Genomic DNA, 57,671 nt, shown 5'->3' with positions numbered 1-57,671 from the left:
ACAAACAGATCACCGAGGACGAGGAACGTCGTACCGAGGACGAGATCCAGAAGCTGACCGACAAGTCCATCAAGGACGTCGACGACGTGGTCAAGGCCAAGGAACAGGAACTGATGGCGGTCTGAGGACTGCCATGTCCCCTGCCGTCCCCGCGTCCGTGCCCCGCCACCTGGCCGTCATCATGGACGGCAACGGGCGCTGGGCCGAACGCCGCCGCCGCCCGCGCGTGATCGGCCACCGCGCCGGCGCGCGCGCGGTCAACACCTGCATCGATTTCTGCCTGGAACGCGGCATCGGCGCGCTGACCCTGTTCGCGTTCTCCAGCGAGAACTGGGGTCGCCCCGAGGAAGAAGTCGGCGCGCTGATGAAGCTGTTCCTCAACGCGCTGGACCGCGAAGTCGACGAACTGCACCGCCGCGAGGTACGCGTGCGCTTCATCGGCGACCGCGCTCGATTTTCCGCCGACATCCGCGCACGCATGGACGCGGCCGAGGCACTGACCCGCGGCAACACGCGCCTGCACCTGGTGATCGCGGCGAGCTATGGCGGGCGCCAGGACATCGCGCACGCGGCGCGTGCGCTGGCCACCGAAGTCGCGGCCGGACGCCTGCGGCCCGAGGACATCGACGAAGCCACGCTCGGCGCCCATGTCGCGCTGGCCGACCTGCCGCCGCCCGACCTCTTCATCCGCACCGGCGGCGACCACCGCATCAGCAATTTCCTGCTGTGGCAGCTGGCCTATACCGAACTCTGGTTCACCGACGTGCTGTGGCCCGACCTGGACGCGACGCTGCTGCAGCGCGCCCTGGACGACTTCGCGCAGCGCGAGCGCCGCTTCGGTCTGACCAGCGCGCAGATCGCCAGCGGCACCCACGAGGACACAACGGCATGAGCACGCCCAGCGCCACCCGCACCCGCGTCATCGCAGCGCTGGTGATGGCGCCCTTTGCCATCGGCGCGATCCTGCTGCTGCCCACGTCGTGGCTGGTGATGCTGGCGGCGCTGGTGTTCCTGGTCGGGCTGTGGGAGTGGTTCAAGCTCGCCGAGATAGACGACACCCTGCAGCGCACCGTGCTGCTGACCGCCAACCTGCTGCTGATGGTGCTGCTGGTGTGGGCATCGCGCGGATCGACGGATCTGGTCCCCCTGCGCCTGATGGCCCTCGTGGGCGCGATGTGGTGGCTGCTGGCCCTGCTGTGGCTGCGCTTCTTCCATTTCGCGTCCGATCACGAGACCTGGGCGCGCGTGTTCAAGCTGGCCGCCGGCACGCTGGCCGTGGTGCCCGCCTGGTGCGCGCTGGGCCTGATCCACTCCTCCGAGCCGAATGGACACATCTGGTTGTTCGTCGCGCTGGCCATCGTCTGGGCGGCCGATAGTGGCGCGTACTTCGCAGGGCGCCACTTCGGCGGCCGCTGGTTCCTCGGCAGGAAGCTCGCTCCGCGCATCAGCCCCAACAAGACGCTCGAAGGGCTGCTCGGTGGCCTGGCAGCCGGCATGCTGGTGGCGGGCGTCGGTGCACTCATCGCCGGTGTGGACCTGGCGCAGGTGCCCGGTGTGCTGCTGGTGGCGGTATTCACGGTGCTGTTCTCGGTGGTCGGCGACCTGTTTGAAAGCCTGCTCAAGCGGCATGTCGGTGCCAAGGATTCGGGCGACGTGATCCCCGGCCACGGCGGCGTGCTGGATCGCATCGATGGTGTGCTCGCGGCGCTGCCCATCTTCGTGCTGGGCAAGGAAGTCTTCGGGTTCTGAACATGGCCGCGCACGCACAACGCAACGTGGCGGTCCTCGGCGCGACCGGCTCCATCGGCGCATCGGCGCTGGATGTGGTCGCACGCCATCCCGACCGCTACCGCGCCAGCGTGCTTTCAGCCGGCTGCAATGTGGAGGCGTTGCTCGCACTGTGCACCCTGCATCGGCCCGACCATGCCGTCGTCGCCGACGAAAGCCAGTTCGCACGCTTGCGTGACGGCCTGTCCGACGCCGGGCTGGCGACCCGCGCACACGCCGGCGCCGCGGCCCTGGATGCGCTGGTGTCCGACCCCGGCTGCGACATCGTCGTAGCTGCCATCGTCGGCGCTGCGGGGCTGTCGTCGACCCTGGCGGCGGCCCGCGCCGGCAAACGCCTGCTGCTGGCCAACAAGGAGTCGCTCGTCCTCGCCGGTGAGCTGATGACCGCCGCCGCGGACGCCGCCGGTGCCGAGATCATCCCGATCGACAGCGAGCACAACGCGATCTTCCAGTGCCTGCGTTCACGACAGGCTCAGGGCGAAGTCGCCCGCATCGTACTGACGGCGTCGGGTGGCCCGTTCCGCGGATGGAGCCGTGGGGATCTGGCCCGCGTCTCGCGCGAACAGGCCGTCGCCCATCCCAAATGGTCGATGGGCCCGAAGATTTCGGTCGATTCGGCGACCCTGATGAACAAAGGCCTGGAACTGATCGAGGCCCATCACTTGTTCGGCGTGGAGCGCGAACGGCTGGACGTGCTGGTGCATCCGCAGAGTCTGGTGCACTCCCTCGTGGAATTCGTCGATGGTTCCACGCTGGCGCAGTTGGGATTGCCCGACATGCGTACGTCCCTGGCCGTGGGACTGGGCTGGCCGGAAAGGATCGCATCGGGGGTGCCGGGCCTGGACCTGTTGCGGCATCCACGACTGGACTTCGAGGCGCCCGACCTGGATGCCTTTCCCTGCCTGCGGCTGGCCTGGCACGCAATGACGGCCGGAGGCACGGCGCCAGCGGTCCTGAACGCTGCGAACGAAGTCGCAGTTTCAGCCTTTCTTCAGGGCCGGATCGGTTTCCTATCCATTCCTGCGCTGGTCGAGGATGCCCTCGCCGCGTTGCCCGCAACGCCGGCCGATTCGCTGGATGCGCTGCTGGAAGCGGACGCGCAGGCACGCCGACTGACCGAACGCAACCTCGCAGGCCACCTCTCCCCATGAGCGCCGACATCCGATGAGTGACGTGCTGGGCTCAATCTGGTGGATGATCGTGGCCCTGGGCGTGCTGGTCACGTTCCACGAATTCGGCCACTACTGGGTGGCGCGCCGCTGCGGCGTGAAGGTGCTGCGTTTTTCCGTGGGCTTCGGCAAGCCGCTGTGGTCGCGCCGCGACCGCCATGGCACCGAGTTCGCCATCGCCGCCATCCCGCTGGGCGGCTACGTCAAGATGCTGGACGAGGCCGAGGGCGATGTCCCCGCCGCGCAACAGGACCAGGCGTTCAACCGCAAGTCGGTGTGGCAGCGCATCGCCGTGGTCGCCGCCGGCCCGCTGGCGAACGTCCTGCTCTGCATCGTCCTGCTGTGGGCCATGTTCGTGCTGGGCAAACAGGACTACTCGGCCACGCTGGGCGGCGTAAGCGGCATCGCCGCCGATGCGGGCTTCATGCGCGGCGACAGGATCGTCCGGATCGGCGACCGCAAGATCGATACCTGGGCCGACGCCTCCATCGTGCTCACCAAGGCCGCCATCGATGGCGATGACGTCCCGGTCGAGGTGGAAACCGCCTCCGGCAGCCAACTGACCCGCACGCTGCCACTGTCCCGCCTGCCGGTCGGGTTCGACCAGGAGAACGCCATCGGCCTGAGCGGGCTGGTCTGGCGGCATTGGGTCGCGCCGGCGATCATCGGCAAGGTCACCCCGGGCTCGGCCGCCGACGGCGTACTGAACGTCGGCGACGTGGTGACGGCCGTGGACGGTCACCCGGTGCATGGTTTCAACGACATCGCCACCCAGGTCGACGCCTTGGGCAAACGCGGAGGCGCGGCCATGATCGAAGTCGATCGTGCCGGTGAGCGCCTGGCCTTCGAACTGGCGCCGCGCCGGACCCGGCATCCCGAGGCCGGCCAGGGCGACTACTGGGCCCTGGGACTGGCGCCCCCCGCGAAGGTGCAGATGCCCGGCTACGATGCCACGCTCCACTATGGCCCGGTCGCCGCCGTCCCGGCCGCCCTGCGCGAAACCGGCAAGCTGACCGCGGACTCGCTGGGCATGATCCGCCGGATGCTCACCGGGGATGCCTCGCTGAAGAACGTTTCGGGCCCCATCACCATCGCCCAGGTCGCCAACGTATCGGCCAAACGCGGGCCGGATTGGTTCCTCTGGTTCCTGGCGGCCATGTCCCTGAGCCTGGCCATCATCAACCTGCTGCCGATTCCTGTCTTGGACGGCGGCCACCTGCTGTATTACCTTATTGAATTGGTCAAGGGCAGCCCCTTGAGCGAACGCCACATGGTGGCTGGACAATATATGGGCCTGGCCGCGCTGGCGGGCCTGATGGGACTGGCGTTCTACAACGACATCCTGCGTCTGGTGACCTGATGCCCCTGAACTTTTCCGGGCTGGCCCGCTCCAAGTCGGCCTGTCCCTTCCTGGCGACACCCCGGACCGCGGCCCTGCGATCCACCCCTGCCCTGCAGGAACCACCCCAACCGGATGTAATGATGACGCGACTGCCTTCCCGCCGCCTGATTGCCCTCGCCCTGGCTTCGGCCATCGCCATGCCGGCACTGGCCCAGACGACGGAACCCGCCGCCGCACCTGCAATGGCCGAACCGCTGGGCAGCGCGTCCTTCACCGCCACGGACATCCGCATCGATGGCCTGCAGCGCATTTCTACCGGTACCGTCCTGACCTACCTGCCGATCGAACGGGGCGACCAGGTCACTTCGGCCGGCGTGTCCGAGTCGATCCGCGCGCTGTACAAGACCGGCTTCTTCGAGGACGTGAAGCTGGACCGCCAGGGCGACATCCTGGTGGTGACCGTCACCGAGCGCCCGGCGATCAACAAGTTGACCCTCACCGGCAACAAGGACATCAAGACCGAAGACCTGCTGACGGGCCTGAAGGACATCGGCCTGGCCGAAGGCGAGACCTTCGACCGCCTGAGCCTGGACCGCGTCACCCAGGAACTGGTGCGCCAGTACAACAACCGCGGCAAGTACAACGTCGAGATCACTCCCACGGTCAGCCCGCTCGACCGCAATCGCGTGGACGTGACCATCGCCGTCAAGGAAGGCAAGGCGGCCAAGATCAAGCACGTCAACGTGATCGGCGCCGAGAAGTTCCCCGCCGAGGACCTGCTGGAGAGCTGGGAGTCCAAGGAAAGCACCTGGCTGTCCTGGTACCGCCGCGACGACCAGTACTCGAAGGAGAAGCTGTCGGGCGACATGGAGCGCCTGAACTCCTGGTACCTGGACCGTGGCTACGTGGACTTCAGTATCGACTCCACCCAGGTGTCGATCAGCCCCGACAAGCGCGACATGTTCATCTCCGCCGGCATCACCGAAGGCGAGCAGTACAAGATCTCCGACGTGAAGGTCACCGGCGACACGGTGCTGCCGAAGGAAGAAATCGAAAAGCTGGTGATCGTGAAGCCGGAGCAGACCTTCTCGCGCATCCTGCTCGAGATGACATCCGACACCATCACCTCGACACTGGGCAACATCGGTTACGCGTTCGCCCAGGTGAATCCGATCCCCACCATCGATCGCGAGAACCGTACCGTCGCGATCAACCTGCAGGTGGTGCCCGGGCCGCGCGTCAACGTGCGCCGCATCACCTTCAAGGGCAACACGCGCACGGCGGATGAAGTGCTGCGCCGCGAAATGCGCCAGTTCGAAGGCAGCTGGTTCTCGCAGGTGGCCGTGGACCGCTCGCGCGTGCGCCTGCGCCGCCTGGGCTACTTCGAGACCGTGGAAGCGGAAACCACGCCCGTCCCGGGCACGACCGACCAGGTCGACGTGGTGTTCAACGTGAAGGAAACCACCTCGGGCAGCTTCGTGTTCGGCCTGGGCTATTCGCAGCTGTCCGGCCTGACCACGTCGATCCAGTTGTCGCAGAACAACTTCCTGGGCGGCGGCAACCGCGTGTCGGTGGAAGCGCAGCGCAGCGACTACCTGCAGCGCTATTCGTTCTCCTACACCAATCCGTTCTTCACCGACGAAGGCATGTCGCTGGGCTACAACCTGTGGTGGCGCGAGTTCGACTACTCGGACTTCAACACCGCCCAGTACTCCACCACCAGCGCTGCGGCACAGGGCATCCTGGGCCTGCCGATCTCCGAGAACGATACCGTCTCGCTGCTGTTCGGCGTCGACAGCAACGAAATCCTGACCTTCGGCGGCTCCACACCGCAGGCGATCATCGACTACATCGATGCCGTCGGCCAGCGCACCTTCCATGCCTGGCGTGCAGAGCTGGGCTGGGCCCGCGACACGCGCAACGACTACTTCATGCCCACGGGCGGTACCTACCAGCGCATTTCGGCCGAAGTCGCGCTCCCGGGCTCCACCGTCGAGTACTACAAGCTCAACTACGAGTTCTCGAAGTACTGGTCGCTCAGCCCCGCTTTCGTGCTGAACACCCGCGCCGAGATCGGCTACGGCGACAGTTACGGCTCGGACATCTACCGCTACATCTGCCGTGTCAACGGTTCCGACCCGCAGATCCCGGGCCAGGGAACCACGACCCCGCCGGCGGCGGACGGCACCTGCGCCGATGGCGGCACGCTGGACAGGATGCTGGTGGCGACCGGCCTGCCGTTCTTCGAGAATTTCTACGCGGGCGGCACGCGGTCCGTGCGCGGCTTCCGCGACAACACCCTGGGCCCGCGATCGGAGGTCATCTCCGGTTACCGCGGCCAGCCGCTGGGTGGTTCGCTGAAGACCACCGGCTCGGTCGAACTGATCTTCCCGAAACTGTTCGACTCCAATGCCGCGCGCGTTGCGGCGTTCTTCGACTTCGGCAACGTGTTCGACGGCGTGGACAACTTCGATGCCGGCGAGCTGCGCGCATCCACCGGTATCTCGCTGCTGTGGCGCGCGCCGGTGGGCCCGATCTCGATCAGCTACGCCTTCCCGATCAAGAAGGAAGACGGCGACGAGCTGGAACGCCTGCAGTTCACCTTCGGCGGCGCGTTCTGATCCCAGCGCCCATGCGGGCGATTCGACGGGGGGCGCAAGCCCCCCGTCTGCTGTCCACCATACGCCACCGTGAAAGCGGTTCGCGGGCCGCAGGGGCTAAACTACGCGCCCTATGACCTCCCCATCCTTCACCGCTGGCGAACTGGCCGAACGCTTCGCGCTCGAACTGCGCGGCGATGCGGACCTCCGCATCCACGGCGTCGCCACGCTGGCGCGGGCCGACGCCGGGCAGCTCGCCTTCCTCGCCAATACCCGCTATCGCGCCCAGTTGGCCGACAGCCGGGCCAGCCTGGTCGTCCTGCGGGCGGACGATGCCGATGCCGCCACCGGCGCCGTCCTGATCGCCAAGGACCCGTACGCCGCCTTCGCCCGGATGGCCGCACTGTTCGAGAGCAAACCGGACCGTGCGCCCGGAGTGCACTCCAGCGCCGTGATCGATCCGACCGCACGCATCGCGCCGGGCGCCCATGTGGGTCCGTTCGTCACGGTGGGTGCGCGCAGCGTCATCGGCGAGGGTGCCGTCATCGGCCCCGGTTGCGTGATCGGCGACGACTGCCTCGTGGGCGACGGCTGCGAGCTGATCGCCCGCGTCACCCTGGTCACGCGCGTGCGCCTGGGCCAGCGCGTGCTGGTCCATCCTGGCGCGGTGATCGGTGCTGATGGATTCGGACTGGCGATGGACAGCGGCCACTGGATCAAGGTGCCGCAGCTGGGCGGCGTGGTGGTCGGCGACGACTGCGAGATCGGCGCCAACACCACCATCGACCGCGGCGCACTGGATGACACGGTGCTGGAAGAGGACGTGCGCCTCGACAACCAGATCCAGATCGGCCACAACGTCCGCATCGGCGCGCATACCGCGATGGCCGGCTGCAGCGCCGCCGCCGGCAGCGCGCGCATCGGCCGCTACTGCCTGATCGGCGGCGCCGCCGGCGTGCTGGGACATCTGGAAATCTGCGACCGGGTGGTGGTCACCGCCATGTCGCTGGTGACCAGCTCCATCACCGAGCCCGGCGAATATTCCAGCGGCACGCCGCTCACCGACAACCGTACCTGGCGCAAGAACGCCGCCCGATTCAAGCAACTGGACGCCTTGGCACGACGCGTGCTGGCGGCCGACAAGGAAACCTGATGACCCTGGACCTGCAACTGCCCGTCGACTCGGCCACCATCCGCAAGCTGCTGCCGCACCGTTACCCGTTCCTGCTGGTGGACCGCGTGGTGGAGTTCGAGAAGGACAAGCGCGTGCTGGCCTACAAGAACATCACCCAGAACGAGCCCTTCTTCACCGGCCACTTCCCGGACCGTCCGATCATGCCGGGCGTGCTGATCATCGAGGCATTGGCGCAGGCCGGCGGCCTGTTGACCCAGTTGTCGCACCAGGGCGATACCGCTGGCCGCATGTTCTACATGGTGAAAGTGGAGAACGCGCGCTTCACCCGCATGGTGGTGCCGGGCGACCGGCTGGACCTGGACGTCACCCTGAAGCGACTGATCCGCAACATGGCGTTCTATACCGGCGTGGCGTCGGTCAACGGCGAACAGGTCGCCTGCGCCGACGTGCTGTGCGCCGAGGACACCCGCTGAGATGAGCGCCCCCACCGCCATCCATCCCAGCGCGGTCGTCGATCCCGGCGCGACGCTGGGCGAAGGCGTGCGCATCGGCCCGTTCGTCTATGTCGGCCCCGAGGTCGAGATCGGCGACGGCACCGTGATCGGCCCACACTGCACCGTCACTGGCCCGACGCGGATCGGTCGCGACAATATTTTCGTCGGGCACGCCGCCATCGGTGGCGATCCGCAGGACAAGAAGTTCAAGGGCGAGCGCGTCGAACTGGTCATCGGCGACCGCAACCAGGTGCGCGAGTTCGTCACGCTGAACCGCGGCACCGGCACCGGCGGCGGCATCACCCGCGTCGGCAGCGACAACATGCTGCTGGCCTATACGCACGTGGCGCACGATTGCATCGTCGGCAACCACTGCGTGTTCTCCAACAACTCCACGCTGGCGGGCCACGTGACCGTCGAGGACTGGGTGATCATGAGCGGCTTCGCCGGCGTGCACCAGTTCTGCCGCGTCGGCGCGCATGCCTTCATCGGCATGGGCGTGCTGCTGAGCGGCGATGTGCCGCCGTTCACCATGGTCGCCGGCGACGCCGCCGGCCGGCCGCGCGGCATCAACAGCGAGGGCCTCAAGCGGCGCGGCTTCGACGCCGACCGCATCGCGGCCATCAAGCGCGCCTACCGCACGCTGTACGTCGCCGGCCTGCCGCTGGCGGAGGCCAGGCAGCAATTGGCCGAACAGGCCCAGGCCAGCGACGACGTGAAGGCGCTGCTGCACTTCATCGACAGCGGCGACCGGCCGTTGCAGCGGTGATGGGAGCGACACCCGCGGCGCGGCCGCTGCGCATCGCGCTGTGCGCGGGCGAGGCGTCCGGCGACGGCCTGGGTGCGGGGCTCGTGGAGGTGCTGAAGCAACGCTTCCCGCGTGCCGAGTTCGCGGGCATCGGCGGCGACGCGATGCGTGCGGCGGGCTGCGAGACCTGGTTCGATGCGAACGAGCTCGCCGTGATGGGCCTGGCCGAAGTGCTGCGCCACCTGCCGCGCCTGTTGCGCCTGCGCAAGGCGTTCCGCCAGCGCGTGCTGGACTGGAAGCCCGATGTGTTCGTCGGCATCGACGCGCCCGACTTCAACCTCGGCGTCGAACGTTGGCTCAAGATGCGTGGCGTGCGCACCGTGCACTACGTCAGTCCCTCGGTATGGGCGTGGCGCGAGAAGCGCGCCGGGAAGATCGGCCACAGCGCGGACCGTGTGCTCTGCCTGTTCCCGATGGAGCCGCCGATCTATGCGCGTCACGCCGTCGACGCGCGCTTCGTCGGCCATCCGATGGCGGACGAGATCCCGATGGATCCCGATCGCGCGTCCGCGCGCGCCGCACTCGGCGTGTCGCCCGACGCACCCGTCCTGGCCGTGCTGCCTGGCAGCCGCCTGGGCGAGATCGGCCGGCTTGGCCCGGCCTTTTTCGACGCGGCACGCAGGGTGGCCGCGCAAGTCCCCGGTCTGCAGATCATCATCCCGGCCGCGAACGCCGCCTGCCGCCAGGCACTGGAAGCGCAGATCGCCGCGCAAGGCGTCGACCCCGCCTGGCACCTGCTCGACGGCCGTGCACGCGAGGCGATGATTGCCAGCGATGTCGTCCTGCTGGCCTCCGGCACGGCGACCCTGGAGGCCATGCTGTGCAAGCGGCCGATGGTGGTGGGCTACCGCATCGCCCCGCTGACCTACCGCATCGTCAAGGGCCTCGGGATGCTGAAGGTAGAGCGCTATGCGCTGCCCAACGTGCTGGCGGGGGAAGACATCGCGCCGGAACTGATGCAGGACGATTGCACTCCCGAACAGCTGTCCAAGGCCGTGCTGCGCTGGTTCCGCGAACCCGAAGCCGCCGCTTCGCTGCAGCCAACCTATCTGCGACTGCACGAGCAGCTGCGCCAGGATGCGTCGGCGCGCGCTGCCGATGCAGTGGTAGAGCTGATCCGCACTCCTGTAGGAGCGACGTAAGTCGCGACCGCAAACCATGGCTGCCCCCACGTCTTCATCGCTCACCGTAGAAACCCCCGCATCACTCCTGCTTGCCAGAAGAAGGGTTTGCGTGAACGTCGTTCCCGCGGTCGCGACTTACGTCGCTCCTACAGGAGGGGGCATCGCGCGATGACCGCAGCCTCGCTGTTCCCGATGCCCGACGTCCGCCTGGTCGCTGGCGTCGATGAAGCTGGCCGCGGACCGCTTGCGGGGCCGGTCGCTGTCGCCGCGGTGATCCTGGACGCGTCACGCCCCATCCCTGGCCTCAACGATTCCAAGCAACTCAGCGAAGCGAAGCGCGAAGCGCTGTTCCCGTTGATCCAGGCGCGTGCGCTCGCGTGGCAGGTGGTATTCGTCGAGCCCGACGAGATCGATCGCCTCAACATCCTGCAGGCGACACTGGAAGGCATGCGTCGCGCCATCGCCGCGCTGCAGCCGCTGCCGGAACTGGTGCGCATCGACGGCAACCGCGCCCCGAAAGGCCTCGATTGCATGGCCGAGACACTCGTCGGCGGCGACGCGATCGAACCCGCCATCATGGCGGCGTCGATCCTGGCGAAGGTGTCGCGCGACCGCCTGATGGTGCAGATGCACGCGGACTTCCCGCAGTACGGCTTCGCGGTGCACAAGGGCTATCCGACGCCCGCGCACCTGCGCGCGCTGGCGGCACATGGGCCGTGTCCCCACCACCGTCACAGCTTCGCTCCGGTGCGGGCCGTTCTCGCGCCACGATAGTCGCGGGTGCGCCGGGCGGCGCATGACCGACGACACCCTGTCCATGGTCACGATGGCTTCCTGCAGACGCGCGCGCATGTGCAGGCAGGCAGCATGGTCACGCGGTTCCGCCCCCCGCCGGAACCGGCCCTACGAGGCTTGCCATGACCCGGTCCACCCCATCCCTGTCTTCCCCTTCCCCACCCTCCACCGCACATGCCATCGACGACGAACGCATGCAGCTGCTGCGCTGCATGCTGGCCGACCGCGACTGGACGCGCGACCCCGTCCTGCGCTCCCGCCTGCAGCAGGCGATGGCCACGCTGGGCGCGCCCACCGCGATCCCGATGGATGAGGCCACCTGGACCCTGATCGCCGACGAGACCGCCGGTTACCTGGATTTCCGCCGGCTGCGCAATCTCGAAGCCCAACTGCGCGGCTGCCCGCGTGATGCGCTGCATTTCACCCGCGCCGACTGGGAAGTCCTGCGCGTAGCCGAAGCAGCGCTGGAGCACCAGCTGCGCCACGTACGCGACAGCAGCTATGCGCCGGAACCGGTGCCGCTGTTCCGCATCCACTGATCCGGTAGTCGTCCGCGCATCCGTACGCGGGCCATCCCACCCGAGCCCTCGGGTTTTCCCCTGAGCCGTCCCCGTGGGCGGCTTCTTTTTCCCTGTCGCGCACATTCCGTCGACCCGGGAAAGTCAAGCCTTGCCCCTCCCCACCGCCGCCGGTACGCTGCCCCGACAGCCTTCCGAGCCGGCATGTCCTCCCGTTTCGTCCACCTGCGCCTGCACACCGAGTTTTCGCTCGCGGATTCGATCATCCGCGTGCCCGAGAAACCGGACCACGCCGATCCGAAGAAAGCCAAGCAGCCCAACCTGCTGAGCCGTGCGGTCGAGCTGGGCATGCCCGCGCTGGCAGTCACCGACCGCAACAACCTGTTTGCTCTGGTGAAGTTCTACAAGGCTGCCGAAGGCGTGGGCATCAAGCCCATCGCCGGCGCCGACGTGATGGTGGCCGACGGCAGCGATGCGCCGTGGCCGGTGACGCTGCTGTGCCGCGACCGCGACGGCTATCTCTCGCTGTCGCGCCTGCTCTCGCGCGCATGGATGGAAGGCCACCGCACCGACGGCGTCGCCATCCATCCGGATTGGCTGCGCGCAGACCACCAGGGCCTGTTCGCCATCATGGGCCGGCAGAGCATGGCGGGGCGCCTGGCGCAAGGAGGGCGCCATGACCTGGCCGAGCAGCACCTGGCCGACTGGCAGCGCAGCTTCGGCGACGACCTGCATCTGGAACTGACCCGCACGCAGCGCGACGGCGAAGAAGCCTTCAATGCGTTCGCGCTGCATGCCGCCGGTGCGCGCGGCCTGCCCGTGATCGCGAGCAACGACGTGCGCTTCCTGTCACCGGACGGGTTCGAGGCACACGAGGCACGGGTGTGCATTTCCTCCGGCCGCGTCCTGGACGACCCCAAGCGTCCCCGCGACTACAGTGCCGAGCAATACATGAAGTCGGGCGAACAGATGGCCGCACTGTTCGCCGATGTGCCGGATGCCATCGACAACACGCTGGCGCTGGCGCAGCGCTGCAACATCGAGATGCGGCTGGGCACATACTTCCTGCCCGCCTATCCGGTGCCCGACGACGAGACCCTGGACAGCTGGATCCGCAGCCAGTCGCACGATGGGCTGAAGGCGCGCTTGGAGAAGAATCCGCTGGCGCCCGGCCACACGCGCCAGGATTACGAGCAGCGGCTGGATTTCGAGCTGGACACCATCTGCAAGATGGGGTTCCCCGGCTACTTCCTGATCGTGGCCGACTTCATCCAGTGGGGAAAGAACAACGGCATCCCGATCGGCCCGGGCCGTGGCTCCGGTGCCGGCTCGCTGGTGGCGTGGGCGCTGCAGATCACCGACCTGGACCCGTTGCCGTACGGCCTGCTGTTCGAGCGCTTCCTCAATCCGGAACGCGTGTCGATGCCCGACTTCGACATCGACTTCTGCATGGACCGGCGCGACGAAGTGATCGACTACGTCGCACGCAAGTACGGCCGCGACCGGGTCAGCCAGATCATCACCTACGGCACGATGGCGGCCAAGGCGGTGGTGCGCGACGCCGGCCGCGTGCTCGGCTTTCCGTACGGCCTAGTCGACGGCGTCGCCAAGCTGATCCCGAACATCCTGGGCGTGTCGCTGAAGGATGCGATGGGCGAAGGCAGCAGCGAGGCGGCCTCGCAGGAGCTGATCGACCGCTACCGCGACGAAGACGACGTACGCGACCTGATCGACCTCGCGCGCCAGCTGGAAGACCTTACCCGCAACGCCGGCAAGCACGCAGGCGGCGTGGTGATCGCGCCGTCGCCGCTGTCGGACTTCTGCCCACTGTTCGCCGAACACGACGAGGACGGCCGCGGCAAGAATCCGGTCACGCAGTTCGACAAGGACGACGTGGAAGCGGTCGGCCTGGTGAAGTTCGACTTCCTGGGCCTGCGCACGCTGACGATCATCGACTGGGCGGTGAAGGCGATCAACCAGCGGCACGCGCGCGCCGGCCTGCCGCCTGTCGACATCACCACGATCCCGCTGGACGACGCCAGCGTGTATCGCGACGTGTTCGCCAATGGCAACACCGGCTCGGTGTTCCAGTTCGAATCCACGGGCATGCGCCGCGCACTGAAGGAAGCCAAGCCCGATCGCTTCGAGGACCTGATCGCGCTGAACGCGCTGTACCGCCCCGGCCCGATGGACATGATCCCGTCGTTCGTCGAGCGCAAGCACGGCCGCGAGGAGTTCGAGTACCCCGACCCGCGCACGCGGACCATGCTGGAAGAGACCTACGGCATCATGGTCTACCAGGAGCAGGTCATGCAGATGGCGCAGATCGTCGGCGGCTACTCGCTGGGCGGCGCCGACCTGTTGCGCCGGGCGATGGGCAAGAAGGTGCCGGCCGAAATGGCCAAGCACCGCGAGATCTTCCGCGAGGGTGCCGCGAAGGGCGGTGTCGACGAGCGCAAGGCCGACGAAATCTTCGACCTGATGGAGAAGTTCGCCGGTTACGGCTTCAACAAGTCGCACGCCGCCGCGTACTCGCTGGTCGCCTACCAGACCGCGTGGCTGAAGAAGCACTATCCCGCCGAATTCATGGCGGCCACGCTGTCGTCCGACATGGACAAGACCGACAAGGTGGTCGGCTTCCTCGACGAAGCGCGCGGACTTGGCCTGACCGTGCTGCCGCCGGACGTCAACCATTCCGATTTCATGTTCGTCGCCACCGACGCCCGCACGGTCCGCTATGGCTTGGGCGCGGTGAAGGGCGTCGGGCAGGGCGTGTGCGAGAGCATCGTCGAGGCGCGCCGCGACGGCGGGACGTTCCGCGACCTGCTGGATTTCTGCAAACGCGTCGATTCCTCGAAGCTCAACAAGCGCGCGCTGGAAGCACTGATCAACGCCGGCGCGCTGGACGCACTGGGCCGCAACCGTGCGTCGCTGGCGCTGCAGTTGCCGGAAGTCCTGAAGGCCATCGACCAGATCAGCAAGAACCGCAGTGCCGGCATCGTCGACATGTTCGGCTCCAGCAGCGGCGGTGACGACATCCACGTCGACCTGCCCGAAACCGACGAATGGCCGCTGACCCAGTTGCTGCACGGTGAGCGCGAGACGCTGGGACATTATCTCAGCGGCCATCCGATGGATCCTTATCGCGAAGACCTGCGCTCACTGGTCGGCAACGACCTGGGCAACCTGGACGCCATCTGGGCCAACCAGTCGCCGGGCGAGAAGAAAGGCTGGCGGCCCGAAGTGTCCTGCGTGATCGCGGGCCAGGTGGTCGGAGTGCGGCGCAAGGGGGACAGCCAGGTCTTCGTGCAGGTGGAGGACGGGTGCGGGCGCATCGAATGCAGTGCGTTCTCCGATGCGCTGGCCGAGTTCGGCCCCCTGCTGACGCGTGATCGCGTCCTCGTCATCAAGGGCGGCCTGCGCGAGGACGAGTTCAGCGGCGGCTACAGCCTGCGCATCCGCCAGGTGTGGGACTACACCCAGCTCTGTCAGCAGCACGCGCAACGCCTGCAACTGCGCCTGGACCTGCGCGTGCCCGGCCTGTGGCAGCGCGTCGATGCGCTGCTTTCACGACACCGGCCCGGCGGCACGCCGTTGCGGCTGGACCTGCTGATGGCCGCGGGCACGTCCGCCATCGCCGGCATGCTGGACCTCAACGGCCAGAAGGCCGTGCGCGTGGACACGGAGCTGCTGGACGCGTTGCGCGCCCTGCCCGGCGTGCGCACGGCCAAGCCCGCATTCCATCGGCCCTGGACCCACTGATACAGCGCGTGCGCCGCATCACGGCCCTACACCCCCGTACGTGACCGTCCGGACGCTTCGGCTACACTTTCCCCCTTTCCGGCCCCTGGCCCGCAGATGAATCCGAACTACCTCGATTTCGAACAGCCCATCGCCGATCTGGAAGCCAAGATCCAGGACCTGCGTACCGCCAGCACCGGCCCGGCGGTGAATGTCGATGCCGAGGTGCACGCGCTGCAGGACAAGCTGCGCATCCGCACCGCGCAGATCTTCCGCGACCTGTCTCCGTGGCAGGTTTCGCAGCTGGCCCGCCACCCGGCGCGCCCGTACACGCTGGACTACATCAAGGTGTTCTGCGACGAGTTCCAGGAACTCGCCGGCGACCGCGCGTTCGCGGACGATTCCGCCATCGTCGGCGGGCTGGGCCGCATCGACGGCCGCAGCGTGATGATCATCGGCCACCAGAAGGGTCGCGACACCAAGAGCAAGATCGCACGCAACTTCGGCATGCCGCGCCCCGAGGGCTATCGCAAGGCGCTGCGCCTGATGAAGATGGCCGAGCGCTTCAAGCTGCCGCTGCTGACCTTCATCGACACCCCCGGCGCCTATCCCGGCGTGGGCGCGGAAGAGCGCGGCCAGTCCGAGGCCATCGCGCGCAACCTGATGGAAATGGCCGAACTGAAGATCCCGATCATCTGCACGGTGATCGGCGAAGGCGGCAGCGGCGGCGCACTGGCGATCGGCGTGGGCGACCGCACGCTGATGCTGGAATACGGCACCTATTCGGTGATCTCGCCGGAAGGCTGCGCCTCGATCCTGTGGAAGGACGCCGCCAAGGCGAAGGACGCCGCCGAACAGCTGGGCCTGACCGCCAAGCGCCTGCATGGGCTCGGCCTGGTCGACAAGGTCGTGCGCGAGCCCATCGGCGGCGCGCACCGCAACCCACGCCAGATGGCGGTGCGGTTGAAGGCCGTGCTGCTCAACGAACTGGATGCGCTGGAGCAGTTGCCGGTCGAACAACTGCTGCAGAAGCGTTACGAGCGCCTGCGCGGCTACGGCGCGTACGAAGCCGCCTGAGGCGGCACGCTTGGCCTACCAGCAAAGCGCCGGCTTGTCCGGCGCTTTTCTATGCGTGCAGCCTGGCTGGTTCACAGCGACCTGAGGAACTCCACCAGCGCGCGACGGTCCTCGGCATTCATCGCCTCGAAGCGCTGCTTCGCCGCCGCGCCCTGCCCGCCGTGCCAAAGCACGGCTTCTTCCAGCGTCGCTGCGCGGCCGTCGTGCAGGTAGCGGACATTCGGATCGATCGTGGCTGCCAGGCCGAGGCCCCATAGCGGTGCCGTGCGCCATTCGCGTGCGGTGGCGCGGCCTTCGACATAGGTGTCGGCGAGCCCGGGGCCCATGTCGTGCAACAGCAGATCGCTGTACGGGCGGATGGTCTGGTAACGCAGTTCGGCGAACCGGTGATGGCCCGTGCGCAATTCCGGCGTATGGCAAGTGCTGCAACGGGCGGCTTCGAACAGTTGTGCGCCGCGCTTGACGCGCAATTGCCGGGCGCGTGCCTGTGCATCCTGCTCCTGCGGGTTGTCGAAGTCCCGTTTCGGAGGCACGCCCAGCAGGCTCAGGTAGAGCGTGGTCTGGTGGATGTCGGCTGCGGTCAGCTTCGCACTGCCGCTGTTGACCTGTGCGCAGGCCGTGCCCTCGCTGCCACGCGCGCATTCCAGCGACGACATCAGCGGCGAAGTGACGCCCATGTCGGTGTTGAACGCCAGCGAGGTCTGCTGTTCCAGCGTGGCGGCAGCGGCCTTCCAGCCGAAGCGGCCCACGCGACTGACACCGGCGTCACGTGGATCGGCCACGATCTGCAGCCGGCCGGCCACGCCGTCGGGATCGCCCTGTTGCGCCAGCGCCAGACGTTCGAGTTGCTGTTCGGGCACTGCTTCCAGCAGGCCCAGCCCTGTCAGCGAGGGCGCCACGCGTACCGACAAGGCGCTGGGCAACGCCAGCGGCTGGCCAGCACGGTCGCGCAGGGCGTAGTTCGGCCGGCGCAGCACATAGCCGGTGCCATCGCCGTACTGGCCTGGCAGTTGCGTGTAGCCGGTGAGCACCAGTTCGGCTTCGCGCCCGTCCACGTTGGCTCCTGCCTCGCGATAGGTGCCCTGCTGCAGGCGCTGGCCGAAGCGCGTATCCGGCGCCTGCGTGCCTGCGCCGGCCACGCCGACGAACACGCCCAGCCGGTCCAAGGGCGCACCGACCACGGGCGAACTGCGTCCATTGCCCGCATGACAGTCCACGCAGCGCGTCTGCGAGAAGCGCGGGGCGGTCTTGCCGGCATGCGCGGCGAACACCGTGTTGCTTTCCTCCGAGTGGCGGCCGCTCGCGAACGAGGTATGGATCAGCCGGCGCCCTTCGGCCCATGGCTGCATGTTGTAGCCGGCGATGTTGTGCGAGGCCTGCTGCAGCATCCGGAACGGCTCGCTGGAGGTATCCTCGTGCAGCGTCATCCACGGCCCGGCGCTGAGTGCTTCCGCCGGCATGGCCAGCGAGTCCAGCGGACGTTGCACGCCGTAGCCGGGCCCACGGAACCAGGACACGATGCCGTGCGATCCCGCGCGGTAGACGAGCGCCTCGGCGTAGTAGTTGAAGCGACCGATGAGATCCGGATTGCCCGCCAGGAAGATGCCCAGCTCGAACTCCACCAGGTCGCCCTTGCGCAAGGGCCGGTGGGCGTCGTTGGCGGCCGTGCGGATCTCTTTGACCAGCACGAAGGCATTGCCCGGCGTGCCGGCCGGCGGGGTGTAGTTGGCGTTGGGATCCTGCCCGAGTTGCGCGTAGTTCGCGATCGGCGTCTGCGCCGCGATGCCGCCGGGCAACAGCTTCATGCCGCCGTTGTCGGCATAGAGCGCGACCGAAGTGGGTTCCAGCGGATCCTCGCTGCGGCGGCCGATGTAGCCGTGGCGGAAATTGGTGCCGTACCAGTAGTGCTGCGGCCTGACGACGATGGTCAGGATGCGCTGCTCACCGGACGTGCCGGGCACCGCATCGTCGTGGATCACGATCTCGTGCGTGCGCCGTTCGAAGTACTGGGGCGGGAAGACCTGGTAGCTGTCATCGACGATGGGCTCGCGCGCGTGGCGGTCGCGCACGCGTCCGCCGACGTGGGTGACCAGCGTGCCGTCGTCCTGCGTGTAGTGCACGGGCGCCACATCATCCGGCCACAGCAAGGGCTGGTAACTCGCAGAAGGCGGTACTGGCCGCGGTGGTGGGATCAGCGGCTGCGATCCGTTCTGCCGCACCGGTTGAGGCTCGCCGGCGCCGAGGTGGAATTGCTGCGCGGTCACGGCGGCGCAGGCTACCTGCTCGACAGACGCACCGGCCATCGTCGACGCACCCACGATGCCCAGGCACTTGCCGCTGTTGACGTTGACGATGCGATAGCGGTCGCTGGCGTCGACGCGCTGCAGGCGGAAGCGCTGCGCGCCGCTGCCGTTGTCGTCCCATTGCTGCACGATGACATGGTCGGCGCCCGAGCCCGCGGGAATGTCCGCTGACTTCTGCGTGTGCAGGTTGCGCAGGCGGTACTGGCCGGCCGTCGTCTCGGCGATGTCGAAGAACTGCCGGTGCAGCGTGCCCTCGCAGGCGGACTGCACCAGCGGCGCTCCGTTGGCGGTACTGCCTTCGCGGATCTCGATGCACAACCCGCTCAGCACGCTGGCGATGCGGTAGCGGCCCGGCGGCACAGGATCGACATTGATGTTCCGGGGTGGCGCGGCCTGCGCCTCGGCGGCAACGGCCGCAGCTTGCTGGTCCAGCGCCTGACCGGGCGGGGATCCCGGAGTGGGTCGTGCGGTGCTCCAGAAAGGGGCATCACGCGCTTCACCGGGCTGTGCGGAGCAAGCCGCCAGCGACATCGAGGCCAATACGACGAGTGACGCCAGCACTCGGCGATGCAGGAAGACTGCAGGACAGGGGCGATGCATCGGGATACCGATTCCTTGGGGACGCGTGGGGAACGTCGGCGGCGCCACGGCCTCTCTCCCCGAGATGCGGTGGCACGCCATCCAATGGCGGGACGCGGCATGGTCGCAGAGGCATGTCCATGCCGCTGTGACCGATGCCGCACAACCCGCGGGTCCGCACGCGGGCGGAGGCGGTCAACCTCAACCGCTCCCTGCCACCCGCTGGCGCCGGCCACGTGGATGACGGATGCTTGACGCTCCGCCGACGGCGCCGCGCTACCCGCATGAGTCCACTCCTCCTGCTCTCCTTCGCCCTCCAGATCGTCTGCTGCGTGCACGTGGTGCGCACCGGGAGACCGCTCTACTGGGTCTTCATCCTGCTCGTGTTCTCGTTCATCGCGGTGATCGTGTACTTCATCGCCGAGATCCTGCCGGACCTGCGGCACAACCCCTCGGCGCGCCGAACGGTGCGCAACGTGCGCAACCGGATCGATCCCGAGCGCGACCGCCGCGACGCAGCCAGGCTGCTGAAGGCCGCGGACACGCCGGAGAACCGTCGCCGACTGGCGGAAGAAAGCCTGCGCAGCGGCGACTACACGCACGCCGCCGAACTGTACGAGCAGGCACTCAAAGGCCTGTATGCCACCGAGCCGGACCTGATGCTGGGACTGGCGAAGGCGCAGTTCGGCATGGGCGAGGCGCAGAAGGCGCGCGATACGCTGGATGCGCTGATCGCAGCCAATCCGGGTTTCCGGTCCGCTGACGGCCACCTGCTGTATGCGCGCGCCGTGGAGGACACCGCCGATGCGGCCGCCGCCATCCACGAGTACGAAGCCGTGGTGCAGGGCTATCCCGGCGAGGAAGCCCGCGCCCGCTTCGGCCTGCTGCTGAAGCGGCACGGGGAGCAGGTGCGCGCACGCGAGGTGTTCCAGGAAATCCTCGACCGATCCGACGCGGCGCCACGCTACTACCGCCGCGAGCAACAGGACTGGATCGCCGTGGCCAAGCGCGAACTCGCGACGCTCCAGGACTAGCCCGGCCCGCATCAGGCGACGGACGGTTGATCGCGATCAATGCCAAGGGACGGTGGACACGCGATGATGCATGCAGCGATCGGCGCATCGCCGATCCACGCGCAGGAGGTGGCCATGGACCTGCTTTCGTTACCCTGGTGGCTGCTGCCCACCGTGCTTTTCGCGTTACCCGTGCTGGTGGCGCTGGCGGTGAACCGCTGGCACTTCCACCGCACCGGCGTCAGCCAGCATCTCGTGCTGGGCCTGTTCGTGGGTGCCTGCTGGATCGCCGCGCTCATCGTCATCCTGCAGCAACTCCGATGAGCATCCGGCATCCGCTCAAGCTGCGTCGCGACGATACGCAAGCGCGTCCTTCTGCAGGCTGAGGTCTTCCTCCGCGCGCAGGTAGACGTGCAACAACGCCTCGTCGGCCGAAGAAGCCGACGCCGTGCCCACCAGCAACTCCATCCCGTGTCGCTGCCGCGCGGCCTGTGCGGCCTTGCGCAGCGCTTCGATCCTCGTCTCCGTGCTGCCTCCCTTCAGCAGGACGACGAACTCGGCGCTGTCGGTCACGCGACTGACATGGTCGCCAAGGTCGTGGCGAACGCAGGCGTCGAAGAGGGATGCGAGTTCCTGCAGGGTCCTTTCCAGCGTGCGCTCACCCAGCCGGCGAGCCGCCTCGGACATGCCCTGTGCTTCCACGATCGCCACGCACCACGGCTCGCCTCGTGCGACGGACGCCTCCTCGCTGCCGTCCTGCAGCGCCACGACCGCCTGGCTTTCGTGATGCATGCGATGGGCATCCAGCAGTGCGACAGTGATCCGTGCCAGCGCCCGCAACGAAGCCTTCTGCTGGTTGCTCAGGCGGCGGGGGTGGGTGTCCACCACGCATACCGTGCCCAATGCCTCGCCCGTGCCGGCCACCAGCGGCATACCGGCGTAGAACCTGGCCTTGACATCGCCGGTGACGATGGGAAAACCGGCGAAGCGCTGGTCTTCGCTCAAGTCGGATATCTCGAGCAGTTCGTCCGGTTGCCGGATGGCGTGGTCGCACACTGCGGTGTCGCGGGTGGTTTCATGGTCATCCAGGCCGATGCGCGCCTTGAACCACTGCCGGTCGCGGTCGATCAGCGACACCACCGCGATGGGCGTGCCGCAGATCATGGCAGCCAGCCCCACCAGGTCGTCATAGGCCGTGACGGGCAAGGTGTCCACGGCGTGATAGCGATCCAGCGCATGCTGGCGTTGACGTTCGTTGTCGCGGGTGCCTGTGGAAGCAGGATTCACGGCGGCTCCTCGTGTGCATGCATGCACATGGTCGAGGTGCGCCGGTTCAGATCCCGTCAACGACAGCGAAAACCGCAACACCCATCACATTGTGCTGCAAGCTGCGCGCATCGCCGCTAGCATGCGTGCATGGATGCCGCGCCATCACCCCTGCTCCTGTTGCCCGCACGTGCCGACAACCGCGTATGGGTCGCGTTGAGTGGCGGACTGGATTCCACGGCATTGCTGCACCGGCTGGCCTACGACGCATCGCATCGTCGCAACGGGCTTGCGGCAATCCACGTTCACCATGGCCTGCAGTTGGACGCCGATGTGTGGGCGGCGCACTGTTCGGCCCTGTGCGCCGCGCTGGACGTACCGCTGCAGGTGCGGCATGTACAGGTGGATACCACGCGCGGCGAGGGAACCGAAGCCGCCGCACGACGCGCGCGTCAGCAGGTGTTCGCCTCTGTCATGGATGCCGGCGACATCCTCGCCACGGCGCATCACCGCCACGACCAGGCGGAAACCTTCCTGTTGCGCGCACTGCGTGCCTCAGGTCCCGATGGACTGGCGGCCATGCGGCCATGGCGCGCGTTTGGTCCGGGATGGCAATGGCGTCCGCTGCTGGAAACACCGCGCGAGGCGCTGCTGGAGTATGCCGGGAGATTCGCGCTGGAATGGATCGAGGATCCCAGCAACGCGCACACCGACTTCGACCGCAACTTCCTGCGCCACGAGATCCTTCCCCTGCTACGGCAGCGCTGGCCGCACGCGGACGCGGCCTTCGCACGCAGCGCGATGCTCAGCGCGGAAACCGTCGAACTGCTGGAGCCGCTGGACGGGCAGCTCCTGGCGTCCGCCGCCACGGCGGATCCCGCCGCCTTGAATGTCGCGCCGCTGCGCGCAGCCGGCCCCGCGCAGCGTGCACGCACGCTTCGACGCTGGATCGAAACGCTTTCCCTGCCGCCACTCCCGGCCGAGGGCGTGGCGCAGATCCAGGCGCACCTGCTGGCGTCACGGGCGGACGCGCAGGCCGAATTCGCCTGGCAGGGCGCGGTCGTGCGGCGCTGGCGTGGCCTGCTTCATGCCGAACGGCAGCGCCCCGCCCTGCCGGTGCACTGGCAGACCCCGTGGGACGGAATGGCGCCGATCCTGTTGCCCGATGGCGGCACGCTGTCGCTGGAGGGCCCGCACCACGGCTTCGGGCCACCGCTGCGGCTGACGGCGCGCCAGGGCGGCGAACGCATCGCGCTGCCGGGCCGTTCGCACCAGCATGCGCTGAAGGACGTGTTGCAGTCGCTCGGCATTCCTCCGTGGGAACGCCGGCATCTTCCGCTCATCTGGCAGGGCGACCGCCTGTGGGCGGCGGGCGATGTGGCGCTGTCGGCGGAATGCGATGTCTGGCTGCGCGCGCAAGGCACCCGCCTCGTCTGGCAACGCGGCTGAATCGGCGTCGCGTTGACCTGACCGCCACCGATCCCCACACTTGTGGCATGGCAAAGAAAACTTCCCCCGACGCTTCGCCCGTCGCCCACTTCGAGCAGTCGCTGGACGAACTCGAACAACTGGTCGAGAAGATGGAACACGGCGACCTGAGCCTGGAAGCATCGCTCGCGGCCTACGAGCGCGGCGTGGGCCTGTACCGGCAATGCCAGGCGGCGCTCGAACAGGCCGAACTGCGCGTGCGGTTGTTGAGTGATCCGGAACAGCCCGGGGACGGCGAAGCATTCGCCCCCGCTCCCGCCCCCGATGGCCGCTGATCCCCGCTTCGCCGCGTGGGCGGCGGGCCTGGAGACCCATCTCGACCGCGTGCTGCCAGCAGCCGATGCGGCGCCTCAGCGCCTGCACGCCGCCATGCGCCATGCCGTGCTCGGGGGCGGCAAGCGCATGCGGGCCTTGCTCGTCTACGCCAGCGGCACGCTGCTGCAGGCGGATGAAGCCACGCTGCATGCGCCCGCCGCCGCAGTCGAACTGATCCACGCCTATTCACTGGTGCATGACGACCTGCCGGCGATGGACGACGACGATCTGCGTCGTGGCAAGCCGACGGTGCACATCGCCTTCGACGAAGCCACCGCCATCCTGGCCGGCGATGCCCTGCAGACGCTGGCGTTCGAGCACCTGGCGTGCGCCGATGCACCCGCCCTGCTGCGCGTGGACTGGCTGGCCACGCTGTCGCGTGCGTCCGGTGCCGCCGGCATGTGCGGCGGGCAGGCACTGGACATCGACGCCACCGGTACGCAGCAGACGCTGGACGCGCTCCAGCGCATGCACGCACTGAAGACCGGCGCGCTGATCCGCGCCGCCGTGCGGATGGGCGCGCAGGCCGGTGGCGCCGACACGGGCACGCTCGCGCGCCTGGATGATTTCGCCACCGCGCTGGGGCTGGCGTTCCAGGTGCGCGACGACATCCTCGACATCGAAGCCAGTTCCGAGCAACTGGGCAAGACCGCCGGCAAGGATGTGGCGCAGGCCAAGTCGACCTATCCCGCACTGCTGGGCATGGACGGTGCGAAGGCCAAGCTGGAAGAACTGGCTGCCGCGATGCGCGATGCGCTGGTGGGCCATGACGCGCGTGCCGATGCGCTGCACGCACTCGGCGAAATGGCGGTCCGTCGCGTGCATTGACCCGCCGGGCCTGCCGGCGCTCAAAGAAAAAAGCCCGGCATTGCCGGGCTTTTCCATGTAACGGTACGCGCGCTTTACTTGATCAGGCGCAGCGCGAACGGGTAGCGATACGCTTCGCCGTTGTTGGCCTTCACGCCACCGATGATCGACAGCACCAGCGCGGCGATACCGATCAGCGGCATCAGCAGCAGGCCGATCAGGACGAACGCCAGGATCCACGAAATCACGAACGCGATGAACACCGTGATCTGGAAGTTCAGCGCTTCCTTGGACTGGTCGGTAACGAAGCCCTTGGAGGCGTCATCCTTGCTGATCAGCCAGATGATCAGCGCGCCGATCGGCCCGGTGACGATGCCCAGCAGGTGGGACAGCAGCGCCATGGTGCGCTGGTCCTGCGGTGCGTCGCCTGCGGCCGGCGGCGGAGGCGGTGCGGTGACGTTGTCGAATTCGCTCATCTGGTGGATCCCCGGTTGGTGAGGTGGGCGGTCGAGCGCTGCGAACCCCCGCAGCACTCCGCATGCCAAGCATAACGGGTAACGGTGTCGCCGTAGGCCACTCGTCGCCGGCCGGTGTCATTCGCCCGCCACGGTCATCCGGCCGACCAGGATCGACCCGACGCCGACATGGGACCGGCGGTCCACATCGCGTCCCACGGCCTCGATGCCGGCGAAGATGGCCTTGAGATTGCCGGCGATGGTGATGCCGTCGACCGGGTACGCGAGCGCGCCGTTCTCCACCCAGAAGCCTGCCGCGCCGCGCGAATAGTCGCCCGTCACCGCATTCACCCCCTGCCCCATCAGCTCGGTGACCAGCAGGCCGGTGCGCATGCCGGCGAGCAGGTCGTCGAAATCTCCCGCGTTCGCCTTCACCTGCAGGTTGTGCACGCCGCCGGCATTGCCGGTGGTCTGCAAGCCCAGTTTGCGCGCCGAGTAACTGCCCAGCACGTAGCGCTCAAGCACGCCATCGCGGATCAGGTGCGAACGCTTCGTCGCCACGCCCTCGGCATCGAATGCTGCCGAGCGCAGGCCATGCGGCAGCAGCGGCAGTTCCTCGATAGCGAACCAGTCGGGAAAGATCCGCTGGCCCACATGATCGAGCAGGAAACTCGCGCGCCGGTACAGTGCGCCGCCGGAAACGGCGCCCAGCAGGTGGCCGATCAGCGAACGCGCGACCTCGGCCGAGAACAGCACGGGGTATTCGCCGGTCGCCAGCGAGCGCGGCTGCAGGCGCGCCACGGTCCGCGCGGCGGCCTTGCGGCCGATGGCCGACGGATCCTCGAGTTCCAGGTGCGACAGCGCCGTGCTGTACCAGCCATCCCGTTGCATCCCATCGCCCTGCCCCGCGATCAGCGCGCAGCCGATGGTGTGCTGCGTATCGCGCTCGCGGCCGATGAAGCCGTGCGAATTCGCGTAGACGGACAGACTTTCGCCGCTTCCGATGGATGCGCCGTCGGAGTTCTCGATGCGCGCGTCCGCCTCGCGCCCGGCCGCTTCGCAGGCCAACGCCAGATCCACGGCACGGTCCATGTCGAGCGCCCAGGGATGCCAGACGTCGAGGTCGGGGAACGCGCCATCCGCCTGTGGACGCGCCATCAGCGCGGCATCGGCAAGGCCGGCCGCTTCGTCGTCCTCGGTGTAGCGGGCGATGGCGCAGGCCTGTGCGACCGTGGCTTCCAGGCTCTCCTCGCGCAGGTCGGCCGTGCTCGCACTGCCCTTGCGCTGACCGAAGTAGACCGTCACGCCGATGCCGCGGTCACGGGTGGACTCCACGGTTTCCACATCGCCCAGGCGGACGCTGACGTTGAGCCCGGTTTCTTCGCTGCAGCTCACCTCTGCCTGGGTGGCGCCCTGCGCCCTGGCACGTTCGAGAAGACGCTGCGACAGCACCTCCAGGCGTTCCAGGCGGGCCAGGCTGTCGTCGGCGGAAGTCAGGGCGGTGGCGTTCAATGCTTTATCCTTGTGTCCTGTGATCCGCGCCCGGGCGCCGGATCGGTATTGGATCAGGCTTCCACGCGATGCGGCGGAAGCGAAAGAGAGGCTCCACGATGCGCGGACGCGACCCCGAAACCGGCGAATTCCTCGGCCCCAGCCGCACCCAGCAACGGGGCGAGGCGCTGGAGATCCGCAGCCTTGCCGAGAAGCTGGTGGCGCTGCCGTCCGCGCAACTGGCGCGCCTGCCGATTCCCGAAGACCTGATGCCGCACATCGTCGAGACGCAGCGCATCACCTCGCATATCGCGCACAAGCGCCAACTGCAGTTCCTCGCCAAGCAGATGCGGCGCGAGGACGACGAAGTGCTGGAAGCGATCCGCGATGCGATGGACGAGGGTGGCGAGGCCGCGCGCCGCGAGACGGCGTTGCTGCATCGCGCGGAACAGTGGCGAGACCGCCTGCTGTCCGGTGGCGACGAGGCGTTGGCGGACCTGCTGGACGAGTTCCCCACGGCCGACCGGCAGAAGCTTCGGCAACTTGTACGCAATGCCAACGACGAACGCGCGAAGAACAAGCCGCCGCGCGCGTTCCGCGAACTGTTCCGCGAAGTGCGCGAGCTGCTGGCCGACGCCAGCGCTGCGCAGGACGGCAACGAAGACGACGCGCTCTAGCCCCTCTCCCCTCGGGAGAGGGGTTGGGGTGAGGGTACGGCGAAGTCCGTATGACGTGAGCATCAAGGACTTCGCCGTACCCTCATCCGCCCTGCGAGCACCTTCTCCCGAAGGGAGAAGGACATGCGCCCACCGGTTCACGCCTTCGTCCCACCCACCGTCAACCCTTCGATCAGCAATGACGGCTGGCCCACGCCCACCGGCACGCTCTGGCCATCCTTTCCGCAGACGCCGACACCCTGGTCCAGCGCCAGGTCGTGGCCGACCATCTTCACCTTCTGCATGGTTTCCGGCCCGTTGCCGATCAACGTGGCGCCCTTGACCGGCGCCGTGATGCGGCCATCCTCGATCAGATAGGCCTCGGTGGCGGAGAACACATATTTGCCACTGGTGATGTCGACCTGGCCGCCGCCGAAGTTGACCGCATACAGGCCCTTCTTCACCGAACGGATCATGTCTTCCGGGTCGTCCTGCCCGGCCCGCATGTAGGTGTTGGTCATGCGCGGCATCGGCAGGTGTGCGAACGATTCGCGCCGGCCGTTGCCGGTGGGCGCCACGCCCATCAGGCGTGCGTTGTGGGTGTCCTGCATGTAACCCACCAGCACACCGTCCTCGATCAGCGTGGTGCAGTTCGTCGGCGTGCCTTCGTCATCGATGTTCAGCGAGCCGCGACGGCCCGGCAGCGTGCCGTCGTCGACGATGGTGACGCCCTTCGATGCGACCTGCTGGCCGATGCGGCCCGCGTAGACGCTGGTGCCCTTGCGGTTGAAGTCGCCTTCCAGTCCATGCCCGACCGCTTCGTGCAGCAGCACGCCCGGCCAGCCGCTGCCCAGCACCACCGGCATCACGCCGGCGGGCGCGTCGATGGCATCCAGGTTCACCAGTGCCTGTCGCAATGCCTCGCGCGCGAGGTCTTCCGGCTTGCCGTCGGCAAACAGTTCTGCATAACCGTAACGCCCGCCCATGCCGGCGTAGCCGGATTCGCGGCGTCCGTTCTGCTCGACGATCACCTGCACGTTCAAGCGCACCAGCGGACGCACGTCGGACGCCAGCACGCCGTCGCTGCGCGCGACCAGCACGGTGTCGATGCCGCCGGACAGGCTGACGGTGACCTGCTGCACGCGCGGGTCGGCGGCGCGCAGGAAACGGTCCACCGCACGCAATGCCTCGACCTTCGCATCATTGCCCATCGCATCGATGGGATCATCGCCGGCATACAGCGCGCGGCCGCCACTGCGCACCAGCGTGCGTGGTGAATGCGCAGCGCCATCGCGCGCGATCGCGCGCGCGGACTTCGCCGCATCCAGCAGGGCCGGTGCGTTGATGTCATCGGAGTAGGCGAAGCCGGTCTTTTCGCCCGAGATCGCGCGCACCCCGACGCCCTGTTCGATGGAATGCGCGCCGTCCTTGACGATGCCGTCCTCGACGGTCCAGCTCTCGCGGCGGGCATGCTGGAAATACAGGTCGCCGAAATCGATGCCCGGCCCCAGCAGGGTGCCGAAGGCGCGATCCAGGCCGGACGGGTCCAGGCCTGCGGGCAGAAGGAGACGGGTTTCGGCGAGCGTGATCGGCAGGGTCATGGTCATCACAATGGGGACGAAAAGCGCTGCCGGCAAGGACGCCCTCGCCGATCGGCGGGTTCAGGGAGCGCCGGCGCTGTCGGTACGGTCGTTGCTTCGGACGCGCGACTGCTCGCGCCCCACCACTTCGACCTTGGGCGATTTCCACGGGCCGGTGACGCGGTAGGTCTTGGCGCCCATTTCCGCCAGCGGCTTCTTCAGCACGGCGTTGGCCACCGCACCCACGGCGGCGCCGATGGGCCCGCCCGCCACCGCGCCCACGGCGGTGAGCACGTTGGCGGATTTCGGCTTCACGTCCACGGTCTGGTCGAACCGTTCGGCCCGCAGGTCGGTGTCGCCGCGGATCAGGATCTCGGCGGCGGGGCCGTCGATCAGCAGGTTGTCGCTGCGCGCCATGCCGCCGGTGAGGCGGATGTCGCCGTCGACGCGGTTGAACGCAAAGCCCTTGGAGAAGAAGTCGCTGAAATCGAGCATCAGGCGGCGACGTACTTCCGCCACGCTCAACAGGCCCAGCACGCGGCCCGCGCCCGGCTCGACTTCAAGCAGGTGCCCATCGCGCGCGGCAAGCTTCACGCTGCCTTCCAGCGCGGCCAACTGGAAGCCCGCCGGACTGCCCGGCCAGCCGGCCTCGGCGGTGATCTGCCCATGGCCTCCGCGCACACGGTCGCCCAGGCCCAGATCGTCGAGCAGTTCGCCGAAGTTCTCGCTCTTCACGTCCACGGCAAAGTGCGTCCGCGCCGCGGCACCGGTACCGGTCCACTGACCGCGCACATCGATCTGCTGCCCCGGTGAGCGCAACTGCAACGGGTCGACATGCATGCCATCCGCCTGTTGCTGCGTCCGCAGCTTGGCGGCGCCCAGGCGCGCATCACCGAAGCGCAGATCGTCGATATCGAGCGACAGTGGAGGAATCGCAGCAGGGTCGATGTCGTCCGTGGCGGCGCGCATGTCCGGATCAGCGCGCGCCACGCTTCCCGCACTCGCCTTGCGCCAATGGACGCGAGCGAGCTTGCCGGCAATCGGCACACCCTTGGCATCCGGCACCAGCAGCGCGCCGGACAGGGCCTCACCATCCAGCGAGACCGCGAGCGCCTGTTGCGCGGGGGCGAGCTGCAGGCGCGTATCGGGGAAGGAGGCGCCGATCATGAGCAACCGCTCCGCGGTCACGTCGATATGGCGCAGGGGCAGGCTGTCGCTTCCACCACTGCCGCCGCGCGCCACCGCCACCCACTCCATCGCATCCAGCGTACCGGTATGTCCGGTGGCCACCAGCCCGGACGGAGGAGGCGCATCCTTCACCTCGTTGCTGCCCAGCACCACGCGCACACCGGTCCGGCCATTGCTTGCGCGCGCGCGCAGCGCGAGCACCTTGCCGAAGGCCACGTCGATCTGTCCGCTGCCCATCGGCAACGGCGCACGCACGGTTGTCGCCAGCGGCATGGCGGCAGACTTGCGCAGTGGCGCCGGCAGGGTCATGGCCGTACCCACCAGGTCCGAAGTCAGATCGAGCTGCGTCGGTGCAGCCGTCTTGCCTGCCGCCACGCGCGGGATCCTGACGCCCACCGTCCATTGCGAACGCCCGTCCATGTAAGGCTTCAGCCATGCCATCTCGGGCGCGCGGTCCAGCAGGCGGTCGGCTTCGACCATCGCGGACAGGTCGGCTTCGAACGCCTGCGTGCGGTCGCGCGTGCCACTGCCTGCACGCAGGCCCAGCACACCGGCCTGCCCGTCGTGCACGACCTGCAGCGGACCCGAGGCGAACCCGCCATCGTCGTAGCGCGCCTTGCCACGCACGTCATCGAACACGAGATCCCAGCGTTTCTCGGCCAGCTGCGCACCTTTCAGGTCCACCGTGCCGGCCAGCTTCTTGCGCGACTGCTCACCCGCGTGCAGCGGTTGCAGCAGGTCGAACGTCGCCGCCACCGGGCCCTTGGCCTGCAGATGGTCGAGCGTGTCGCCGTAGGTCTTGTGCAGCGGACTCTGCCGCAGCAGCGCGAGCAGCTTGCCCGCATCGGTCTCGGTGCGCGCGATGATCTTCAGGTCGGCATCGCGGAAATCGGCGATGCCGGCCTGGAACGCCGGAATCGTCACACCCGCCAGCGCCCCTCGCCCCTGCAGCTGGAATCCGTTGCCGATGAAGGCGATCCCGGCATCGACCTGGTCCAGCTGCGGCCACTCGGGCTGGAACTTGAACTGGCCATCGGCGATGTGGGCGACCGCTTCGAACCTGCCGTTCTGATGGAGGAACGGCCAGTCGTCGAGATCGCCACTGACGATCGCGCGACCTTCCCGCACCGTGCCTCCCACCAGCGCGGCATTGAGCCAGTCCACTGCGGTCTTGGGCATCTTGTGGTGGATCCAGAATCCTTTCGCCACCGGCACCGGCGCATCCGCCAGGTCCGCCGCGATGTCGATCCACGGTCGCGTGCCATCGCCCTGGAACCACATGCCGCCACGCACGTCGGCAGCGTAGTCGGTCCCCTGCACGTGCAACGCCGAAGTCCCGACGCGCCAGCCCGTGCCTTCGCGCCAACCCACCACGTCGCCTTCCAGGCGTACGTCGTGCACCACTTCGAACCCGCTCGGCCAGTCGAAGCGCATGGTCGCGTCCGGATCCAGCTGCAGACGGAACCCTGCATCGTCGCCATCGAAATCCCCCGCCAATCCGCGGATGCCGGGAGCATCGCCCACCGGGCGGAACGCGATGTCGCGCAGCTGCCCTTCCACGCGCACCGGGCCGTTCCTGCGCCCCGCCAGCGTCAGCCGCGCGAGACGTGCGCCAGGCCTTGCCTGCACCAGCCAGCGCCGCATGCCGGGATCGACCTTGTCGCTCAGCCCGAGCACCGCGAACAAGGGCGCCGCGTCCACCTGGTCCGCCAGCAACGCGTAACGCTCGCCGCCGGCCAGTACCAGGCCATCCAGCGTCTGCACCGCAGGCGCCGTGCCCACCCGCAGGCGCGGAGCGTCGAATCGCCAGCCACCGGCCACCAGACGCCAACGCATGCGCCCTTGCATCTGTTCGAAATCGATGCGCGTCGGTGCGGCCGATGCAGGCAGCGGCGCGCCGCGCAGCCCCACCTGGCGCAGGTTGGCATCCGCCGTCACCATCACCACGCGATGCCGGCGCAGTTCCGTCCAGGCCTGCACGCGTCCATTGCCACGCTCGGCCACCACGCCGGCGTAACGCAGCAATGGCGACCAGGCTCCGATATCGTCTGCGGCCACGTCGAGATAGGCACGGCCATCGCCGGCCTTGCGATCGAAGTCCACCACCACGTTCAGTGGCGCCGCATCCTTGCGTATCCACGCGCGCGTGCCTGCGCGCACGCGGTCGCCCTGCACGCGCAGGCGCAGGTCGATTTCGGGCAGCCGGACATCCCATCCCAGCGACGGCGCGATGATCGCAAGCCGTCCGTCGATGACCTGCAGTTCACCCAGGCCTTCAAGGCTCTTCAGCGGATCCTCGGTGGATTGCTGCTGTCCGGGCAGGCCCCGTACCGACCAGCGTCCGTCGTCCTCCCGCTGCAGCGTCAGCGCCAGGCCGCGCAGGCGCAACTCGGTGAAGGAGCGCCCCGGCAGCAGTCCGCCGTACATCGACACCAGCACTTCTGCCTGGCCGATGCGCACGCCGGCATCGCCTTCACCCAGGCGCAGCCCATCGAGCTGCAACAGCGGTCCGCGGCGCGTCCATTGGGTCTTCACCGCATCGAAGGCGACGGGCCGGCCGGCGCGCTCGCTCAGCCATGCCGCGATACGATCGGGATGCCGCTCCGCCAACGGCAGGACCTGGCTGGCGATGCCGAGCACCACGGCCATGCACACCAGCACCACCGCGATGCCATAGACGGCACTGCGGCGAGCCAGGCGCAGGCGGCGGCGCAGCGGGGTGGGCATCAGCGCGCTGTGCTCGCTGCGGGACGTGATTCGTCGTGAGTGACTGGCGAGGGCACGAGTCGCGCTTCGCCTCTGCGAATCATCCCCCACGAATCACGAATCACGGCTTCACAGCAACACGACATCGAACTGCTCCTGCAGGTACTGCTCGTCCGCCTGGAAACGGATCGACTTGCCGAGGAATTCCTCCAGTTCCGCCACCGCCGACGATTCCTCATCGGTGATGCGGGCAACGACCTTCGGCGAGGCGATCACCAGGAGACGCGCGGCCTCGAACTGGCGCACCGCACGGGTGATCTCCCGGAAGATCTCGTAGGTGACGGTTTCGGCGGTCTTGATGGCGCCACGCCCGCTGCATTCCGGGCAGGGCTCGGACAACTGGCGCGCGAGGCTCTCCACGGTGCGCTTGCGCGTCATCTCCACCAGGCCCAGCGGCGAGAATTCGTACACCGTGGTCCTGGCATGGTCCTTGGCCAGCGACTTCTCAAGCGTGCGCAGCACCTGGCGGCGATGCTCGGGATCGTCCATGTCGATGAAGTCGATGATGATGATGCCGCCCAGGTTGCGCAGCCGCAGCTGGCGCGCGACGGCCTGCGCGGCTTCGAGGTTGGTACGGTAGACGGTCTCTTCCAGGTTGCGCTGGCCAAGGAACGAGCCCGTGTTGACGTCGACCGTGGTCATCGCCTCGGTCTGGTCGATCACCAGGTAGCCGCCGGACTTCAGCGGCACCTGCTTGTCCAGCGCGCGGCCGATTTCGTCTTCGACGCCGTACAGGTCGAAGATCGGGCGCTCGCCGGTATACAGCTCGATGCGCTCCGCGAGCACCGGCATGTACTTGGCGACGAAGGCCTGCAGGCGCTCGTAGGTCTCGCGCGAATCCACCTTCACCTTCTCCACGTCCTTGCGGATCAGGTCGCGCACGGCACGCAGCGGCAGGCTCAGGTCTTCGTACAGGATGCTGCACGGCGGCAACTCACGGCCGCGCTTCTCGACGATGTTCCAGACGCGCGACAGATACGCCAGGTCCTCGGCCAGGGCTTCCGCCGGCTGGCCCTCCGCATTGGTGCGGATGATGTACCCGTGGCCACCATGCTGGGCGGCGAGATCGGTCACCACCTGCTTCAGGCGATGGCGCTCGGCATCGTCCTCGATACGCGCGGATACGCCGATCACCTTGGACTGGGGTAGCAGGACCAGGTAGCGCGACGGAATGCTGATCTGCGTGGTGAGCCGCGCGCCCTTGCTGCCGATGGGATCCTTCACCACCTGCACGACGATGTCCTGCCCGTCGCGCAGCAGATCCATGATCGGTGCCGGCGGCGGCGCGGGCAGCGGGGCGTCCTCGCCATCCACCACTGCGCCAGGCGAGGAGCGCACGATGTCGTTGGCATGCAGGAACGCCGCACGGTCCAGGCCGACCTCGACGAAGGCCGCCTGCATGCCGGGCATCACCCGCTGCACTTTGCCCTTGTAGATGTTGCCGACCACACCCCGGCGCCAGCCGCGCTCGATGTGCAGTTCCTGCAGCATGCCGTTTTCGATCACCGCGACGCGCGTTTCGCGCGGGGTGACGTTGACCAGGATTTCTTCCGACATGCTTTCCTTCCCTCAGGCTGACGCGATGGCGACAGGCGCCGATGGATGGATGTCGAACTCGCGCAACAGCTTCGCGGTTTCGTGGAGCGGCAGGCCCATCACCGCCGAGTAGCTGCCGGCCAGGCGGGTGACGAACTGTTCGGCGCGCCCCTGGATCCCGTAGGCACCCGCCTTGCCCATGGCTTCGCCGCTGGCCAGGTAGGCCGCGATGTCGTCTTCGTCCAGTTCGGCGAAACTCACGTCGGTGACGACGAGCGCCTGTGCTTCGCGCGCGGCGCTGACCACCGAGACCGCGGACACGGCCTGGTGCGTGCGGCCCGACAGCCGGCGCAGCATGGCGGCGGCATCGGCGGCATCCAGGGGCTTGCCGAAGACCTCATCGTCCAGGATCACCTCGGTGTCGGCGCCCAGCACCACGGCACCGGGCGAGCCCATGACCTTCAACAGGCCGGCGCCCGCCTTCTCGCGGGCGACCCGGCGCACGTACTCCGTGGCGGGTTCGCCGGGCTGGCGGTGTTCGGGGATGTCGAGGTCGATGCGGCCGAACGAGAGCCCCAGGCGGGTCAGCAGTTCGGCGCGGCGGGGGGATTGGGAAGCCAGGTAGAGCATCCCGGAAGAATAACCCGCGGCGCCTGACTGAATGACCGCTGATGACGGCCGGGACGGCGTAACCCTGCGCCGCATCACGGCCCGTTCATGTCATCGTGAACACCCTTGCGCGTCGACGACGACCGGGTGTCCGCCACCCGAATCACGAAAAGGAGATCCCATGCGTCTGCCCCTGCTTCGCCCGCTGCTGCTCGCCATCACCCTGTCACTGGGAACCACTGCCGCCATGACCACTTCCGCCCAGACTGCGCCGGCCTATGCCATCCCGGCCGACGGCACGCTGCTCAACGTCTCCGCGCAGGCCGAAGCCTCCCGCGTTCCCGACATCGCCACGCTCTCCGCCGGCGTTGTCACCCAGGCCGTCGATGGCAACACCGCCATGCGCCAGAACAGCGAGCAGATGGCCAAGGTCGTGGCTGCGATCAAGGCCGCCGGGATCGCCGACAAGGATGTACAGACCAGCGGCATCAGTCTCAATCCGCAGTACCGCTACGCCGAGAACGAAGCACCGAAGATCACCGGCTACCAGGCCAACAACACCGTCAGCATCAAGGTCCGCGACATCGCCAAACTGGGCAAGGTGCTGGACGCCCTGGCCGGTGTGGGCGCGAACCAGATCAATGGCCCCAGCTTCGAGATCGACAATCCGGAGCCGGTCTACGACGAGGCGCGCCTGGCCGCGCTGAAGAAAGCCCAGGCCCGTGCTGAAACCTATGCCAAGTCGCTGGGCCTGAAGGTGCGCCGCATCGTCAGCATCTCCGAGGGCAACGGCGGCTTCCGCCCGATGCCGATGATGGCGATGGCCAAGGCGGACTCCTTCGAGCGCGCCGGTGCAGCGCCCCCGGTCTCGCCGGGCGAAACCACTGTCTCGATCAACCTGGACGTGGTGTTCGAACTGGGCAAGTAAGTCCTTGCCTGCTCCCGACGACGGCGCCCTGCGGGGCGCCGTTTTCGTTGGATGACCGGATGACCGGACTACGCCGAAGGTCGAAGACCCACCCCTCTTGCATGCGCCATCCGCCGGAGTACAGTCTGGACGTGCGGCGCCGGGACGTTGCAACCCCACTCCTCGCGACCGAGCGTTGTTCCGTTCACAGCCCTCAGGAGGTGGATCATGGTTCGCGCATTACCCCACGGTTCCGACACCCGCATAGAATTCGGCCGCGTCGCGGCCATCGCTGCCGCCATCGCGGTCCATGCCGTCGCCCTGCTCATGCTGCTGATGCCGATGGCGGCGCCGACCATAACGGCAGCCATCGAGCCGAAGCCCGTTGTCCGCTGGATCGAAAAGGAAGAGACCACGCCCGTGGTTGTCCCGATCGTGGAGGAGAAGCGGGTCACGAAGCCGGTTGAGCCGCGACCGGTCACGACCCCGAGGCCTGCCACTATCACTCCGTCGGTCGAGACGCCTGTCATCGTCGATGGCGGCAGTGAAGCCGTGATCGAAACCTCCGTGGCCGACACAACCGAGGTCTCCGGCCCGACGGTCGGCCAGGGTCCTCTCGCCTCCGCCACACTGGAGTACGTCCGCGCGTCCTCTCCGCGCTATCCGATCAGCGAGCTGCGCAGCGGCGTGCAGGGCACCGTGGTCCTGCGCGTGCTGGTGGATGTGGATGGCACACCCCTCGACGTGACCATCGAGAGCAGCAGCGGCAACCGCAATCTGGACAGGTCGGCCCTCCAGCACGTGCTGAAGACCTGGCGCTTCAAGCCCGCCATGCGGAACGGGCAGGCGGTGCAGGCCTACGGGCTGGTGCCGATCGCCTTCAGCCTGCAGTGATGCGGAGGACATGAACGAAGAAGCCCGCCGAAAAGGCGGGCTTCTGTTTTCCGTAGGAGCGATGTGAGTCGCGACCGCAGACCGTCCGATCTCGATCTGTCACTACCTCGGCTCGCTTTCCGTGGAGGATGTCGATTCCCGTGCATGCATGACGCGCGGTCGCGACTCACGTCGCTCCTGCAGAAAGCGCCCATCGCTCAGGCGCGGTGGTAGGGATGGTTCGCCAGCATCGCCGCCGCGCGATAGACCTGTTCGGCCACCAGCAGCCGCACCAGCATGTGCGGCAACGTCAGCGGACTGAGCGACCACTTCTCGTGTGCAGCGGTCACGACATCCGGTGCGTGGCCTTCCGGCCCACCGATCAGCAGCGCGATGTCGCGGCCCAGCGTACGCCAATGCTCGAGCCGCTGGGCGAGTTGTTCCGACGAGTACGGCTTGCCGGTCACTTCCAGCGCGACCACATGGGCATTCTTCGGCAACGCCGCCAGCACGCGCTTGCCCTCGTCCTCGATCGCACGTTGCGGATCGCGGCCCTTGCCACGCAGGCCCGGCTCGATTTCGACCAGTTCGAACGGCAACCAGTGCGACAACCGCTTCTGGTATTCGGCGAAGCCCTGCGCGACCCAACTGGGCGCGCGCTCGCCGGTGGCGATGAGACGGCATTTCATGTCGCCATGATAGCGGCGTCACACGTCCGTCGGCCCGCCTGCAAGGGTCATGCCCTTGTCATGTGGTGGTTATGTGCGCTGCCTAGCGTCGCGGACTCCCCCAGCCCGCAGGAGTCGCATGATGACGATGTTCGATCCCTCCCGCCGCCAGGTCCTAAAAGGCAGTGCCGCCGCCGTCGCCATGGGTGCCATCGGCAGCCTCGGCGCGCTGCATGCGCGGCAGGCCCACGCCGCCACGGCCGCGACGCAACTGTCTCCGGTCCCCAGCCGCTACGGACCGCTCGCGCCGGTCGCGGACGACGCGACCGGACTTCCCCTGCTGCAATTGCCGCGCGGATTCCGGTACCGCTCCTTCGGCTGGAGCGGCGACCGGATGGACGACGGCCAACCCTGCCCCGACCGCCACGACGGCATGGCCGTCGTCGGGGTGCGTCATCCGCGCCACGGTCGCCGCACCCGAGGACATGGGCACGGACTGGAGTACGTGCTGATCCGCAACCACGAGCGCGGCGCGGGCACGCCCATCCGGGCACCCGGCATGTACGACACGGGTACCGTCAGCGGCACGCAGCTCGCCGGCGGCGGTACCACGACCCTGGGCTGGCGCCATGGCGAATGGACGCGCATGGAGCCGAGCCTGGGTGGCACGCTGGTGAACTGCGCGGGCGGCCTGACCCCGTGGGGCACCTGGCTGAGCTGCGAGGAGATCAAGACCGATGCCACCTCGAGTGCGGGCCGCAAGCACGGCTACGTGTTCGAAGTGGATCCCGACAGTGAGCGCACGACCGGCCGTCCACTGGTGGGTCTGGGCCGTTTCAGCCACGAAGCCGTGGCCGTGGATCCCCGCACCGGCATCGTCTACCTGACCGAAGACGATCGCAACAAATCGGGCCTCTACCGCTTCATCCCGAACGACCGCCGCGGCCGCAACGGTTCGCTGGAGAACGGCGGTCGCCTGCAGGCGGCGCGCGTGCGGGGCCGTCGCAATGTCGACCTGAGCGTGGCGGCGATCGGCGACGAATACGCCCTGGAGTGGGTGGATGTGCCGGACCCGGACCTGGACACGATCATGGCGCCGGCCGGCTTCCCTGACGTATCCGCCGGCGAAACGCTGAGTGGGCCGTTCGCGCAGGCATGGAGCGAAGGCGCACTGCGCATGAGCCGTGGTGAAGGCATCTGGTACAGCTACGGCAAGATGTTCATCGTCGATACCAGCACCGGCGTGGACGCGCAGGGCCGCAAGGGCCGCGGCAACGGATCGGTGTGGGTGCTGGACCTGTTCACGCAGCGGCTGAAGGCATTGTTCGTCAGCGGGAACCAGCTGGCGGCGCACAATCCCGACAACATCACCGTCAGTGGACGTGGAGGCGTAGTGCTCTGCGAGGATGGCGGCGAGAGTCCCGACGAATACGGCCCCGGCGCGCGCCTGATCGGCCTGACCCGTGCAGGCGAATCGTTCTACCTGTGCAAGAACAACGTGCAGCTGACCTCCACGCAGATCGCCAATGCCGGCAAATCGGTGCCGGAAGGCGACTATCGCGAAAGCGAGTTCTGTGGTGCGTGCTGGGATCCGTTCTCGCGCACGCTGTTCGTCAATCTGCAGACGCCGGGCATCACCGTGGCGATCACCGGCCCGTGGGAACGCGGACCGCTCTGACGAGGATCAACGGAACGAAGAACGGCGCCCCCGGGCGCCGTTCCTTCGACAGCTGACGAGCCGCCTCACAGCCGCGATTCGTCGGCGGTCTCGATATCTTCCGGCGGCTGGTCGCCCACGGTCCACAGGCGCTCCAGCCCGTAGAACTCGCGCACGCGCGGCAGCATGACGTGGACGATGACGTCGCCCAGGTCCACGAGCACCCACTCCGCCTCGCGCTCGCCTTCCACGCCGAGCGGCATCACGTCCAGCTTCTTGGCGAACTTCACCACTTCGTCGGCGATCGACTTCACGTGGCGCGTCGACGTGCCGGACGCGATCACGAGATAGTCGGCAACGCTGGACTTGCCGCGCACGTCGATCTCGACGACATCCTTGGCTTTCAGTTCCTGCACGGCGGCATGCACCGTGGCGAGCAGATCCGGCAGGGCCGGCGGCGGACTGGGGAGACGGGTCTTGATGACGTGGGCTTGGCTGGACAAAGGCTTGGTGGCTCTGGGAGTACGGGAACGATTATAGCGAACCAACGTCGGCAGCCCGTGATGCGTAAAGCCTTTCGTCGGCAATCGCGTCCGCCACCGCCACAGGCACGAAATGGCGCCAGGCCTCGCCAGTGGCAATGCGGCGCCGGATCTCGGTGGCCGATTCCTGCTGGAGCGGCTGGTTCAGCCGGAATACGCGACCGGCGGGGGCACGCTGCAGGTCCTCTGGCCGGTCGGTCCAGCGCCCTTCCAGCCGGGCGGCCAGCACCGGAGCGAGGCCGGCATCGAGCCCGCTGCCAGGGCGGTCGGCGACGACGAAGTGCGCCAGCTCGAAGAGCGTGGGCCATGCCCGCCAGGTGGGCAGGCCCAGCAGGCTGTCGGCGCCGATCAGCAGGGCGATGGAGACCGTCTGACCGAGCTCTCCACGCAGCTCATGCAGGGTATCGATGGTGTATGAACGTCCGGCCGGATCGCGTTGTGCGCGCTGCAGCTCGCGTCGATCCACGCGTAGACCGGGGACGTCCCGGACCGCGAGATCGAGCAGGTGCGCGCGTTGCGCCGCAGTGGCGCCAGGCGGTGCGCGATGTGGCGGGTCCGCAGCCGGCATCAGATCGATCGACACGCCGAACTCGTCGCGCGCGGCACGCGCAATGGCCAGGTGTCCGTTGTGGACGGGGTCGAACGTGCCGCCGTAGAAGACTCGCAGCATCGCCCCGTCAGGCCACCAGCAGGCGCACGGCCTTCGCCTCGGCGATGGCCAGCAGCAGGCGCTCCAGGCCCACCCAGGCATCGCCATCGCCCCGCCCTTTCGCGGTGCGGTCGATCTTCGATGCTTCGGCGACGAAACGGTCCCAGCGCGCGGGCGTTGCATGCCGCTGCAGCGCACGCTTGAACGGCGCCTGCTTGGCTTCCCAGATGCCCTGCGACTTCATTTCGGCAGCGAGGTTGCCGCCGTTGGCCTGCACACGCGCCAGCGCCGCGGTACGCAACAGTTCCTTGACGACCATCGGCATCAGGCCGGCCACCATGTCGCCTTCTGCGCGCAGGCCGGCGAGGATGCGCGACACCTGCGCGCCCTGCCCGGCCAGCACCGCGTCGGTCAGGCGGAAAACGTCGTAGCGTGCGGCGTTCGCGACCAGCGACTCCATCCGCCCGACATCCAGCACCTCGCCTTCGCTCAGCAGCGCAAGCTTGTCGATTTCCTGCGCGGCCGCCAACAGGTTGCCCTCGACGCGATCCGCCAGCAGTTGCACGGCATCGCGGTCTGCACGCACACCCTTGCTGCGCAGGCGGCTTTCGATCCAGCCTGGAAGCTCATGCGGCTTGATCGCCCATGCCACCGCGACCACGCCGACGCGTGCGATGGCATCGCTCCACTTGCCCTGGTAGGCCTTGCCCCATTCGCCGGCGGTGACCAGCAGCACCACGTCCGGCGGCGGGTTGGCGCAGAACGCACTGATGATCTCGGCGCCCTCCTTGCCCGGTTTGCCGCCCGGCAGGCGGACTTCCACCAGGCGGCGCGCACTGAACAGGCTGGGTGCATTGAAGCTCGCTTCGAGCCGGCCCCAGTCGAAATCACGTCCGTCGGCATCGAAAACTTCACGCTCGCCGATGCCCTGCGCGCGCGCTTGCGCACGCACCGCATCCGCCGCCTCCAGCACGCGCAGCGTTTCGGGCCCCGCGATCAGATAGACCGGATGCAGCGTCTCGGACGCGCCACGCGCGGCGAGCTGTTCCGGCTTGAGTTCCATCAGGGCGCTACGTTCGCCGGGCCGGAGCGCACCACGCCGTCGATGCGGCGCAGGATGGAGGCCGCCATGTCGCGGCGCAGTTCCTCAGCGAGGACTTCGCGCTCGGTCGCGGTACCGGTCGCATCCTGCGGCGGCGATACATAGTCGCGCGACAGCTCCACCACCTGCTGTGGAACCAGATCGGTCCCATCGGCCCGCTTGAACGCGAAGACCACCGCGTAGCGCAGGCTGAACTCCTGCGCACGCCCGAACTGGTCGACCGCGATGGGCAGGTCGCCCCAGCGTTCGGACAGGATGCGCAGCGTAGCCACCTGCTCTTCCGGCGACGCCGCGCTGTCTTCACCGATGGGCGAAGCCAGCGTGGCGCCCGCGCCCTGCAGGCCGCGCGACAGGCTGGTGACCAGCGCGCTGTAGGACGTGGACGGTCCCATGACCCTGACAGGCCCCAGGTCGGACGGCAACGCAATCTTGTTGCGCAGGTGGAAACCACAACCGGCCAGGAAGACCAGGGTGACGACGAGCAGAGGCAGGCGGAATCGGGTCATGGGCGAAGTCTGGACGAGGCCGTCATGGGCGGCAATAGCGTAGCCGGACCGCAGGTGAACACCGGGGCAAAGCGTCCTTCGCCGGTTTCCATCCGCAGCGCGGCTTCGCCGCTCAGCCCGCCACGATGTTGACGATCTTGCCGGGCACCACGATCACCTTGCGGATCGCCAGGCCTTCAAGGAACTTCGCGGTATTCGGCTCCGCCCTGGCCAGCGACTCGACCAGGTCGCGTGGCGCATCGGCGCCCACCTCGATCGTGCCGCGCAGCTTGCCGTTGACCTGGACCGCCAGGGTGACCGAATCGCGCACCAGCGCATCCTGGTCCACCTGCGGGAACGCCACGTCCTCGATCAACGTCTCGTCGTGGCCAAGTGCCTGCCACAACGCGTGGCTGGCATGCGGCGTGATGGGATTGAGCAGCAGCACCGCGGCTTCCAGTGCTTCCTGGCGCACCGCACGCCCCTGCGCACTGGCGTCGTCGAATTTGCCCAGCGTATTGGACAGTTCCATCACTGCCGCGATGGCGGTGTTGAAGCTGTGGCGCTTGCCGTAGTCGTTGCCGACCTTGTCGATGGTTTCGTGGGTCTTGCGGCGCAATGCCTTCTGATCGGCCGTCAGCGCCGGCACGTCCAGCGCTTCGATGCCGGTGCCGTCCGCGACATGCTTCTGCACCTGCGTCCACAAACGACGCAGGAAGCGCGCCATGCCTTCCACGCCTGCCTCATTCCATTCCAGCGACTGCTCCGGCGGCGCGGCGAACATCGAGAACAGGCGCACGGTGTCGGCGCCGAACTTGTCCACCATCGACTGCGGGTCGACGCCGTTGTTCTTCGACTTCGACATCTTCTCGACCGGGCCGATCTTCACCGGCTGGCCATCCGCCTTCAGCGTGGCGCCGACGACGCGGGCCTTGTCGTCGCGCTGGATCTCGACATCGACCGGATTGATCCAGTCCTTCGACCCGTCAGCATTGTCGCGATAGAACGTCTCCGCGATCACCATGCCCTGCGTCAGCAGGTTGGTCGCCGGTTCGTCGCTGTCCACCAGCCGCGCATCGCGCAGCAGCTTGTGGTAGAAGCGGAAATACATCAGGTGCAGGATCGCGTGCTCGATGCCGCCGATGTACTGGTCCACCGGCAGCCAATAATTGCCGCGCTTGTCCACCATGTCCTTGGCGCCCGGCGAGGTGTAGCGCGCGTAGTACCAGCTCGACTCCATGAAGGTGTCGAAGGTGTCGGTTTCACGCTCGGCGGCGCCGCCACATTGCGGGCACTTGGTCTTGCGCCACTCGGGATCGGCCTTGATCGGCGACTTCACGCCGTCCAGGGTGACGTTCTCCGGCAGCACGACCGGCAGGTCGGAATCCGGCACCGGCACCGCGCCGCAGGCGTCGCAATAGATCACCGGGATCGGGCAGCCCCAGTAGCGCTGGCGGCTGACACCCCAGTCGCGCAGGCGGTAGTTCACCCTGCGCTGGCCCTGGCCCTTGCGCTCGAAGCGCTCGGCCAGCGCCTCGAAGGCACCGCGGTAGTCCAGTCCGTCGAATTCGCCGGAGTTGACCAGTTCCAGGTCGTCGCGGGTCTTGTCGCCGTACCAGTCCCGCCAGGTGGTCGGGTCGTAGGTCTTTTCGTCGTCGTTCTTCGGCGCCTTCAGCGCGATGACCTGCTGGATCGGCAGGGCGTACTTGGTGGCGAACTCGAAGTCGCGCGGGTCATGGCCCGGCACCGCCATCACCGCGCCGGTGCCGTAGCCCATCAGCACGAAGTTGGCGACCCACACCGGGACCTTGTCCCCGGTGACCGGATGGATGGCCCTCAATCCGGTGTCCATGCCGCGCTTTTCCTGCGTTTCCAGCTCGGCCTCGGACACGCCGCCGTGCTTCAGTTCTTCCAGGAATGCCGCCAGCGCCGGATTCGATGCGGCCGCCTTCAGCGCCAGGGGATGCTCGCCGGCGATCGACACGAAGGTCACGCCCATCAGCGTGTCCGGGCGGGTGGTGAATACCGTCAAAGGCTCCTGACCTTCGACGACGAACTGGATTTCCAGGCCCTCGGAACGGCCGATCCAGTTGCGCTGCATGGTCTTGACCGCATCCGGCCAGCCGGGCAACTCGTCCAGGCCGTCCAGCAGTTCCTGGGCGTAGTCGGTGATGCGCAGGAACCACTGCGGGATCTCGCGCTTCTCCACCACGGCGCCGCTGCGCCAGCCGCGGCCGTCGATGACCTGCTCGTTGGCCAGCACGGTCTGGTCAACCGGGTCCCAGTTCACCACCGAGTTCTTGCGGTAGGCCAGGCCCTTGCGCAGCAGCCGCGTGAACATGCGCTGCTCGTGCACGTAGTACTCGGGGCGACACGTGGCGAACTCACGCGACCAGTCGATGGCATAACCCAGCGACTTCAACTGGGTGCGCATGTGCTCGATGTTGGCGTAGGTCCACTTGGCGGGCGCGGTCTTGTTCTTGATCGCCGCATTCTCGGCCGGCAGGCCGAACGCATCCCAGCCCATCGGCTGCAGCACGTTGTGGCCGGTCATGCGCTTGTAGCGGCTGATCACATCGCCGATGGTGTAGTTGCGCACGTGCCCCATGTGCAGCGCACCGGACGGGTACGGCAGCATCGACAGGCAGTAGTACTTCGGCTTGTCCGACTGCTCGTCGACCTCGAAGGCGCGCCGGGCCTCCCAGAAGGCCTGGGCTTGGGACTCGACGGTTTTCGGATCGTAGGAAGCGGGTTCGGCAACAGTGGACATGGCGGTGTGCGGCTACGGCGACGGCAAAGCGGCCAAGGGTACCGCAGCGCACCATGGCCCGCCACGCCAACGGTTAGCATGGACGGGTCGAAACCGGGGACACCAGATGACCAAGACCTTGCTTGCCCTTGCCCTGGCGGCCGCCAGCCTGCCCGTTGCGGCCGCCGAACCCGTCCCGCCCGCCACGCTGGCCCTGCATTGCGGCCAGTTGTTCGATGCCCGCAGCGGCAAGGTGCTGGGCGAACACACGGTGCTGGTCCGCGACGGCAGGATCGCCGAAGTCATTCCCGGCCGCGCCAAGCTGGCCGACGCCGAATCGATCGTCCTGAACGACCACACCTGCACGCCCGGCTGGACAGACCTGCACGTGCATCTGGGCAGCGAATCCAGCCCGCAGAGCTATTCGGAAGGGTTCCGGCTGGACCCGGTGGACTATGCCTTCCGCTCGGTCGGCTACGCCGAAAAGACCCTGCTGGCCGGCTTCACCAGCGTGCGCGACCTGGGCGGCGACGTGGCGCCGCACCTCCGCGACGCCGTCAGCCAGGGCCTGGTGAAGGGTCCGCGCATCTTCGCCGCCGGCAAGTCCATCGCCACCACGGGCGGCCATGCCGACCCCACCAACGGCTACAACGACCGCCTTTCGCACCTGCTCGGCCCGCCCGGACCGACCGAGGGCGTGATCAACTCACCCGAGGAAGCGCGCCAGGCCGTGCGCCAGCGCTACAAGGACGGCAGCGATGTCATCAAGATCACCGCCACCGGTGGGGTGCTGAGTTACGCCAAGTCGGGCGATGCGCCACAGTTCGTGGTGGACGAGATCAAGGCCATCGTCGATACCGCGCGGGATTACGGCTTCCGCGTGGCCGCGCACGCGCACGGCAAGGAGGGCATGAAACGCGCCATCCTCGGCGGCGTGACGAGCATCGAGCACGGCACCTACATGGACGACGAGATCATGCGGCTGATGAAGCAGCATGGCACCTGGTACGTGCCGACGATCTATGCGGGCCGCTTCGTGGCCGACAAGGCGAAGATCGATGGCTACTTCCCGCCCGTGGTCCGGCCGAAAGCGCAGCGCATCGGTGCGCTGATCCAGCAGACCGCCAGCCATGCGTATCGCAACGGGGTGAAGATCGCCTTCGGCACCGACATGGGCGTGGGCCCGCATGGCGACAACGCACGCGAATTCCTTTACATGGTGGAAGCCGGCATTCCCGCCAACGTCGCCCTGCAGGCCGCCACGATCCGTGCGGCGGAAGTGCTGGGCGTGGACGACCAAGGCGTGATCGAACCGGGCAAGCGCGCCGACATCGTGGCCGTGCCGGGCGATCCGGTGGCCGACATCAATGCGGTGCTGAAGGTCGATTTCGTGATGAAGGACGGCAAGGTGTATCGCCGGCCGCGCCTCGACGCCCCCGCCCGATGACGTGATGACGAACGCGCCGCAGCGCGCCGTCGTGCGGAACGGCCGGTACCAGGCCATGCTCGCGCGGCGGAAGTATTCACCTTCCGGCGCGCGACGCAACGCACAGCCAGCCGAGCCACGCGGCATAGCCGAGTCGCTGCGCCACGCCCGCCGGCATCCATTCGACCGCCAGCAGCGCGCTGAACAGCACGATCGCGGCCGCCGCAACGCTCGCCACCACCGCCGGGCGCCAGCCGCCCCGCCCCCGCATGCCGAAGGCGAACAACGCTGCGCCCGGCACGAATGCCACCCACCACAACAACCATGCCGTCGCGTGCAGGCTGCTCGCGTCGTTGTGCAGGTCATCCGGGTCCAGCGGCAGCACGCCCAGCCCGGCGAAACCCAGCGCGGACAGCAGCAGCAACTGCGCGCCGACGCGGGCGGGCCATCCTGCATCGGCCGGCAACCGGTGCCTCAGGTCCAGCGCAGTGCCTGCGGCCAGTATCCCCGTCAGCATGAAGCCCAGCAGGTTGAAGCCCAGCGCATGCGGCACGCCCTTCGCTCCCAGCACCGCCACCGGATGCCCGATCTGCGAGTAGCCCGACAGCGCCAAGCCGAAGCCCAGCACGGCGCAAGTGAAGACGATCGCGGCGGCCACGCCGGTCAGGGGCAACAGGCGGGACGAGGGGATCGGCATGGCGTTCGCGACAGGAGGAGACGATGCGTGCAGACGAACCGGGCCTGCACGCCGGGGACGCGCATCTTAGCGCCGGGGCCCTATTCCTTTTCCCAGCCGGTGCGGCCGCCCTGCGCGGCAGCCTGGTTTTCCTTGAGGTAATCCAGTGCCAGCGAGGCACTGCGGACCAGCATGCTGTTGTCGGCGGCGCCGAACGTCCAGGCACCCGCCATCCCCTTCGCATGCTGGTAGAACTCGGGCTCGGCGATCAATGCGCCAGTCGCCTGGTCGGTGAGCTTCACCTTCACCAGGATGCGCGAACTGCCCGCGAAGGCGCCCGCCCAGAACCGCGCGCCCCCGCTGATGAAGCGGATCTTCTCGATGCGCGGCTCGATCACCAGCGTCCGCACGGGTGCATGCGTCGCAGGTGCCGCGTTGCGCTCTGCAACCCACACGCCCACGCGCTCGTCGAGGTTGCGCTGGAACGACGCCAGCGCCTCCTGGTTGGCCTTGTGCCCGGCATAGTCGGACGCGAGCGTGGCGGGCTTGAGGTCGTAGCGGTCGAACTGTCCCAGTGCCTCGGCCGGCGGCGGATTCAGCTCGGCTGATGCCTGGATCTCGTCCTTCGCCAGCGCCTGGCCGACGAAAGCCCATCCCAGCAACATGCCCACTACGACGCGACGCACATCCATCACAGCCTCCGGACCGATCATTGACGCGGCCGATGCCGCAGCGGGGACCTTAGCAGAGCGCCGCCGTGGGGCCCTATGCCAAAGGTTGCCAATGGAAAACGTCCTCCACGCCCACCCCGAAGGCGCGTGCGATGCGGAAGGCCAGCTCCAGCGACGGCGCGTAGCGCCCGGCTTCCAGGGCAATGATGGTCTGCCGCGTCACCCCGCAGGCATCGGCCAGACCCTGCTGGGTCATCTCGCCACGCTCAAAACGAAGCCGCCGGATATCGTTGGCGATCGGCGTACCGGTCATAGGCGGTCGCCCCCATGCGGCGGTGAAACCCTTGCCGACGCTTCACCACCGTTCACGCCTGCGTCCCCTGCCTGTCCTTCCAGTACATCAGCGCGGTGGCCGCGCACTCGCACAGCCCCCCACATCAGCGCGAACACCAGCAGGTTGGCGATCATGAGGTGGGTCGCCCACGCCAGCCGGTCCGCGGGCGAGAACGCCAGCATCATCGCCGGGCCGACCAGACAGCATGTCACCGCACCGCGCCCCCAGCCCCAGCCGGCCGCGTGCTGCGCGATCCGGCGGTCGCGCTCATCCTTTTGCACCCGTCCCTTCCAGCGCAGTCCGAGCACACCGTTCAGTGCGCTCCAGGCGACCAGCAGCAACCCCAGCCAACCCGTCCGCTGCCATGCCATGGTGTCCACTCCGACAGACAATATGTAATTCAAACATTACATCTCGACATGCCAATGTAAAACACTTTTTACATCACCTTGTATCCTGCCGCCCGCGGCACCATCTGACCGCCACGCCCCATCCGCCATGAGCGAGCCGATGACCGACCTGCCCCACGTATTCGATGCCACCACCGAAACCTTCGAGGCCGATGTCCTGCGCAAGTCGCTGGAAGTGCCTGTGCTGGTCGACTTCTGGGCGACCTGGTGCGGGCCCTGCAAGACGCTGGGACCGATCCTCGAGAAGCTGGCCGGCGAGTACAACGGCGCCTTCCTGCTGGCCAAGGTGGATGTGGACAAGGAGCAGCAGATCGCAGCGGCCTTCCAGATCCGTTCGGTGCCCACCGTGTTCCTGGTCAAGGATGGACAGCTGGTGGACGGCTTCCCCGGTGCGCTGCCGGAAGGCCAGTTGCGCGAGTTCCTGGCCTCGCATGGCATCCAGCCGGCGGAATCCGCCGCTGAGGTCGCCGAAGCCGCGCCGCTCGATCCGCAGGCGCAGGTCGCCGCCCTGCGCGAGGCCGTTGCCGCAGAACCGGACAAGGATGAGCTGAAGCTGGATCTCGTGCTCGCCCTGCTGAAGACCGGCGAAGCCCCCGAGGCCGAGCGCCTGCTCGATGCGCTGCCCGCCAACCTCGCCACCGACGATCGTGCGGTCAAGGCGCGTGCACGGCTTGGTTTTGCCGCCGCGCTCAAGGATGCGCCGCCGCCGGAAACACTGCTTGCCGCCATCGCCGCGAATGCGGACGACCTGCGCGCGCGCCACCTGCTCGGCGTGCACGCACTGGTCGGCGGCGACTCCGAGGCCGCGCTGGAGCAGTTCCTCGAGATGCTCAAGCGTGACCGTACCTTTGAAGATGGCCTGCCCCGCAAGAGCCTGATCGACGCCTTCCGCGTGATCGAGGACGAGGCGCTCGTCGGTCAATACCGCAGGAAGATGTCCTCGCTGCTGTTCTGAGCCGCGAATCCTTCCTCGTCACTTCAGTAGAAAACAGTCCTGCATGAAACCCGGCTCCCTGCGGCACATCTTCAATGTGTGGCCGCCCTTCCTGCTCAGCGGCATCCACGTCACCGAAATGGCACGCGACTGGAGTTTTGCCCGCGTCGAACTGCGCATGCGTCCATGGAACCGCAACTATGTGGGCACGCACTTCGGCGGCAGCCTGTTCGCCATGACCGATCCGTTCTGGATGATCCTGGCCAAGGAGCGGCTGGGCAGCGATTACTACGTCTGGGACAAAGCGGCGGAGATCGAATTCGTCAAACCCGGCAAGGGCACGCTGCATGCCGAGTTCCGGCTGGATGCGTTCGTGCTGGACGAGATCCGCGCCGAGGCCGCCAACGGCCAGAAATACCTGCGCTGGATGCCGGCGGACGTCTTCAACGCCCAGAACGAAGTCGTCGCCCGCGTACGCAAGCAGATCTACGTGCGGCTGAAGCCCGAGGCGCGGCAGACCGGCGGCTGATCCACGCGCCGCTGCACAGCATCCCGGCGATGGCGCTACGGCAGGGCCTGCGCGCCGGCCTACAATAGCGCCATGCCCCCCGACCATCCCGCGCACCGCGTTTCGGTGCAGAAGCTTTTCATCACCGGCCTGCTGACCCTGTTGCCGATCTGGCTGACGTGGGTGGTCGTCAAATTCGTGTTCGTGATGCTGTCGGACATCAGCAAGCCGTGGGTCGAGCCGATGTCGCACCAGATCGCGGCGACCTTCCCGCAGTCGCTGGGCTGGTTCAACGGCCTGTGGGTGCAGAACACGATTGCGATGATCGCCACGCTGTTCGTGATCCTCGCCGTGGGCGCATTGACGCGCCGCGTGGTCGGGCAGCGCCTGCTGCGCTGGTTCGAGGCCCTGATCGCGCGCGTGCCGCTGGCGAACGTCATCTACACCAGCGCGCGCAAGTTGCTGGACATGCTGGAGACCAAGCCGGGCAGCACGCAGCGCGTGGTGCTGATCGATTTCCCGCACCGGGACATGAAATCGGTCGGCCTGGTGACGCGCGTGATCCGCGAGGAAGGCAGTGGCCGCGAGCTGGCCGCCGTCTACGTGCCCACCACGCCGAATCCGACCTCCGGCTATCTGGAGATCGTGCCGGTCGAACTGCTCACGCCGACCGACTGGACCGTGGACCAGGCGATGAGCTTCATCATTTCCGGCGGTGCCGTCGCGCCGGAGACCATGCCGTTCACCCGCGCCGGGGACCGCTGAACCATGCACGTACCGCGCACCCTGGATGATCGTGCGGTCCGCCTCTTCATCGTGCTGGCGGCGGTGTTCTGCGCCAACGCGGTGCTGGCCGAGTTCATCGGCGTCAAGATCTTCGCGCTGGAAGACACGCTGGGCATCGCGCCGCTGGAGTGGAACCTGTTCGGCCAGACCGGCTCGCTCAGCTTCACCGCCGGCACCTTGCTGTGGCCGTTCGTGTTCATCCTGACCGACACCATCAACGAATTCTTCGGCAAGCGCGGCGTGCGCTTCATCTCATGGCTGGCCGTCGCATTGATCGTGTACGGCTTCCTGTTCGCCTTCGCGGCGATCGCACTGGCACCGGCCGGCTGGTGGGTGGAAGCGGCGCAGGCGCAGGGCGTGCCCGACTATCAGAAGGCCTTTGCGGCCATCTTCGGCCAGGGCATGTGGACCATCGCCGGCTCGGTGGTCGCCTTCCTGGTGGGCCAGCTGATCGACGTATCCGTGTTCCACCGCATCCGCAACGCCACCGGCGAGCGCTGGGTGTGGCTGCGCGCGACCGGCTCGACGGCGATCTCGCAGCTGGTGGACAGCTTCGTGGTGATCTACATCGCGTTCGTATTGGGGCCGCAGAAGTGGCCGACCTCGCTGTTCCTCGCCGTCAGCACGGTGAATTACGCCTACAAGATGCTGGCGGCGATCGCGCTGATCCCGCTGCTGTACCTGATGCGGCATGGCATCCGCCGCTATCTGGGGATTGAACGCGAACGACAGCTGCGCCTGGAAGCCGCCACGGACTGACGCCGGTCACATGCGCTAGGCTTGCACCGTTTCATCGAGGGGTGGGGCGGCGATGAAGGCCATCTGGATACTCGGAGTACTGCTGATGACCGCAGGCGAGGCTGGCACCTCGACGCGCGATGCCGCGATCGACGCATGGATGCACGACTACACCGGCGCGGTGCCCGGCGCATCGGTACTCGTCCTACATGAAGGCGAAGCGGTGTTCCAGCGCAGCTACGGACTGGCCGATCTCGAGGCCGGTGTCGCCACGACGCCGCAGACCAACTTCCGGCTGGCGTCCATCAGCAAGCAGTTCACGGCCGCGTGCATCCTGCTGCTGGCGGAAGACGGCGCGCTGACCCTGGATGACCCCGTGCGCCGCTGGCTGCCGTCGTTGCCCGCGGTGACCGATTCGGTGACGCTCCGCCACCTGCTCAGCCATACCTCCGGCGTGATCGACTACGAAGACCTGGTGCCCGGCGATCAGGTCACCCAGGTGCATGACGCAGATGTGCTGCGACTGCTCGAACGCGAAGAACGCCTCTATTTCACGCCAGGCGGCGACTATCGCTACAGCAACAGCGGCTACGCCTTGCTGGCGCTGGTGGTGGAACGCGCCTCGCGGCAGCCGTTCGCTGCATTCCTGCATGCGCGCATCTTCGCGCCACTGGGCATGGATGGAACCGTCGCCCGCGAAGACGCTGGCCCCCGTGTCGCGCACCGCGCATACGGCTACAGCCCGGTGAATGGCACATGGCAGCGCACCGACCAGAGCACGACCAGTGCGGTGCTGGGCGATGGCGGCATCTATTCGTCCATCACCGACCTCGCGCGCTGGGACGCCGCGTTGTACGACGACCGCCTGCTCAATGCCGCCTCACGCGCGCAGGCATTCCGGCCCGCGACCGTTACCGGTGAGCCCGATGTGGCGCACTATGGATTCGGCTGGCGCCTGCAGGGTGGGATGCAATGGCACTCCGGCGAGAGCATCGGCTTCCGCAACGTGCTGGTCCGCTTCCCCACGCAGCGCTTGACCGTGGTCGTGCTGACCAATCGCGACACGCCGGAACCGTATCGCCTGGCACGTCGCATTGCGGGCCTGTGGGGCGCCCAGCCCTGATCCACAGGCAAGCGGATCGGTTTGGCGAACGAAGCTAATGTGACGTGAAAACCGGCGAAATCCGGCCAATCAATCAACCGCACCCCTCTATAATTGTGACCGATTCAACATTTCGCAGACGCTTACGCGGGAGTGGACGATGCACAAGTGGGCGATCCAAGGGAAAGGATGGCTGGGTTGCGGACTGGCGATCCTGTTACTGGTTTCGTGGCCGGCCCAGGCACAGGAATGGGCCTACCGCGTACGTCCCGGCGACACGCTCTGGGATGTGACGGGTGCATACCTCAAACCCAGCATTCCCTGGCAACGGCTGCAGGACCACAACGGCATCGCCAATCCGTATGCCCTCCCGCCGGGCTCCACCCTCCGCATTCCGCTGCAATGGCTGGACAGCCAACCCGCACGTGCCAAGGTCGTGGCCGTGCAGGGCAGCGCGGTCACCCGGACCACTGCGGCCGGAACCGATGCTCCCGTCACCGCCGGCATGTCGCTGGGCAGTGGCGCCTTGCTGAAGACCTCGCCGGACGCATCGCTCAGCCTGCAGTTCGCCGACGGTTCGCGCCTGTTGTTGCTGGGCGGCAGTGAACTGCTGCTGGACCGCCTCACGCGTTTCGGCCGCTCCGGCATGGCCGACACGCGCCTGCGGCTGCAGCGCGGACGCATCGGCAACGAAGTCCGCCGCCTGCGCGGACCCGCAGCGAACTTCATCGTCGACACGCCCAGTGCATCCTCCGCGGTGAGGGGTACCCAGTTCCGTGTCGAGGCGGGTGACGGTCGCACGCATACCGAAGTCCTCGAAGGCCGCGTTGCGGTGAGTGCACGCAACCAGCGCGGCGCACTGCTCCGTCCGGGCTTCGGCACCGTCGTGGCCATGGGCCAGGCCGCCGTGACGCCGGTGAAACTGCTGCCGGCGCCGGACCTGTCGCGGACCCCATCGCTGTCGCAAAGCGCACGCCCTGAGTTGAGCTGGCCCGCGGTGCCGGGCGCGCAACGCTACCGCGTGCAGGTCAGCGAGCGCGCCGCTTTCGACAGCCTGCGTGTGGATGCGGAAAGCGATGCCCCGGCCTTCACCTTGCCCGCGCTCGGTGCCGGTCGCTACTTCGTCCGCGTACGGCCGATCGATGCCGTCGGCCTGGAAGGCCACGATGCCGTCATCCAGTTCCGGATCGACGACCAGCCCGTGCCGCCGTACTCCGTCGCCCCGGCTGCCGCAAGCATCGTGCGCACGCCGGAGGTCTCCCTGGCCTGGACCGGCGCCCCCGGCGCGATCGCCTATGACTACGAAGTGGCCGGCACCGCCGGATACGCACAGCCGGTCGCACGGGCCCGGGTGAACGACGCCACCTCCACCCGCCTTCCCGACGCCCTCCCGCCGGGCGAATACGCCTGGCGCATCCGCAGCGTGGACAGCCAGGGGAAAACCGGGCCCTTCGGTGACAGCCTCGCCTTCACGGTGCGCCCCCTGGTCGAAGTGACCGCCATCGATGGCGCCGAAGCCGAAGCCGGCAACACGCGCGAAGTGACCTTCCGCTGGCCTGCCGGCCAGCCCGGCCAGCGCTACCGCTTCCAGATGTCGCGCACCCCGGATTTCAGCGGGCCGCAGGTGGACATGCTGGTCGACCAGCCCGAAATCACCCTGCCGCGCCTGCGCAGTGGCACGTGGTACCTGCGCGCCCAGACGATCGATGTCGACGGGTTCGAGGGCCCGTTCCCGGCGCCGCAGGTGATCGACGTGCCCTGCCGGTTGTGCCGCATTGGCGTTGGAGCAGGGGCATTGCTCATACTGCTCGCCCTGTGAGCACCGCCGCGCCCGCGCCCAAATGGAAACCCCGCCTGCTGACGGCGGTGGGCGCGGCTGCGCTGGCGATCCTGGTCACCCTGTCCGGCCTGACCCTGGCGCCGGACGCTGCGGTCTACGACACGCTGGTGCTCGGCGCTGCTCCGGACGCCGACCCCCGCGTCGTGGTGGTCGACATCGATCAGAAGAGCCTGGCCGAACTGGGCCGCTGGCCCTGGTCGCGCCGCACGCATGCCCAACTGGTCGACCGGCTGAGGCTGGCCGATGCGAAGGGCATCGCGTTCAACATCCTGCTGTCCGAGCCGGCCCTCTTCGACCCCGAAGGCGATGCGCTGCTTGCGCGTGCGATCAGTCGCAGTGGCCGCGTGGTACTGCCGGTGTTCGCCGAGCCCGTCCAGCTCAACGGCGCCACCGTCGAGCTGATGCCGATCCCCGAGTTCGCCGCCTCGGCCGCTTCTCTGGGCCACGCCGAGATGGTGCTGGATGAAGATGGCGTGGCGCGCAGCGTCTACCTGCGTGCCGGCCTGGGCTCACCCCACTGGCCCGCACTCGCGCTGGCGTTGCTCCAGCTGGAACCGTCAACCGGTGCCAATGCGGAGCTGCCGGGACGCAGGCTGGTGACCACCGACCTGGCGCCTGCATCGCCGTACGAGTGGGTGCGCGACCACGAAGTGCGCGTGCCGTTCGCTTCGCCACCCAACGCTTTCCGGCACGTTTCGTATACGGACGTCCTCAACCAGCGTATCCCCGCCTCGCTCCTGCGCGGCAACTGGGTCATCGTGGGCGTCAGCGCAACCGGCATGGGGCCGATCGCCCGTGCGCCCGGCCAGCCGGCAACCGCCAGCATGAGTGGCGCGGACTATCAGGCCAACCTTTTGAACATGCTGATCAAGGACGCCGCCATCACCCCGCTGGGAGAAGGCTGGCAGGCAGGCCTGTCCGCGGCGCTGGCCGCACTGCCGTTGTTGCTGTCCCTGCTGCCGGGGCTGCGTCGCGTCTGGCTGCCCACGGTACTGACCATGGCGGGCACCGTGGTGATTTCGGTCCTGCTGCTGCGCTACGGACACGTCTGGTTTTCTCCCGTGCCGGCATTGCTGGTGCTCGCCCTGGGCGCATCGTTGTGGATCTACCGGCTGCTGCGCAGGACCCACAAGCAGGCGCAGTCTGATGCGTTGACGGGGCTCGCCAACCGCACCCGTTTCGATCACGCATTGGACCAGGAGTTGCGCGTCGCGCGTCGCAGTGGCCAGCCACTGTCGCTGCTGGTGATGGACATCGACCACTTCAAACAATTGAACGACACCCAGGGACACGCAGCGGGCGATGCCGCATTGAAGGCACTGGCCCGGATCCTGCGCAGCCGCGCGCGGCGACCGCGCGACCTGGTCGCACGCCTGGGTGGCGATGAGTTCGCGCTGCTGCTGCCGGAAACCTCGGCGCAGGCCGCGGCCACCATTGCCACCACCATCCACGTGGACCTGGCCAACCAGGGCCGGAAGCCCCACGGCACCAGCGCGGGCACATCACCGCCATTCACCGCCAGCATCGGCATCCACACCCACATGAGTGGCGACGACGCCGGGCCGGAAGACGTGTTCGACCGCGCCGACGCCGCGCTCTACCGGGCCAAACAGGCCGGCCGCAACCGCAGCGTCAGCCATACGGGCGAGCCCGAACCGGTCGGAACGTCCGCCACGCGGGTGTGATGCCGGGTATCCGCACCCGCACGGGCCGCCGCCCGCTTTCCTCAGACGTCCAGCACCATTCCCGGCCTTGCGAGTTCCACCGGCGCGCCGTGGCGCTCCCCGATCTCGCCCGCGAGCGCTTCGCGCGCCTTGTCTTCGCCATGCACCAGCACCAGCGGTGGCGATGGCTGGAAGTTGTCGTACCACGCCAGCAGGCCGCGCTGATCGGTATGCGCGGACAGGCCACCGACCGTGTGGCGCTGGGCGTTCACGCGATAGTCGCGGCCGTGGATGCGGACCCACGCTGCGCCATCCACCAGCCGTCGGCCCAGCGTGCCCTGTGCCTGGTAGCCGACGAACACGATGTGGGCGTTGCGGCGCCCCAGGTTGTAGCGCAGGTGATGCTGGATGCGCCCGCCATTGGCCATGCCGGAACCGGCGATGATGATGGCGCCATTCTCGATCTGGTTGATGGCCATCGACTGCTGCGTGGTTTCCGACACGTGCAGGTTGGGCAGGCGGAACGGATTGGGTGACTGCGACCACACCCGTCGCGCGTCCTCGTCGAACAGTCCGTGGTGGCGTGCGTAGACATTCACCACCTTGGCCGCCATCGGGCTGTCCAGGAAGATGCGCCAGCGCGACAGCTTCCACGTCTCCCAGTGCCGGGCGAACCAGTACAGCAGTTCCTGCGTGCGCCCGACCGCGAAAGCGGGTATCAGCACGTTGCCGCGGTCGCGCCACGCATGGTCGAAGATCTCGCCGAGTTCGCGGATCGTCTCCGGGCGGTCGCGGTGGTTGCGGTCGCCGTAGGTCGATTCCATCACCAGCAGGTCGGCATGCGTGACCACGGCGGGGTCGCGCAGGATCGGCGTGCCCTTCGGCCCCAGGTCGCCGGAAAACACCAGCTTGCGCCCTTCGGCCCACAGCTCGACGATGGCCGAGCCCAGGATGTGGCCCGCATCGCGCAGGGTGATGTCCACGCCCGGCAGGATGGTCGTGCGTTCGTCGTAGGGCAGCGGCTGCACCTGGCGCAGGGTCGCGTGCACGTCCTGCGCGGAAAACAGGGGCTGTGCTTCCGGCTCGCCACGGCGGCGGTCGCGATTGGCGCGCTCGGCCTCGGATTCGGACAGCGATGCCGTGTCCAGCAACATGATCGGCAGCAGTTCCGCGCTGGCGCCCTGGGTATGGATGGGGCCCCGGAACCCGCGCTTGACCAGCAGCGGCAGCCGGCCGACGTGGTCGATATGGGCGTGGCTCAGCACCACCGCGTCGAGCGTGGTCGGATCGAACGGGAACGGCTCGGCATTGCGTGCTTCGGCTTCGCGGCTCCCCTGGATCAGGCCGCAGTCCAGCAGGATGCGCTTGCCTGCCGCCTCGACCAGGTGCATGGAGCCGGTGACCTCGCCGGCTGCGCCGTGGAAATGAACCTGCATGCAAATGCCCTCCTCGAACGTGCGCCCAGTATGTGCCCTGCGGGGCGGGGAGGCATGACCTTCGACACACCTGCCCTCCCCGGGACAGGCGTAGAGTCGCGGCACGCCCCCACCCAGGGGGTTCCTTTTTTCCATTGCCCTGCCCGGGGCCGGAGTAGAACGTGATTGCCCGCAAACCCCAGATCCTGATGCTGTCGCTCGCCGTGGCCACCGTGCTGGCCGCCTGCGCCAAGAAGGAAGACGCCGCGCCCGCCGCCGATACCACCGCCCAGGCGCCGGCTGCGCTGGAGCTGAAGCTGGACGAGAGCACCCTGCCCGGCGTGAACCGTTTCATGATCGGCGACCTGGATCCCACCAAGAACGCCTGCACCGACTTCGCCGGCTACGCGAACGGCACCTGGCTGGCCGCCAATGCGATTCCCAGCGACCGCACCAGCTGGGGTGCGTTCGAGATGCTGGCCGAGCGCTCCACCGCCATCCAGAAGCAACTGGCCGAACAGGCCGCCGCGCACCCGGGCGCGACCGGCGTGGAGAAGATCGTCGGTGACCTGTGGGCCACCGGCATGGATGAGGCCAAGGTCAACGCCCAGGGCATCGAGCCGATCAAGCCCATGCTGACGGCCATCGACGGCCTGCAGGACAAGGACGCCATCGTGGCGTACCTCAACGAATCCGCCGCCAAGGGCCAGGCCTTCCTGTTCGGCTTCGGTGCCGAAGCCGACTTCAACAAGCCCGATACCAATATCGCCTACGCGTTCCAGGGCGGCCTGGGCCTGCCGGACAAGAATTTCTACTTCGACGCCGACAAGAAGACCATCCGCGACGAATACGTGAAACACATCGCCAAGGTGCTGGAGCTGTCCGGCGTGAC

Annotated in this window: 51 protein-coding genes (2 of these 51 running past the window's edge); 32 read left to right on the top strand and 19 right to left on the bottom strand. The window is 67.8% G+C overall.

Translation table 11 applies throughout. The annotated features are described in order from the left end of the window. The 14 genes from frr to OY559_RS05540 all read left to right on the top strand — a co-directional run. On the top strand, positions 1–125 hold the 3' end of the coding sequence (gene frr / locus OY559_RS05605; protein WP_277729082.1) for a ribosome recycling factor. The gene continues 433 nt to the left of window position 1, outside the view; 125 of the gene's 558 nt are visible here — the last part of the coding sequence; its start codon lies beyond the left edge, outside the window; the stop codon is at positions 123–125. Positions 126–133: 8 nt separating this feature from the next. Further along, the gene (uppS, locus tag OY559_RS05600; protein ID WP_277729081.1) at positions 134–892 is read left to right on the top strand and encodes a polyprenyl diphosphate synthase; all 759 of its coding nucleotides are present in this window, start codon (positions 134–136) and stop codon (positions 890–892) included. Then, entirely contained in the window at positions 889–1,749 is an 861-nt protein-coding gene (locus OY559_RS05595; RefSeq protein ID WP_277729080.1) for a phosphatidate cytidylyltransferase, read from the top strand. The genes uppS and OY559_RS05595 overlap by 4 nt, the downstream gene beginning before the upstream one ends. A 2-nt stretch (positions 1,750–1,751) precedes the next feature. Further along, a complete protein-coding gene (locus tag OY559_RS05590) occupies positions 1,752–2,939 on the top strand; it encodes a 1-deoxy-D-xylulose-5-phosphate reductoisomerase (protein ID WP_277729079.1) in 1,188 nt (395 codons plus the stop codon). Between the two features lie 13 nt (positions 2,940–2,952). Continuing rightward, positions 2,953–4,317, top strand: coding sequence for an RIP metalloprotease RseP (gene rseP, locus OY559_RS05585; protein WP_277729078.1), 1,365 nt, complete (start codon positions 2,953–2,955; stop codon positions 4,315–4,317). A gap of 122 nt (positions 4,318–4,439) precedes the next feature. Beyond that, positions 4,440–6,920 (top strand): outer membrane protein assembly factor BamA, encoded by a 2,481-nt coding sequence (gene bamA, locus OY559_RS05580; RefSeq protein ID WP_277729077.1) that lies wholly within the window; start codon positions 4,440–4,442, stop codon positions 6,918–6,920. 112 nt (positions 6,921–7,032) lie between these two features. Continuing rightward, positions 7,033–8,052 carry a UDP-3-O-(3-hydroxymyristoyl)glucosamine N-acyltransferase gene (lpxD, locus tag OY559_RS05575; RefSeq protein ID WP_277729076.1) on the top strand — a complete coding sequence of 340 codons (1,020 nt, stop codon included), beginning with the start codon at positions 7,033–7,035 and terminating at the stop codon, positions 8,050–8,052. After that, positions 8,052–8,507 (top strand): 3-hydroxyacyl-ACP dehydratase FabZ, encoded by a 456-nt coding sequence (fabZ, locus tag OY559_RS05570; protein WP_277729075.1) that lies wholly within the window; start codon positions 8,052–8,054, stop codon positions 8,505–8,507. Before lpxD ends, fabZ begins: the two co-directional genes overlap by 1 nt. A 1-nt stretch (position 8,508) precedes the next feature. Further along, a complete protein-coding gene (lpxA, locus tag OY559_RS05565) occupies positions 8,509–9,297 on the top strand; it encodes an acyl-ACP--UDP-N-acetylglucosamine O-acyltransferase (RefSeq protein WP_277729074.1) in 789 nt (262 codons plus the stop codon). Continuing rightward, a complete protein-coding gene (gene lpxB, locus OY559_RS05560) occupies positions 9,213–10,478 on the top strand; it encodes a lipid-A-disaccharide synthase (protein WP_343228780.1) in 1,266 nt (421 codons plus the stop codon). Before lpxA ends, lpxB begins: the two co-directional genes overlap by 85 nt. 150 nt (positions 10,479–10,628) lie before the next feature. Beyond that, a complete protein-coding gene (rnhB, locus tag OY559_RS05555; protein ID WP_277729073.1) occupies positions 10,629–11,234 on the top strand; it encodes a ribonuclease HII in 606 nt (201 codons plus the stop codon). Positions 11,235–11,377: 143 nt separating this feature from the next. Further along, entirely contained in the window at positions 11,378–11,794 is a 417-nt protein-coding gene (locus OY559_RS05550; protein ID WP_277729072.1) for a hypothetical protein, read from the top strand. Positions 11,795–11,977: 183 nt separating this feature from the next. Continuing rightward, positions 11,978–15,535 carry a DNA polymerase III subunit alpha gene (gene dnaE / locus OY559_RS05545; RefSeq protein ID WP_277729071.1) on the top strand — a complete coding sequence of 1,186 codons (3,558 nt, stop codon included), beginning with the start codon at positions 11,978–11,980 and terminating at the stop codon, positions 15,533–15,535. Between the two features lie 96 nt (positions 15,536–15,631). After that, complete coding sequence (locus OY559_RS05540) at positions 15,632–16,591, top strand: acetyl-CoA carboxylase carboxyltransferase subunit alpha (RefSeq protein ID WP_142123798.1); 960 nt, start codon at positions 15,632–15,634, stop codon at positions 16,589–16,591. Positions 16,592–16,662: 71 nt separating this feature from the next. Here OY559_RS05540 and OY559_RS05535 read toward each other — a convergent pair whose 3' ends face one another. Next, positions 16,663–19,455: a di-heme oxidoredictase family protein gene (locus OY559_RS05535; protein ID WP_277729070.1), complete on the bottom strand. Its 2,793-nt coding sequence runs from the start codon at positions 19,453–19,455 to the stop codon at positions 16,663–16,665. A 302-nt stretch (positions 19,456–19,757) separates the two neighbouring features. Here OY559_RS05535 and OY559_RS05530 point away from each other — a divergent pair, with 302 nt between their 5' ends. Together OY559_RS05530 and OY559_RS05525 are read left to right on the top strand one after the other, a co-directional pair. Continuing rightward, the gene (locus OY559_RS05530) at positions 19,758–20,507 is read left to right on the top strand and encodes a tetratricopeptide repeat protein (RefSeq protein WP_277729069.1); all 750 of its coding nucleotides are present in this window, start codon (positions 19,758–19,760) and stop codon (positions 20,505–20,507) included. A gap of 63 nt (positions 20,508–20,570) precedes the next feature. Next, complete coding sequence (locus OY559_RS05525; RefSeq protein ID WP_277729068.1) at positions 20,571–20,810, top strand: hypothetical protein; 240 nt, start codon at positions 20,571–20,573, stop codon at positions 20,808–20,810. Between the two features lie 15 nt (positions 20,811–20,825). On the opposite strand, the gene OY559_RS05520 is transcribed toward OY559_RS05525, so the two are convergent. Then, entirely contained in the window at positions 20,826–21,773 is a 948-nt protein-coding gene (locus tag OY559_RS05520) for a GAF domain-containing protein (protein WP_277729067.1), read from the bottom strand. 129 nt (positions 21,774–21,902) lie between these two features. On the opposite strand from OY559_RS05520, the gene tilS reads away from it, so the two are divergent. From tilS to OY559_RS05505, 3 genes are read left to right on the top strand one after another with little or no spacing between them, the layout of a single operon-like run. Continuing rightward, a complete protein-coding gene (gene tilS / locus OY559_RS05515) occupies positions 21,903–23,201 on the top strand; it encodes a tRNA lysidine(34) synthetase TilS (RefSeq protein ID WP_277729066.1) in 1,299 nt (432 codons plus the stop codon). A gap of 47 nt (positions 23,202–23,248) precedes the next feature. Next, positions 23,249–23,515 (top strand): exodeoxyribonuclease VII small subunit, encoded by a 267-nt coding sequence (locus tag OY559_RS05510; protein WP_277729065.1) that lies wholly within the window; start codon positions 23,249–23,251, stop codon positions 23,513–23,515. Continuing rightward, complete coding sequence (locus tag OY559_RS05505; protein ID WP_277729064.1) at positions 23,505–24,383, top strand: polyprenyl synthetase family protein; 879 nt, start codon at positions 23,505–23,507, stop codon at positions 24,381–24,383. Before OY559_RS05510 ends, OY559_RS05505 begins: the two co-directional genes overlap by 11 nt. A 74-nt stretch (positions 24,384–24,457) precedes the next feature. Here the strand turns inward: OY559_RS05505 and OY559_RS05500 are convergent, their stop codons facing one another. Further along, positions 24,458–24,838, bottom strand: a complete 381-nt coding sequence (locus tag OY559_RS05500) for a DUF4870 domain-containing protein (RefSeq protein ID WP_277729063.1) — start codon at positions 24,836–24,838, stop codon at positions 24,458–24,460. 117 nt (positions 24,839–24,955) lie between these two features. Beyond that, entirely contained in the window at positions 24,956–26,329 is a 1,374-nt protein-coding gene (pmbA, locus tag OY559_RS05495) for a metalloprotease PmbA (RefSeq protein ID WP_277729062.1), read from the bottom strand. Positions 26,330–26,427: 98 nt separating this feature from the next. Between pmbA and yjgA the strand changes: the two genes are divergently transcribed. Continuing rightward, the gene (gene yjgA / locus OY559_RS05490; RefSeq protein WP_277729061.1) at positions 26,428–26,985 is read left to right on the top strand and encodes a ribosome biogenesis factor YjgA; all 558 of its coding nucleotides are present in this window, start codon (positions 26,428–26,430) and stop codon (positions 26,983–26,985) included. A gap of 137 nt (positions 26,986–27,122) precedes the next feature. On the opposite strand, the gene tldD is transcribed toward yjgA, so the two are convergent. The 4 genes from tldD to OY559_RS05470 form a co-directional block, all read right to left on the bottom strand. Further along, positions 27,123–28,571 carry a metalloprotease TldD gene (gene tldD / locus OY559_RS05485; RefSeq protein WP_277729060.1) on the bottom strand — a complete coding sequence of 483 codons (1,449 nt, stop codon included), beginning with the start codon at positions 28,569–28,571 and terminating at the stop codon, positions 27,123–27,125. Positions 28,572–28,625: 54 nt separating this feature from the next. Beyond that, entirely contained in the window at positions 28,626–32,459 is a 3,834-nt protein-coding gene (locus OY559_RS05480) for a YhdP family protein (RefSeq protein WP_277729059.1), read from the bottom strand. A 108-nt stretch (positions 32,460–32,567) separates the two neighbouring features. Continuing rightward, the gene (gene rng, locus OY559_RS05475; protein WP_277729058.1) at positions 32,568–34,055 is read right to left on the bottom strand and encodes a ribonuclease G; all 1,488 of its coding nucleotides are present in this window, start codon (positions 34,053–34,055) and stop codon (positions 32,568–32,570) included. A 12-nt stretch (positions 34,056–34,067) separates the two neighbouring features. Further along, positions 34,068–34,664, bottom strand: a complete 597-nt coding sequence (locus OY559_RS05470) for a Maf family protein (RefSeq protein WP_277729057.1) — start codon at positions 34,662–34,664, stop codon at positions 34,068–34,070. A 160-nt stretch (positions 34,665–34,824) separates the two neighbouring features. Here OY559_RS05470 and OY559_RS05465 point away from each other — a divergent pair, with 160 nt between their 5' ends. Both OY559_RS05465 and OY559_RS05460 read left to right on the top strand, forming a co-directional pair. Continuing rightward, positions 34,825–35,571, top strand: a complete 747-nt coding sequence (locus tag OY559_RS05465; RefSeq protein WP_277729056.1) for an SIMPL domain-containing protein — start codon at positions 34,825–34,827, stop codon at positions 35,569–35,571. Positions 35,572–35,778: 207 nt separating this feature from the next. Then, on the top strand, positions 35,779–36,444 hold the full coding sequence (locus OY559_RS05460) for an energy transducer TonB (RefSeq protein ID WP_277729055.1): 666 nt from the start codon (positions 35,779–35,781) through the stop codon (positions 36,442–36,444). 197 nt (positions 36,445–36,641) lie between these two features. Here the strand turns inward: OY559_RS05460 and rlmH are convergent, their stop codons facing one another. After that, positions 36,642–37,112: a 23S rRNA (pseudouridine(1915)-N(3))-methyltransferase RlmH gene (gene rlmH / locus OY559_RS05455; protein WP_277729054.1), complete on the bottom strand. Its 471-nt coding sequence runs from the start codon at positions 37,110–37,112 to the stop codon at positions 36,642–36,644. 121 nt (positions 37,113–37,233) lie between these two features. On the opposite strand from rlmH, the gene OY559_RS05450 reads away from it, so the two are divergent. Further along, on the top strand, positions 37,234–38,769 hold the full coding sequence (locus OY559_RS05450; RefSeq protein ID WP_277729053.1) for an alkaline phosphatase PhoX: 1,536 nt from the start codon (positions 37,234–37,236) through the stop codon (positions 38,767–38,769). A 65-nt stretch (positions 38,770–38,834) separates the two neighbouring features. On the opposite strand, the gene rsfS is transcribed toward OY559_RS05450, so the two are convergent. From rsfS to leuS, 5 genes are all read right to left on the bottom strand, one after another. Continuing rightward, complete coding sequence (gene rsfS / locus OY559_RS05445; protein ID WP_277729052.1) at positions 38,835–39,251, bottom strand: ribosome silencing factor; 417 nt, start codon at positions 39,249–39,251, stop codon at positions 38,835–38,837. 31 nt (positions 39,252–39,282) lie between these two features. Further along, positions 39,283–39,960: a nicotinate-nucleotide adenylyltransferase gene (nadD, locus tag OY559_RS05440; protein WP_277729051.1), complete on the bottom strand. Its 678-nt coding sequence runs from the start codon at positions 39,958–39,960 to the stop codon at positions 39,283–39,285. 7 nt (positions 39,961–39,967) lie between these two features. Beyond that, entirely contained in the window at positions 39,968–41,002 is a 1,035-nt protein-coding gene (holA, locus tag OY559_RS05435; protein ID WP_277729050.1) for a DNA polymerase III subunit delta, read from the bottom strand. Then, positions 41,002–41,547, bottom strand: coding sequence for an LPS-assembly lipoprotein LptE (gene lptE / locus OY559_RS05430; RefSeq protein WP_277729049.1), 546 nt, complete (start codon positions 41,545–41,547; stop codon positions 41,002–41,004). Before lptE ends, holA begins: the two co-directional genes overlap by 1 nt. Positions 41,548–41,659: 112 nt before the next feature. Further along, positions 41,660–44,296: a leucine--tRNA ligase gene (gene leuS / locus OY559_RS05425; protein WP_277729048.1), complete on the bottom strand. Its 2,637-nt coding sequence runs from the start codon at positions 44,294–44,296 to the stop codon at positions 41,660–41,662. Positions 44,297–44,402: 106 nt separating this feature from the next. Between leuS and OY559_RS05420 the strand changes: the two genes are divergently transcribed. Beyond that, positions 44,403–45,722, top strand: a complete 1,320-nt coding sequence (locus tag OY559_RS05420) for a metal-dependent hydrolase family protein (protein WP_277729047.1) — start codon at positions 44,403–44,405, stop codon at positions 45,720–45,722. A gap of 76 nt (positions 45,723–45,798) precedes the next feature. Here the strand turns inward: OY559_RS05420 and OY559_RS05415 are convergent, their stop codons facing one another. The 4 genes from OY559_RS05415 to OY559_RS05400 form a co-directional block, all read right to left on the bottom strand. Continuing rightward, positions 45,799–46,398, bottom strand: a complete 600-nt coding sequence (locus OY559_RS05415; protein WP_277729046.1) for a DUF998 domain-containing protein — start codon at positions 46,396–46,398, stop codon at positions 45,799–45,801. 80 nt (positions 46,399–46,478) lie between these two features. Next, entirely contained in the window at positions 46,479–47,069 is a 591-nt protein-coding gene (locus OY559_RS05410) for a hypothetical protein (RefSeq protein ID WP_277729045.1), read from the bottom strand. A gap of 73 nt (positions 47,070–47,142) precedes the next feature. Beyond that, positions 47,143–47,361, bottom strand: coding sequence for a helix-turn-helix transcriptional regulator (locus tag OY559_RS05405; protein WP_142123772.1), 219 nt, complete (start codon positions 47,359–47,361; stop codon positions 47,143–47,145). Continuing rightward, entirely contained in the window at positions 47,358–47,753 is a 396-nt protein-coding gene (locus OY559_RS05400; RefSeq protein WP_277729044.1) for a hypothetical protein, read from the bottom strand. The genes OY559_RS05405 and OY559_RS05400 overlap by 4 nt, the downstream gene beginning before the upstream one ends. Before the next feature lie 139 nt (positions 47,754–47,892). On the opposite strand from OY559_RS05400, the gene trxA reads away from it, so the two are divergent. The 7 genes from trxA (at position 47,893) to OY559_RS05365 (ending at position 55,385) form a co-directional block, all read left to right on the top strand. Beyond that, a complete protein-coding gene (gene trxA / locus OY559_RS05395; RefSeq protein WP_277729043.1) occupies positions 47,893–48,747 on the top strand; it encodes a thioredoxin in 855 nt (284 codons plus the stop codon). A gap of 43 nt (positions 48,748–48,790) precedes the next feature. Then, entirely contained in the window at positions 48,791–49,255 is a 465-nt protein-coding gene (locus tag OY559_RS05390) for a DUF4442 domain-containing protein (RefSeq protein WP_277729042.1), read from the top strand. A gap of 72 nt (positions 49,256–49,327) precedes the next feature. Continuing rightward, positions 49,328–49,999, top strand: a complete 672-nt coding sequence (locus tag OY559_RS05385; protein WP_277729041.1) for a DUF502 domain-containing protein — start codon at positions 49,328–49,330, stop codon at positions 49,997–49,999. A 3-nt stretch (positions 50,000–50,002) separates the two neighbouring features. After that, a complete protein-coding gene (locus OY559_RS05380; protein WP_277729040.1) occupies positions 50,003–50,779 on the top strand; it encodes a queuosine precursor transporter in 777 nt (258 codons plus the stop codon). 85 nt (positions 50,780–50,864) lie between these two features. After that, positions 50,865–51,881 (top strand): serine hydrolase domain-containing protein, encoded by a 1,017-nt coding sequence (locus tag OY559_RS05375; protein ID WP_277729039.1) that lies wholly within the window; start codon positions 50,865–50,867, stop codon positions 51,879–51,881. A 139-nt stretch (positions 51,882–52,020) separates the two neighbouring features. Then, a complete protein-coding gene (locus tag OY559_RS05370) occupies positions 52,021–53,679 on the top strand; it encodes a FecR domain-containing protein (protein WP_277729038.1) in 1,659 nt (552 codons plus the stop codon). Continuing rightward, positions 53,676–55,385 carry a CHASE2 domain-containing protein gene (locus OY559_RS05365; RefSeq protein WP_277729037.1) on the top strand — a complete coding sequence of 570 codons (1,710 nt, stop codon included), beginning with the start codon at positions 53,676–53,678 and terminating at the stop codon, positions 55,383–55,385. Before OY559_RS05370 ends, OY559_RS05365 begins: the two co-directional genes overlap by 4 nt. A gap of 41 nt (positions 55,386–55,426) precedes the next feature. On the opposite strand, the gene OY559_RS05360 is transcribed toward OY559_RS05365, so the two are convergent. Further along, complete coding sequence (locus OY559_RS05360) at positions 55,427–56,800, bottom strand: MBL fold metallo-hydrolase (RefSeq protein ID WP_277729036.1); 1,374 nt, start codon at positions 56,798–56,800, stop codon at positions 55,427–55,429. A gap of 185 nt (positions 56,801–56,985) precedes the next feature. Between OY559_RS05360 and OY559_RS05355 the strand changes: the two genes are divergently transcribed. After that, positions 56,986–57,671, top strand: partial view of a M13 family metallopeptidase gene (locus OY559_RS05355; RefSeq protein ID WP_277729931.1) — the 5' end (the start) only. The gene runs 1,396 nt beyond the window's last position; 686 of the gene's 2,082 nt are visible here — the first part of the coding sequence; the start codon lies at positions 56,986–56,988; its stop codon lies off the right edge, out of view.

Source organism: Pseudoxanthomonas sp. SE1 (assembly GCF_029542205.1).
Classification (GTDB): Bacteria; Pseudomonadota; Gammaproteobacteria; order Xanthomonadales; family Xanthomonadaceae; genus Pseudoxanthomonas_A.
The sequence above is the reverse complement of the archived record's forward strand: the minus strand, read 5'-3'. Positions and strand labels throughout refer to the sequence as shown.

What these genes read in the sequence shown, in the direction of transcription:
- OY559_RS05375 (WP_277729039.1), top strand. Translation starts at nt 50,865, where the DNA reads ATGACCGCAGGCGAGGCTGGCACCTCGACGCGCGATGCCGCGATCGAC.
- OY559_RS05410 (WP_277729045.1), bottom strand. Translation starts at nt 47,069, where the DNA reads ATGGATGTGCGTCGCGTCGTAGTGGGCATGTTGCTGGGATGGGCTTTC.
- lpxD (WP_277729076.1), top strand. Translation starts at nt 7,033, where the DNA reads ATGACCTCCCCATCCTTCACCGCTGGCGAACTGGCCGAACGCTTCGCG.
- leuS (WP_277729048.1), bottom strand. Translation starts at nt 44,296, where the DNA reads ATGTCCACTGTTGCCGAACCCGCTTCCTACGATCCGAAAACCGTCGAG.
- fabZ (WP_277729075.1), top strand. Translation starts at nt 8,052, where the DNA reads ATGACCCTGGACCTGCAACTGCCCGTCGACTCGGCCACCATCCGCAAG.
- lptE (WP_277729049.1), bottom strand. Translation starts at nt 41,547, where the DNA reads ATGACCCGATTCCGCCTGCCTCTGCTCGTCGTCACCCTGGTCTTCCTG.
- OY559_RS05460 (WP_277729055.1), top strand. Translation starts at nt 35,779, where the DNA reads ATGGTTCGCGCATTACCCCACGGTTCCGACACCCGCATAGAATTCGGC.
- bamA (WP_277729077.1), top strand. Translation starts at nt 4,440, where the DNA reads ATGACGCGACTGCCTTCCCGCCGCCTGATTGCCCTCGCCCTGGCTTCG.
- OY559_RS05540 (WP_142123798.1), top strand. Translation starts at nt 15,632, where the DNA reads ATGAATCCGAACTACCTCGATTTCGAACAGCCCATCGCCGATCTGGAA.
- lpxA (WP_277729074.1), top strand. Translation starts at nt 8,509, where the DNA reads ATGAGCGCCCCCACCGCCATCCATCCCAGCGCGGTCGTCGATCCCGGC.
- OY559_RS05360 (WP_277729036.1), bottom strand. Translation starts at nt 56,800, where the DNA reads ATGCAGGTTCATTTCCACGGCGCAGCCGGCGAGGTCACCGGCTCCATG.
- OY559_RS05595 (WP_277729080.1), top strand. Translation starts at nt 889, where the DNA reads ATGAGCACGCCCAGCGCCACCCGCACCCGCGTCATCGCAGCGCTGGTG.
- OY559_RS05390 (WP_277729042.1), top strand. Translation starts at nt 48,791, where the DNA reads ATGAAACCCGGCTCCCTGCGGCACATCTTCAATGTGTGGCCGCCCTTC.
- OY559_RS05590 (WP_277729079.1), top strand. Translation starts at nt 1,752, where the DNA reads ATGGCCGCGCACGCACAACGCAACGTGGCGGTCCTCGGCGCGACCGGC.
- OY559_RS05530 (WP_277729069.1), top strand. Translation starts at nt 19,758, where the DNA reads ATGAGTCCACTCCTCCTGCTCTCCTTCGCCCTCCAGATCGTCTGCTGC.
- OY559_RS05470 (WP_277729057.1), bottom strand. Translation starts at nt 34,664, where the DNA reads ATGCTCTACCTGGCTTCCCAATCCCCCCGCCGCGCCGAACTGCTGACC.
- rseP (WP_277729078.1), top strand. Translation starts at nt 2,953, where the DNA reads ATGAGTGACGTGCTGGGCTCAATCTGGTGGATGATCGTGGCCCTGGGC.
- trxA (WP_277729043.1), top strand. Translation starts at nt 47,893, where the DNA reads ATGACCGACCTGCCCCACGTATTCGATGCCACCACCGAAACCTTCGAG.
- OY559_RS05550 (WP_277729072.1), top strand. Translation starts at nt 11,378, where the DNA reads ATGACCCGGTCCACCCCATCCCTGTCTTCCCCTTCCCCACCCTCCACC.
- tldD (WP_277729060.1), bottom strand. Translation starts at nt 28,571, where the DNA reads ATGACCATGACCCTGCCGATCACGCTCGCCGAAACCCGTCTCCTTCTG.
- OY559_RS05450 (WP_277729053.1), top strand. Translation starts at nt 37,234, where the DNA reads ATGACGATGTTCGATCCCTCCCGCCGCCAGGTCCTAAAAGGCAGTGCC.
- OY559_RS05480 (WP_277729059.1), bottom strand. Translation starts at nt 32,459, where the DNA reads ATGCCCACCCCGCTGCGCCGCCGCCTGCGCCTGGCTCGCCGCAGTGCC.
- OY559_RS05525 (WP_277729068.1), top strand. Translation starts at nt 20,571, where the DNA reads ATGATGCATGCAGCGATCGGCGCATCGCCGATCCACGCGCAGGAGGTG.
- yjgA (WP_277729061.1), top strand. Translation starts at nt 26,428, where the DNA reads ATGCGCGGACGCGACCCCGAAACCGGCGAATTCCTCGGCCCCAGCCGC.
- tilS (WP_277729066.1), top strand. Translation starts at nt 21,903, where the DNA reads ATGGATGCCGCGCCATCACCCCTGCTCCTGTTGCCCGCACGTGCCGAC.
- OY559_RS05400 (WP_277729044.1), bottom strand. Translation starts at nt 47,753, where the DNA reads ATGGCATGGCAGCGGACGGGTTGGCTGGGGTTGCTGCTGGTCGCCTGG.
- uppS (WP_277729081.1), top strand. Translation starts at nt 134, where the DNA reads ATGTCCCCTGCCGTCCCCGCGTCCGTGCCCCGCCACCTGGCCGTCATC.
- rng (WP_277729058.1), bottom strand. Translation starts at nt 34,055, where the DNA reads ATGTCGGAAGAAATCCTGGTCAACGTCACCCCGCGCGAAACGCGCGTC.
- OY559_RS05405 (WP_142123772.1), bottom strand. Translation starts at nt 47,361, where the DNA reads ATGACCGGTACGCCGATCGCCAACGATATCCGGCGGCTTCGTTTTGAG.
- OY559_RS05510 (WP_277729065.1), top strand. Translation starts at nt 23,249, where the DNA reads ATGGCAAAGAAAACTTCCCCCGACGCTTCGCCCGTCGCCCACTTCGAG.
- OY559_RS05380 (WP_277729040.1), top strand. Translation starts at nt 50,003, where the DNA reads ATGCACGTACCGCGCACCCTGGATGATCGTGCGGTCCGCCTCTTCATC.
- dnaE (WP_277729071.1), top strand. Translation starts at nt 11,978, where the DNA reads ATGTCCTCCCGTTTCGTCCACCTGCGCCTGCACACCGAGTTTTCGCTC.
- OY559_RS05500 (WP_277729063.1), bottom strand. Translation starts at nt 24,838, where the DNA reads ATGAGCGAATTCGACAACGTCACCGCACCGCCTCCGCCGCCGGCCGCA.
- OY559_RS05465 (WP_277729056.1), top strand. Translation starts at nt 34,825, where the DNA reads ATGCGTCTGCCCCTGCTTCGCCCGCTGCTGCTCGCCATCACCCTGTCA.
- OY559_RS05385 (WP_277729041.1), top strand. Translation starts at nt 49,328, where the DNA reads ATGCCCCCCGACCATCCCGCGCACCGCGTTTCGGTGCAGAAGCTTTTC.
- OY559_RS05415 (WP_277729046.1), bottom strand. Translation starts at nt 46,398, where the DNA reads ATGCCGATCCCCTCGTCCCGCCTGTTGCCCCTGACCGGCGTGGCCGCC.
- rnhB (WP_277729073.1), top strand. Translation starts at nt 10,629, where the DNA reads ATGACCGCAGCCTCGCTGTTCCCGATGCCCGACGTCCGCCTGGTCGCT.
- nadD (WP_277729051.1), bottom strand. Translation starts at nt 39,960, where the DNA reads ATGCTGCGAGTCTTCTACGGCGGCACGTTCGACCCCGTCCACAACGGA.
- holA (WP_277729050.1), bottom strand. Translation starts at nt 41,002, where the DNA reads ATGGAACTCAAGCCGGAACAGCTCGCCGCGCGTGGCGCGTCCGAGACG.
- rlmH (WP_277729054.1), bottom strand. Translation starts at nt 37,112, where the DNA reads ATGAAATGCCGTCTCATCGCCACCGGCGAGCGCGCGCCCAGTTGGGTC.
- OY559_RS05370 (WP_277729038.1), top strand. Translation starts at nt 52,021, where the DNA reads ATGCACAAGTGGGCGATCCAAGGGAAAGGATGGCTGGGTTGCGGACTG.
- OY559_RS05505 (WP_277729064.1), top strand. Translation starts at nt 23,505, where the DNA reads ATGGCCGCTGATCCCCGCTTCGCCGCGTGGGCGGCGGGCCTGGAGACC.
- OY559_RS05420 (WP_277729047.1), top strand. Translation starts at nt 44,403, where the DNA reads ATGACCAAGACCTTGCTTGCCCTTGCCCTGGCGGCCGCCAGCCTGCCC.